Here is a 57,481-nt window from a genome sequence, read left to right as displayed (position 1 = left end):
CTGCCGGCCAATGCCCATAAAATCCAGTTTTACGCGGCGCGTTTTACAACTCGCTACCGCTCAAACAAATAAAACGCTTCTCCCGCGTAAAACGGATTTTATAGACGGGCGAAGGCCGGAGTAACAACGGCAACAACACGGCTAAGACCTGCATAAAACGGCAAAACGGCTGCAGCGTGCCTGGCCCAAACGCCTCAAGCTCCGCCCTTCATAGACAGAAAAAAACCTCCCATCCGGGAGGCTTTTTAAAATCAGCAACATTTCTACGCGGAAACTTTCACGCCGTTCTTCGGGCACCAATGCGCCAGCGTACAGCGCGAACATTCCGGCTTGCGCGCATTGCACACCTGCCGCCCGTGCAAAATAAGCGCAATGCCAAACCAGCCCCAATACTTATACGGAATAAGCTTCATCAAATCCTGCTCCACTTTCACGGGATCGGTCTGCTTGGTAAGCCCCAGCCGGAAAGACAGTCTTTTAATGTGCGTATCCACCACAATGCCTTCGGGCTTTTTAAAATAATCCCCCAGCATCACGTTGGCCGTTTTGCGCGCCACGCCGCGAAGCGTCAGCAAATCTTTCATATTTTGCGGCACTTCCCCGCCGTACACTTCGCAGATGCGCCTGGAAGTTTCAATTAAAGACAACGCTTTGCTGTGGTAAAACCCGGCGGAATGAATCAGTTTTTCCACGTCTTTCACTTCGGCCGCCGCCAGCTTGTCCGCCGTCGGATATTTTTTAAACAAGCCGGGCGTGATTTTATTGACGCGTTCGTCCGTACACTGTGCGGACAAAATCACCGCGCACAGCAGTTCCCACGCACTGCCGTGGTGAAGCGGAATGATATGCTCCGGGTATAGTTTTTTAAGTTCTTTGACAACGGCCGTTACGTCTGTTTTTTTAGCGGGCATGGAGTCCCCCCGTTTTGGAGTAAATGTACGCACCGGCCAGGAAAAGCAGGTTGACTAAAATAATCGTTGCGCCGGACGGAATGTTAAATAAAAACGATAAATAAACCCCCGCCCACACGCTTCCCACGCCAAACGCGGCGGACAGCCATAAAACCTGTTTAAACGTGCGGGAAATCAATAAAGCCGATACGGGCGGAATAATCAGCAAAGCCGAAATCAGGAAAATGCCCACCACTTTAAACGCCAGCACCACCGCCACGGACGTAACCACCACCAGCGCGGTATTGACGGCGCGCACCGGCACGCCGCGCGTGCGCGCGAAAGGTTCGTCAAAGCAGGCGGACGTTAAATCGCGGTAGAAAAAGAACAGCCCCGCCAGCACCGCCGCCAGCAGAATGCCGCACAGCACGGCTTCGTCCCTAGACACGGTTAAAATACTGCCGAATAAATACCCCAGCAAATCGGTGTTAAACCCGCCGGCCAGCGCGGTAATCAGCAGTCCCACGGAAAGCCCCGCCGCGCTGACGATGCCGATGGCGGCGTCCCCGTAGATTTTAAATTTCTGCGTAATTTTCATAATGCCTAAAGAAGACAGCACCACCACCGGCACCGACATATACACCGGGTTCGCGGACGTGAGCAATGCAACCGCCACCCCCGTCAGGCAGACGTGGCTCATCCCGTCGCCGATGAGCGACAGCCTTTTAAGTACCAGAAATACGCCCAGGAGCGCGCACGAAGCGGCCACCAAACTCCCGGCAGCCAGCCCGCGCTGTACAAATCCGTAGCTTAAAAATTCGGCAATCATTTTCCCCCTCCGCACGAGCACCCCAGCGGGCAGTGCCCGTGGTTATGCAAATGGTCAATGGTATGCTGGGCAAAAGCGCCGAGTTTTTCGGCCACTTCTTTGGAATGGCAAAACTCTTCTTTCGTACCGAAAAAGACGAGTTTCTTGTCCACATACATAAATTTGGAAATATATTTGCCCACTTCCCCGGTGTCGTGGGTGATGAGCAGAATGGTTACGCCGCGCTTGGCGTTAAGTTCGCCCAGCAGATTAAAAAACATCTCGCGGGATTCCGCATCCAGCGCGGTGGCAGGTTCGTCCAAAATAAGCAGTTCCGGCCGGCTGACCAGCGCGCGCGCCAGCAGTACGCGCTGCTGCTGGCCGACGGATAAATCGTGAAAAATGCGCCCGGCATACTCGCGCGTGCGGGTTTTTTGCATGGCGTCGTACACTTGCCTTAATTCGCCCGCCGATACGCCGCTTCCTCTGTGCGAAGAAAGCCCCATCAGCACCACTTCTTCGGCCGAAACCGGAAACCGGCTCTGCGATACCGGGCTTTTCTGCGCCAGATAACCGATTTTATGCCAATCTTTAAATTGAGCCAGTTCCGTGCCGAACAGCTTAATTTCACCCGAGCCTTTTTCCAGCCCCAGCAACAGTTTTAATAAAGTGGTTTTACCGCCACCGTTGGGGCCGATGAGCCCCACGTAATCGCCCGCTTCCACGGAAAAAGAAATATTTTCCAGCACCGGTACGCGCACATACGCAAAGCGCAGACCACGGGCTTCAATTACGCTTGGCATCCGAGCCCCCTCTGCAGGCTTTCCAAATTGCGCCGCATCAGTTCCCCGTATGTAACGCCTTGGTCAAAATCCTGCTTGCTTACGTGTTCCACGGTGTAGAGCGGCAGCACCTGCGCGCCGGTTTCGCCCGCCACGGCGGCGGACAAACGCGGGGAAAGCGTTTCTTCGGTAAAAATCACGCGCACGTGATTGTTTTTAATAAACTTTACCAGTTCCGCCAGCTTGCGCACGGAATGTTCCCCGTCGTGCGAAGAACCCGCCAGCGCGGAAAGGGACAAATCGTAATTTTTGGTTAAATTTTTAAACGCCAAATGCCCTACGTGCACGACTTCGCGGCTTTGGCAGTCGGCCAGGCCCTTTTTATAAGCTTCGTCCAGCGCGGTCATTTCTTCGTCAAACGCTTTTAAATGGGCGGCGTACGCGTCTTTATGGGCGGGGTCTTTCTCCGCCAGCGCGGCGGAAACGGCTTTTGCAATTTGTTTGACGTTGTTAAAATCCATCCACACGTGCGGGTCGTCGGAAGCGGCGGCGTACTGCGCCGCCTGAAGAACTTGCGTATTTTCCCCCGCGCCGGAAGCAATATCTTTAGCCCATGGTTCAATCCGGTCCGACACGTACACAAACAAATCCGCCTCCCTTACTTTTACAAGCGCGCCCGGTGTGGGTTCAAAAGAGTGCGGCTCGGCATTGGCGGGCAGCAGCATGGATACGTCCGCCCGGTCCGCCGCCAGCTGTTTCACCAGCGTATACGGCACATAGCCCGAAACCACCACACGCGGCTTAGCCCCCTGCTCCACGGGCATATGATGACGGCGCGGCGCAGGCCAAAGCCGCCACACCAGCGCGGCCAGTAACAGAAAAACAACGGCAGGCAAATATCTCTTCATAAAAAACTCCCCCTAAACTCTCTATGGCTATATTATACGATTTCCCGGGCCCGGGCGGGAGCGGGGCTTACAATTTACTATAATGTAAAAAAGGAGAATTCTATGAGCTACATACTTGCGTTGTGTCTGTCGTTATGCTGGGGAACGGCGTTCCTCGCGTCCAAAAACATTGTGGAAAACCTGCCGCCCTACTGGGGCACGTTTTACCGCGTACTTGCGGGGCTGTGTTTCTTTATCGTTTTGTACGGCGTACAGCGTAAGAACTTAAAATGCCCCGTCAAACAATTATGGCGCCCGTGGACCATCGGCTTCCTGCTCATTTTGCTCCCGTTTGCGGCTATCTCGTGGGGCCAGCGGTTCGTCGCGCCCACCATCGGCGGTATTTTTAACGGCACGGTGCCGATATGGTCGTTTATCGCCGGGGCCGTACTGCTTAAAGGGGAAGACCGCTTTACCTGGCGGCGCGCCATCGGCGTAACGGTGGGTATGGTCGGCCTGCTTATTATCATGCGCCCGATGATTGCCGCCGCACAGCTGGACGCCAGCCCGCTCGCGCTCTACGGCTGCATTGCGTTTTTGATTATGGCGTGGTCGTACAGCTTGGGCAACGTGCTTACCAAAAAAATTATGGTGGACAGCAACGCCATCCCCTACGAAGCCAACACCTTCCACCAATACCTTTTCTCCGCCGTCGTATTGCTTATCGTCTCGTTTGCTTTTGAGCCGCTCCCGCCCGCTTCGGCGTTTACCACCAAAGTGGTGCTGTCCATCATCAGCGCGGGCGTGTTTTCTTCCGCCGTGGCGTTTTTGCTGATGGTGGCGCTTATCAAACGCTGGGGCGCCACGCGTATGGCCTCCGTTACGTATTTTACCCCCGTAGTCGCAATGGCGAGCGATATGATTGCGTTTGGCCGTATGCCTTCCGGCGCGGAAATTGTGGGGCTGTTGTTCATTTTCGGCAGTTTGGTAATGATTCAAAAGAAAGTAACACCCGAAAGCAAATAATATATGAAAAAGATTTTAAACCTCCAGTGCATTAACTGCGGCAAAGAACATAAAACGAGCGAGGCCAACTTCGTTTGCACGGCCTGCGGCGGGAACCTGGAAGTCAATTACGATTACAAGCTGATTTCCAAACGCTTCAGCATAGGAAAGCTCAAAGACAACCGCGAGTTTGACATGTGGCGCTATATGGACCTTTTGCCCATCAACGACCACGACAAAGTGCCCCATGTACACGTGGGCTGGACGCCGCTCTACCCGTGCAAAGACCTCGCCAAAGAGCTCCACATCTCCAACCTCTTGATTAAAGACGAAGGCCGCAACCCCACGGGCTCCATCAAAGACCGCGGCAGCGCGGTGGCCGTGGCGCGCGCGCTGGAACTGGAACAGGGCGTCATCGCGGACGCTTCCACCGGCAACGCGAGCGACTCGCTGGCGTGTCTGACGGCCAGTATGCCGATGAAAACCGTCATCTTTGCGCCCAAATCCGTGCCGGACCCGAAGCTGGTGCAGTTACTGGTATACGGGGCGGAAGTCATCGGCGTGGACGGCTCGTACGATGAAGCGTTTGAACTCTGCAAACAATCCGTGCAAAAATACGGCTGGTATTCCCGCGCCGCCGGGTTCAACCCGTTTACGCGCGAAGGCAAAAAAACCTGCGCGTTTGAAATCTGCGAACAATTGGATTGGGAAGCGCCGGACAAAGTGATTGTGGCCGCCGGGGACGGAACCGTGCTGGCCGGCCTGTGGAAAGGGTTTACCGATTTTAACAAGCTGGGTATTATTGAACGTATGCCGCAGATGATTGCCGTGCAGGCCGAAGGCAGTGCGGCCATCGCCCGGGCGTTTAACAACCGCACCGAAGTGCAATCCGTCGCCGCGCACACGGTGGCGGACAGCATTGTAGTCAACTATCCGCGCGACGCGGCGCTGGCCCTGCAGGCCTTGCAGGAATCCAACGGCCTCGCGGTAACGGTGACGGATGAGGAAATTTTAAAAGCCATCCCGGAACTGGCGCGCAAAGCCAACATTTTCGCCGAACCCGCCGGAGCCGCCACGTACGCCGCGCTAAAAAAACTGGTGGCCGATAAACAAATTGAACGCGACGAATCGGTCGTGCTCGTAGTGGGCGGAAACGGGTTAAAAGACATTGACTCCGCCATGCACGTCCTGCCCAAAGTATGCGTCATTCCCCCGACCATGGCGGCCGTGGAGGACGAACTGAAAGCCAAGGGCTTTATCAACTAGTTTACCCGCAAAAAAGGGCCTCCCCCGCTGAGGGTGAGGCCCTTTTTTACACGAGATTTTAACCTTCACTTCGTATAAGCGGCTTATTTATTCATTTGTTCAAACGCGTCCAGGCTGGAACTGCGCACTTCAGTCGGCACACAAATGCTGCCCACCTGCCGCCCGTTGCACGGGTTGCGCGCCGCAGCCGGCTGCGCCCCCGCCTTGGCGCCCGGCGTTTGGGAGGACGCGGCGGGCTGCGTAAGCCCCGGTACGCTCATCATCTGCCGCGTCTGCCCGGCATAGCGTTTCAATATAGCCGCCATCAAAATACCCACAATCAACACGGCAATTAACATCCCGATAAGGCCAAACCCCTGTGTCTTTTTCATAAACACTCCTTTTGGTTATTGTAGCAAAAACGCCCCGCGCGGCAGGACGGAAACCTGCTTAAAACCGCTTAAAAACGGCGGAAAACTCCCTTTTTCCGCTCTAGAAATGCTAAAATAAAATGGGGAAAAAATCTCTAAACGACAGTTCAAAAACTCAACAGGGTGAGGTATTAACATCATGACGCAAAATTTATCTTCGTCCGCCTTGGTCAGACCCTTGGCCAAAGACGTTCACGCCGAAGCGGACATTCCGTCCGGATACGGCAAAACGGAAAGCTATCTGCTTCCCAAAGATCCGGCCTGGCTTTTCTTATTTTGGGAAATTACCCAAAACACGCTGGATTATATTAAAAGCCAGTACAGCGAAGACGTGCTTAAAAACTCCCGCACCGTCATTCGTCTGCACGACGTTACCAACGTAGAATTTTTTGACGGCACCAACTCCGTAACCTATTACGATATGCCCGTCATCTTTGAAGCCCGCAGCTGGTACATCAACGCCCCCCAGTCCGGCCGCTCGTACCTGGCCGACCTGGGCTATATTACGCCCGACGGAAAGTTTATCCTGGTTTCGCGCAGCAACACGACGCTCCTGCCGCCCGGAAAAGTGTCCGACGTGGTGGACGACAAGTGGATGGTGGTGGAAGGCGACTTCCAGAAACTCTTAAAACTCGCGGGCGCGGATTATATCGGCCTGGGAGCCAGCGAACTGATGCACGTACTGGGCCAGCGCTGGAAACTGACCGAGCTCACCTCCTCCGGCGCGCCGACCTCGTGGTCTTCGTTTACGCTGCACCTGGACAAAGTACAGCCCGAAGAAGACGAAGACATTTGGCTTCAGGCCGACTGTGAAATCATCATCTACGGTTCCGCCTCCAAAAACGCCATCGTGTCCATCAACGGGCAGGATATTGAGTTAAAAGAAGGCAAATTTTCCATCCGCCAGCATCTGCCCGCGGGCAGCGTGGTGGATCTTCCCATCAAAGCGCGCAACGCCAAAGGCGACAAGACGCGCCAGGTGAACATCAAAGCTCTGCGCGAGCAAGGAAAGTAATATGGGAGAAGAAAAAGGCTACTTGGCGCTGGTGCTCCATGCGCACCTGCCGTTTATCAAGCACCCGGAATACCCGGACTTTTTGGAAGAAGACTGGTTTTACGAAGCCATGGTGGAAACGTATATTCCGCTGTTAAACGTATTTGAAAACCTGACCGAAGAAGGCACCGATTTCCGTTTAACGATGTCCCTCACGCCGCCTTTGTGCAATATGATGTCGGACCCGCTTTTAATAGGCCGCTTCCGCCATTATTTAAACCAGCGCGTGGAGCTTTCCCAAAAAGAGCTCAACCGCACGCAGGGCACGGAGTTTGAAGGCGTCGCGCGGATGTATTTCAACAAGTTCCGCCGCTACCAGGATTTATTTGAAAACCGCTACCACGGCCACGTGCTGGAAGGGTTTAAAAAATTCCAGGATATGGGCAAGCTGGAAATCATCACCTGCTGCGCCACGCACGGCTATCTGCCGCTGATGGTGCATAAAGAAAGCGTCAACGCGCAGGTGAAAATCGCGGCGCAGGACTACAGAAGCCGCTTCGGCCGCAGCCCCAGAGGCATTTGGCTGGCCGAATGCGCCTATAATCCCGGCGATGATAAATTTTTAAGAGACGAAGGCATCCGCTTCTTCTTTACCGAATCCCACGGCGTGCTGCACGGCACCCCGCGCCCGAAATACGGCATTTACGCCCCGGTGTACTGCCCGCAGACCGGCGTGGCCGCCTTTGCGCGCGATATGGAATCGGCCCAGCAGGTGTGGAGCGCCGAAGCCGGCTACCCCGGCGACCCGCGTTACCGCGAATTTTACCGCGACCTGGGGTACGACCTGGATTACGATTACATCAAGCCCTACCTTCATTCCGACGGCGTACGCCGCAACATCGGTATGAAGTACCATAAAATTACCGGCAAAGTGGCCCTGAACCAAAAACAGGCCTACAACCCGCACGAGGCGCGCGAACTGGCCGCCCAGCACGCCGGCAACTTTATGTTCAACCGCCAGAAACAGATTGAATATTTAAGCACCATACTGGACCGCAAACCGCTCGTGGTGTCTATGTACGACGCGGAACTCTACGGCCACTGGTGGTACGAAGGCATTGAGTTCTTGGAATACCTGTTCAAGAAAATCTATTACGACCAGAAGGACATTAAACTCGTAACCCCCAGCGAATACCTGGAAATGTACCCGGAAAACCAGATGGTGCAGCCTTCCATGTCCTCGTGGGGCGATAAAGGCTACCACGACGTGTGGCTTAACAGCGGCAACGACTGGATTTACCGCCACCTGATTAAATCCGCCGAGCGCATGATGGAACTGGCCAACAAGTTCCCCAATGCGGACGGCCTGCTGCGCCGCGCGCTCAACCAGCTCGCGCGCGAGCTGGTGCTGATGCAGTCTTCCGACTGGGCGTTCCTGATGACCACCGGAACCGCCAAGGAATACTCCACCAAACGCACCAAAGACCATGTCAAACGCTTCAACGAACTGTACGAACAAATACAGGGCAACCGCATTGACGAAGGCTTCGTCTACGACCTGGAACAGAAAGACTCCATCTTCCAGCAAATGGACTACAACGTCTACTCCAGCGCGGCGAAAGAAGCGGTGCTGGCCAAATACTAATTCGCAGGACCAACCGATATCCCCCGGCTATGCCGGGGGTTTTTTATATGCCAAAGACCTACCGGCCTCCTGGGTCCAAAGGCCCTTTCGGCGGCAGATTTATTGTTTTATACTATACATATGAAAATATTTATCTTGCTGTTATCCGCCCTGCTGCTTGCGCTTCCGGCCCCGGCGCAAATTTTGTCCAAACTGCCAAAAGCCGTTTCGCTTTCAAAAATTGAACCCGCGGTGTCCCGTGCGCTCAACGCCGCCGCACGCAACGCCAAAGCGTTCAACACAGGCCTTTCCTCTTCTTGGACCAAACAGATTTTAAATCAGCGTTTCCAATTTCAAAGAGAGTACAAAGACGCCCTTGCCCTGCATCAGTATATCCAAAATTTCCGCCCGATTTCGCGCAATGTTCTGCGCCGCCAAATTCAAAGCACCGTTATAAACAATACGTTGAGAACGTCTTTGTTAAACCAGTTGAACGAGGAATATTTTACCGGTATGGAACAGGAACTGGAACAATACTTTGACCTTAACTCGCAGTTCCCGTTCTTCTCCGCCAGCCGCGCCCCCAATGAAACGTTTGCGCACTCGGTCAACGAGTATTTAAACACCCACCTGCACAAAGCCCCTTGGCAGCTGCGCGAGCCGCTTCAATTCGGCGGGATGCGCGCCATCCAACTGCAAATTGCCCGCTATTCGGAAACGGCCTCCCCGCTGGAAGTGGCCGCTAAAAACGGCTTAAACGAAGCGGAAGCCAAACGCCTTTTCGCTCTGTATAAACAGGCCGAACCGCTAAACAAAACCATCAAAGAATACATCGCCAAAAAAACGCATACCAAACAGGAAAACAAAGCGTTTTTAACGGCATTGAGCGACCTGCGCCAACTGTACGACGAACTCATTTCTTTTGCAAAAAATTCCTCTTCCGTCAGAGGCACCGTTGAAATTTACAATAATCTTTTACAAGAAATGAACGCCTTTATCGCTAAAAACCACCGGGCGCCGCTTTGGAAAAACGAGGACGAACGCGCGTTATTTTTGCGGTTTGAACCGTTGGTTCTCGCCAACCAGGCCAATATGTTTGAAGAAATCGTGCCGACGCTAACAAAACTGTATGAAATTACGGAAATGTACCCGGTGCAAAGGCTGCCGGAAGCGGATTGTTTGAAATACGTGCAAGAATTTGTCCAAAAACAGGGGTTTCTGCCCCGTTCCGTAAAAATACGCGACTTCTTTGACACCCGTAAAGACGAGCCCATGCTGTTTGAAGCCATGACGTATTGGGAAAGCAACAGCGCCGGCTTTCGGAGCAAGATTCAGCGATTGAGAACCCCGGGCGAAGACAATTTCCCGCAGTTTTACTAATCCCGTTCCAACAAAAACCCCCGGGTTTGCGCCCGGGGGTTTTTGTTTGCGTTAAATTGTTTTTATTTGTATTCCAGTTTAACCAATTTGTACGTTTTGGGTCCGCGCGGCAAAATGGCTTCAAACGTTTCGCCTTCTTTTTTGCCGAGCACCCCGTTGGCCAGCGGCGATTTGACGGACAGCAGGCCCTTTTCCGGGTTGGACTCCATAGACCCTACCAGCGTATACGTAAACTCAATACCGGCGGACATATCCTGAATGGTTACGGTCGCGCCGATGCGCGCTTCGCTCTTGTCCACGGTCAAATCGTCGGTGATTTGCGCGTTTCTCAGGCGCGTTTCCAGTTCCTGGATGCGAATCAAGGTTTCCGCCTGTTTTTCTTTGGCGGCGTGGTATTCGGCGTTTTCCTTCAAATCCCCCTGCGCGGCGGCATCCCCGATTTCGGTGGAAAGCTGGGCTTTTAAATCTTTCAAATCTTTCAGCTCGTTTACCAGAGCTTCGTATTTTTTACGGCTTACATAGAATGGTTCAACCATAGTGGCAACTCCTTAAAGACTTAACATAGTTAGTGTACTATTTATCTGGCCATATTTCAACGCCTGTCCCCCAAAAACGATTTATTGCTATAATCTGGAATATGACTAAACTCCGGCTGCTTTTTCTTGTCTTGCTCTTTTGCCCGCCGCCCGCCGCGGCGCAGAACGACCATGTGCGCATCGCCGAAGAAAACGCCCCCGCGGTAGTGGCCGTAAACGTGGTTAAAAAAGACGGGTCCACCTTTACGGGCACGGGCTTTGTGGTTACGCCGGACGGCCTCATCGCCACCAGCCGCCACGTATCCGCCGACGCGCTGTATATCAACATTACGTTTAACAACGGGGCCGTATCCGGCGAAGCCGTCGGCGTGGCCGCCGCCGGCAACGTGGACCTTTCGCTTTTAAAAATATCCGCCCGCAACCTGCCTTATGTTACGCTGGGCGATTCGGACACCGTCCTCCCCGGCCAGACCATCACCGTCATCGGCAACCCGCGCCGCCTGCAAAACACCATTTCCTCCGGGCTTATCAGCCAGGTGCGCAAAAAGGCCGACGGCGTGATTTGGCACCAAATCAGCGCGCCCATCTCGCCCAGTTCCAGCGGAAGCCCCGTGTTTGACGAACACGGCCGGGTCATTTCCGTCGCTTTCGCCAGTTATAAAGGGGAAGGCAACCAAAACCTGAATTTCGCCGTGCCGTCCAACTACCTTTCCGAGCTGGCCCAAGCCGCCGGCTACGCGCTGCCTTCGCCCGAGGAAGAACCCCGCACAGCCGGCGCGGACGGGAACCCCTTTATTTCCCACATCAAAAAATCGTGGGAAATTCTAAAGCGGCTGGTCAAAGACCTATAACGAAGGCCCAGCCAGAGCCTGGGGCCTAAAGACCCTTGAAAAATACCCCTCAAACGGGTAGACTATTTTATAAGTAACCGGCTCAAGGCGCGAAACCCGCGGCCAAGACCGGGGAATTGTTATTATAAGCAACGGAGTTTGTATGAAAAAAACCGCTGGCAAAATTATGCTGATTGTATGCTGCGCGGCAGTAATTGCCTTCTTGCTGCTGCCCTTTTTGGAAACAACCGCGCCCGACAAAACCGCCGGGGCGGGCAAAAAAGCCACTCCCCAGATTTTTACTTCCAATCCGCTGACGGACCTCGTCAACCGCATTGCGCGCTTTTTCGGCGCCTCGCGCGGCGCGCAGCAGCCGCCCCAAACGTTAACCGCCCGGCAGGCCGCCGAGCAGTTCGGCTCGCCCGAAGGCGGGGAAGCCTACGCGGACGCGCGCGCGGCGGGCAATTATATTTCCACCGAAGAAACCCCCGACGCGGGCCGCCGGTATAATTACGGCGACGCTTCCCTGCAAAACGAAGAGGGAGACTGGGTGCTCATCCGCCAAACCACGCCCGACGGCGTAAACCCCGGTATGCACGAAGTAAACAGCCAGGAAAACGCCTACGACGCCTATATGCGCCAGGAACGCGCCGCGCGCTTCACGCCGGCGGCACGTATGAAACAGCGCAAAGCCGTGCCCGATTCCAAACTGGCCCGTTTCTTTAACCCCATCAAACGCTTTTTTGGTTTTGACGATACGGAAGAAAAACTGCCCAACGCCGATATTTGGGATGACGAACAGGCCGCCGTGCTGGCCTCATCCGACGGATTTGGCCGCTCGCGCGGGAAAAACAGCAGTTCTTTTGCCCGAGGGGGCAATATGGATATCAGCGGCATCGGCGGCGGCCTGCCGGACGGCGGCTCCGACGGACAGACGACAAACCTCCTTTCGTATCTGGACCCGGACGCCGCGCTTGACCAAGTAGCGGACTTTCTGGCCGATTCCAAATATCCCAACCCCAAAAACCCGCAGGAACAGAAAGCCAAAGAAGATTATCGGCAAAAACGCCGCGAAGAAAATCGCAGATTTTTTATGGCAAAAGCACAGGAACGCCTGAACCGTCTGGCGGCCGGCCAGGAACCGCAGGATGAGCTGAACAGCATTTTATCCGGCTGTACGGGTACGGCACCACGCCCGGTTAAAAGCGTAAACTCCTGCGCAATGCCCGGCACGAAATACCAGCCGGCCTCCCAAGATGAAATCCAAGCCGTTAAAACGCAAAACGCCAATCTGTTTTTCCAAAAAACAAACAAAATAATGCCGGCTTCGCCCATTATGCTGGTTTTGTCGCGCGCAACGGATATCCCCCAGGAAAACCTGGAAGGAGCGAAAGAAGAGTACTTAAAAACCAGAGAAATTTATGATTTCATGTTACAGAATGAGGACTGTTCTTCCAAGCCCTGCTATTGGGTAGCCAACGCGCAGCAAAACAACCCCGAACTGGTAGAATCGGTGGAAGCGGCCGGCGCCACCTTTAAAGGCGACCCGCTGGGCAAATACCAGAACATAAAGCAACAATTTACTGACTACAAACTCGCCCAGCTGCCGCCGGACGCAGGAGACGACGAACGGCAGCAAATTGTCAACCAGGCCGACGAATACGCCACTTCATACATCTTATATACAAAAGACGACTTAAAAGCCGTACAGGCCATAAACAGGCAAGCCATGAAACAGCGCAACCCCGGCATGGGCGCGGCCTTGTATTCCAGCTCCGCCCCGGTGGGCAAACAGCTCAGCGATGATTTGGGCACCACCACTTTCTTCTACGGCAAGGATGACAGCTTTATTGACGCAGACCAAAAGCCGGGCTTTGCGGATCGGGCCGCCGTATTAACTGAAAATCTGGCGGACCAAATCGCTTTCTTCCAGCAAATTGCACAGGAGATGAAACGCAACGCGGCCAGAGAGGTGGTAACGGACAATACCCGCGCCGCCGCCGAAACGATACAGAAAAAAAGCGCGGAAGACCGAAAAGCCTTTGACAAAAACAATAATTTGGGCGCCGCCGAACGCGGCCAGTAAATCCGCCCTGTTTCCAAACGCCCCCGCCTCAAGCGGGGGCGTTTTTGCGCCCTGCGTTTGCGCCGCTTTTTACCCGGGCTCCAGCGCCCGGCGCAAAAATCCGTTTCCGGGTTTCTTTTCTGCCAAAAAACGGGTATAATTTCTATATCGGTTTCACTCGCGCCCGTACGTACGGAGGGCGACCTTAAACACAAGGAGTCCGGCTTATGAAAAAACTGCTCGGCCTTTTACTCGTTTCTTCTTTTGTCCTGCTGGCGGGATGTCACCAGCAAAAAGAGTCCCCCTATAACCGCACCGACGATAAACAAGACTACGAGCGCCTGCTTCGCACGCACGTCTTTGCGGCGTGCTTAAACGAGGGCAAACCCTACGCCATGTATTCGCTGGCGAACCTGAATAAAAAACCTTCCGACAACGACCCCCGCTATAAAGTAACGTTCATCAACGGCCCGTGCGAAGGCAAAACCGTCTGGACGACGGACGTGCTCTTAAAAACCGCCGCCGTGGGCGCCGAACCGCTGCCCAAAGGCACCGTACTTTTACGCAATTTTTGGAACCCGAAAGATCCCTATGACCAGGACAAAACCGACCGCTGGCACAAAGGCGTCGTCAGCAGTTCAGAACGCCTGGACAAGGGCATCGTGGATATGGAATTTCCGCGCGACCGCAACGATTTTATGCCGGCGCGCGAAGGCGTATACCTGCATAACCTGCGCCACATCACGCAGCCCGAAGTGAAGGACGTGCGTACGTTTCTGTAACCCGCAGAACCGAATGGAAACCCGTTAAGGATGAATATGAATATCAAACGTTTAACCGCTTTACTCGCCTGCCTGCTCTGCCCTTTTGCTTTGCAGGCCGCGCAGGGGGACCCCATCAGCCTGGAAACCATGATTATTGACGTCCCCACCGCCGAAACTTTTGACCGCTACCAGGCCTCCTTTTTAACCCGCGCCTACGACCACGGCACGGTGATGGAAAGCATAGACTTCGGCGTCTACCCCCGCATTAACATCGGCGTAAGCATTGCGGCGCACGAACTGCTGGGCTCGTCGGACGATGTACGCGTGCTGGACCCGGACTTCCAGGCCAAATGGAAAATTTACGACGGCAGCCTCTACCTGCCCGCCATCGCCATCGGCTACGACGGCCGCCGCTACGGCTACGGATACAACGAGCACCGCGTATATGCCGACACCAAAGAATACTTGGATGACCGCAAAGGCGGCTACTTAACTTTAACGCGCGAAATCATCGTGCCGGGCCTCAACGCCGCGGCCGGGATGAACTTTTCCGACTTTGACTGGGACGAACTCTATTGGTTCACCGGCATGTATTACAACCTGGGCGACAAAGTGGGCCTGCTCGCGGAATGGGACAATATCCGCAATATGCGCGACTCCCGCCTAAACCTGGGCGCGCGCTTTTACCTGCACCCCTCTCTGGCGCTGGACGCGGCCGTGCGCCGCATCGGCCGCGGAGACGAAAGCGAACGTATTTTACAAATCCGCTACGTAACCAATTTTTAAGAGGAATTTATGAACCAGCCCGCACAGCAGCAGCAATTTAAAAGAAAGACGATTTTCATCAAGAAAAATCTCCAGCTGCGCTATATGATGCTGATTATTCTAAGCGTGCTGTGCGGGCTGGCGATTATGACGTTTGAACTCACGGCCACGCTGGACGAACTGTTTGACGCCTATCCCGTCCTCGTACAGCCCATTTACGACGAATTTATCCCCATCGCCGCCAGTTTCTTTTACAAAATCGCCATTTACCTGCTTTTCGTGGTGCTTATTTCCGCTATCCTCTCCCACAAAATGGCCGGCCCCGTGTACCGTTTTGAACAGACCTGCAAAGCCATCGCCAAAGGGGATTTTTCCCAGCGCGTTCATCTGCGCCAGGGCGACCAGCTGGTTGAACTGCAGGACGAATTTAACAAAATGATGGACCGCGTGGAAGCGGAAATCAATAAAAATAAACAGAAGTAATCGGGGGTTTTACCTATGAAAAAAATTCTGGCGCTGCTGCTGGCGCTGATATGCGTGCAGACGGTTTACGCGCAAAAGGAGTACGGACTTAAATTTTCCAGCCTGATTAACGACAACCTGACGCTGGAAAACGCCATCCGCCTGGGCCTGGAAAATAATTCCGCCTTTCTTACCGCCAAGCAGGAAATCATCATCGCCGAACAGAAAGTAAGCGAAGCGAAATTCCGCTACCTGCCGCAGTTTTCCCTGCAGGGCACGGCCACCTGGTACGATTTGGACTACCCGATGGTCCTGCCCGATTCCGTGGCCAACCGCTTTCTGCCCGGCAACGGCCTCTACGGCGACAAAGACCAATTCTACGGCGTAGGCGTAACCGCCACGCAGTACCTCTATTCCGGCGGCCGGATTAACGGCACGCTTAAAATGGCGCGCGCCAATTTAAAACAGGTGCAAAGCCGGTACGAAATCGTCAAAAACGCCGTCGTGCTGGACATTAAAAAATCTTTCACCGGCCTGCTTTACGCCCAGCACAACGCCAAACTCACGCAGGAAGTGCTGGCCCTGAGTGAAAAATGGTATAAACACCCGACGGGCGACCTGTGGAACAAAATCCGCATCCGCGCCCTGCTGGCCGATTTAAAAAGCAAACGCAACCAGGCCGAAAGCGAACTGAAAAAAGCCCAGCTCGCCATGCTGGTCAGCTTAAACAAAGAGCTTAATTCGCGCGTAACGATTAAAGGGGATTTTGCTCCCGTCAAAACCGACTGGGACCTGCCGCACTTAAACCTGTGGGCCATGGAATTCCGCCCGGAATTAAAATCCGCCATTTACGCGCTGGAAGCCGATAACATCGCCATAGACCTCGCCCTGTCCAAACGCTACCCGGACGTCATTTTAAACGCTTCTTACGAACAGCTGGGCGTGAACAGTTTAGACGACGTCAACAAACAGGTATCGCTGGCCGTGCGCCTGCCGATTCCGTATAACTTCTCCGAGCAAATCGCCGAAAAGAAAGCCGAACAGCAAAAAAGCTCCCTGCGCCGCGCGGCCATTGAAGACAAAATCCGCGTACAGGTGGCCGAAAGCTTTGAAAATATGCTGTTCTGGCAGACCGAAGTGCTGGACCGCCAAACCGCTTACAACGAACTCAACGCGCTCCTGACGCAGGCGGCCAAAAACACCCCCAAGACGGGAACGGCCCCGCTGGAAGCGTTGCAGGATTACCTCCAGGCGGCCCAAGGCTATTTTCAAGCCGTGCGCAATAACGCAGTGGCTAAAGCCGAACTGGAATGGGCCATCGGCCAGGATTTGTAATGAACGCTTTTCTGCGGCGGGCCTTCGGGCTTGCGCTTTTAATTCCTCTGCTGGCGCTTCCGTCCGCCGCGCTCCAGGTGCAGACGGATGACGAAATTCTGCGCGATTTTATGTGGGAGAATTTCACTTCGCTCCCGCAAAAAGACCGGCCCAAAATCGGCCTGGCGCTCTCGGCCGGCGGCGTACGCGGTTTTGCGCACGTGGGCGTGCTGGAAGCGCTGGACAACGCCGGTATGCCCATTGATATGATTTCGGGCACCTCCATGGGTTCCGTGGTGGGCTCGCTTTACGCCGCGGGGCTTCCCACCGAACGACTGTGGGAAATCAGCAACCATATGACGATGGACAAAATCACGCCTGATTTTAACGTGATGGGCCTCCTGCGTTTTCTGTTTGCCCGCCGGCTGCCTTCTTCGGCCAACCTGACCACTTTTTTCCACGACCAGCTGGGCGATATGCGCTTTGAAGATTTACAAATTCCGTTCACCTGCGCCGCCATGGACATTAAAACCGGCGAACGCGTGGTGTTTGATTCGGGCCCGCTGGCCATTGCCGTGCGCGCCAGCATGAACCTGCCCGGCGTATTTGAACCCGTGCATTACCGCCACCGCGCTCTCGTAGACGGGGCCGTGGTGGACTACCTGCCCGTGGAATCGGTTAAACTGATGGGGGCGGACTATATTATCGCGTCCGTTACGCCGCCTGATTTTTATTCCAATACGCCCAAATCCGTAGCCGCCTATCTGCTGCGCGTGGGCGACGTGCGCGGCGCGGCGATGATTGAAGAATCGGCCCAAAAAGCCGATTTTGTGCTTACCAACCGCGTGCTGGACATCGGCACGCTGGAGCTGGACAAATTACACAAGGCGGGCGAAGTGGGTATCAAAGAAGCCAACCGCCACTTGGGAGAATTGCAGGAGAGCATCCTGCTTTTTGCATTGCCATATGTTTTTAAACCGTAATCTTTTACCGCTTGCGCTGTGCGCGCTGCTGCTGGGCGGATGTTCCACGTCCCAGACGGGTTTTCTGGGCCTGGCCCCGGCGGGAGACCGCCGGGATTACATCTATGCCCGCGACTTATACGCCCAACAAAACTACACCAAGGCCATTGAAGAGCTGACCGAATACATCTACAAAACCAAAAACGTCAAACGCCGCGAAGCGCGCGCCTACCGCCTGCTGGGAATGAGCTACGAACAGCTGGGCGATTTAAGCAAAGCGCTGGAAGTGTATTTGGAAGCGTTGGAATTTCACCCCAACAATGTACCGCTTTTACTGGCCGCCGCCAGCCTCTACCAGCGTACGGATTTGACGGACCGCTCCATGGAGCTCTACGAACGCGCGCTGGCGCAGGAACCCAATAATTTAGAAGCCCTGGCCGGCCAGGCCGCCAACTACAGCGCCATGGGTTTCTACTCCAAGGCCCGTTCGTTCTACGACAAATTTTTTGAGTTAAACCCCGAAGCCGGGCCGCAATACCGCGCGCGCTACGCCTATACGTTTCTGCGCCAGCGCAATTATCAAGACGCATTCATCCACATCACGATGGCCCTGGCGCAGAACGACCAATCCCCCGATTTCTGGCTTCTAAGCGCCAAAGCGGCGCGCGGGCTCAACCGGCCGCAGGATGCGCTGTCCGATATGGAAGCCGCCCTCGCGCTGGCCCCCAACCGCAAAGATCTGCTGGCCCATAAAGCCCTGTGGCTCTACGAGGCCGGACAATACCGGGAATCCTTCCAAACGGCGGAACGGATTTTGCAGCATGAGCCCGGCAACCAGCTGGCGCTGTTTATTCAGGCGATGGACGAATACTACCTGGGCCGTCCCCAAGACAGCCGCCGCCACATGACGGCCGTGCGCGAGGGCAATAAAGATTCCTTCATCGGCCGGGTGGCGGACAAACTGCTGACAGCCGCGCCCCAACGCTAAATTATTTCTTATGAAACTCCCCGGGCGTAAGCCCGAGGGATGGAGTGTGTATCCCGCCGCAAGAAAACGGAGTTTTCTTATTAAACAGACTGGATCCCGGCTCCATGGCCGGGATGACGGCCAAATTTGTAAATCCTTTCCTTTTAGCGGGGGGGCAAAATCAAGCGAAGCTGAGATTTTGGAACAAAAGATACCCCGGGCTTACGCCCGGGGTTTATTGTGAACGGTATCAATAAAAAACAGGCGGGCTATAAACCCGCCTGTTTTTTTACAGTTTCAATCCATTACGGTTTAGGGACAAACCGCGCCTGGTCCGGCTTGGCGTCAGCCGGTAAGATCTCCGCTTCTTCCAACAACAAAGAAGGCGTAATGACCGTGTTGCCGTCTCCCGCCCCATAAAACACCTGTTCCTCCCCGCCGACGGCCGCAATATCGCGCAGGGAACGGGACAAGAGATTGCTGAAATCCAACCCGTAAGCGGGAACCCGGCGGCCGTCTTCGGTATAGACGCGCCACGCCCGGTTGGTTTTATTGGAGGACCCGAAAGATTCCACTTCGTAGCAATACTCCTGCTCCCAATCGCGGCACATTTCCAAAAATTCCCCGTTCAGCGCTTCTTCCGTCAGCGGCGCCTTGGCCTGCACGAACACATTGGTTAAACGTTCGCGCGGATAGGAATGACCAGACAGGCGGGCGTGCCCGTTGCTGTGGTGGTCTTCCCCCAGCGGCCGCCGGGAAAGCGGAAAAACGCGCAGACGGCCCAGCGAGGTAAGCTGTAAATCCTGAGACGGAACCCCCTCGTCGTCCACCGGCATATAGACCAGAGGCAGCCCCTTATATTCCCGCAGGAGCGGTTTATCCGATATATCCAGCACGTTAGACAGCACGCGCATGCCTTTTTTCTCTCTAAACCAGCCGGCGGTTTCATCCTGCTCATATTCGTCGGACAGCAGCGGTTTTACGTTTTCCACCGCCAAAACGAAATTGTCCATTATAAAAGCGGCCGCCGCACGGGGCCGGAACAAAACGGGCCCCAAATACGTTTCCGCCTTATACGCGTTGTAGCGTTCCGCCATTTCCGTCAAAAAAGCGTCCGTTTTTTCGGTCAGTTCTTTTTCGTCGGGGTTCAAGTAATCCGGTATGGAAACGGTTTCGTTGAAGGACTGCTCATACCCGTCTTTATTGCGCAGCTGGGCGTAAAGCGTCAGTTTCGCCCGCGTAAAAGGAATCTGATACGCGCCGCCCAAACTGTTTAAATAATAATCCTCCCGGGCGTCAACCTGGAAAAAAACTCCAAAATCTTCCAGCTGGGAAACGGTCTTGCCCTGAGCGGAAAGACGTTTGAGAATTTTCCCCCATTTGGCCGCGTCGGGAACGGCAAAAGTCCCCTTGTCTTCAAACACGGCCGCCTGCGGGGCGGGCGTAACATCCGGCAGGTCGGCGGGCAGCTGTTTTTTGCGCTTATACGCCTGTTTTTTAACGTAAGAATCAAGCGATATAATATATTCGGCATCCGTCAAATGCCATAACGCATGGCGGATGGCGTCGTAACTGTCGCCGACGAAGGCCCGCGATGAAGGCATATAATAGAAACGGTTGTTGTCAAAACCGAGCTGATCATTTTTATCCGAACCCACGCCCAGAATCACCGCGGCCGAGAGTCTTTCCACCGGCTCCGTTTTTTCCGAAAACAACTCTCCCAAAGAAGCGTCCATTGAAAACTCAAACTGGCGCGAGAGTTTATAAGCCACATAATAAGGCGCGGGCGCGTTTTTGGAGCGCAATTTTTTAAGCGTACGGTCCATTTCGTCCCGCATGGCGCGAAAATAGATATTATCCGGCAAAGCGGGCTTCGCCGCGGACGCGCCGAACGCCGCGGGCAAGCAAACCGTAAAACAAAGTAAAAGGATTAAAAACTTTCTCATTTTTTACCTCCTTTATCCGCGCCGGGAGGGGGCAGCACGGGCGGTTTGACCGCGCTTTTGGCGGTATGCTCAAGCTCCAGCGTTTTAAACAATACGCTGGGCGCGATGGCGGATACGGGCACCCAGCCGGATTCCGCCCCGCAGTCCCCGTTAAAAACGCCTTCGTCGTCCGCCGCCGCCAAAATTTGCGCAAAACTGACCAGCGGCGTTCCCACCAAATCCGCACCGCGGATGACTTCTTTGCGTCCGTCCGGATATACGCGATACACCAGCTGCGGCTCCAGTTTAAACACCTGCGGAGAACCCGCATCCGTCTGCGTAAATCCGCCGGACAAATCTTCAATAATAAACCCGTACGGCTTTCCCTGACGTTTGATTTCTTCCAAAAGCATTTTTTCCAGTTCGTCGTATGAAACGGTTTCGGAAGCGATTACGCGCGTATTGCCCATGCGCGCCACGGCGCGTTTGCCCAGTTCGCGGCGGCCGTGCCCGTTGGACGCGGGAAACCCCTTAATAGGGCTGGAACTCATTAAAAAATTCTTCAGCACGCCGTTTTCAATGATGACCACGGGCCGGGATTTTACGCCCTCGTCGTCATATTCGTAGAACCCGCGCAAAGGTTCCCCGTTAAAAGACTCCAGCGCAGCGTCGTCCACCACGCTGATAAAAGGCGCGGTGACGCGCGTGTTTAATTTGGAAGTAAACGTCCGCCCGAAGGAATCCTCTTTTTGGCGGTGCCCCTCCATGCGATGCCCCAGCACTTCGTGTACAAACACGCCCATAGCGCGGTTTTTTAAAATAGCCGGGGCCGTAACGGGCTCGGCCAGCGGCGCGCGGGAAAGTTCTTCCAGCTCCCGGACGGACTGCTGCACGTCAGCCAGCAATTTTTCTTCACTGGGCAGCTGGGAAGGAGAAACCGCATCGTACGAATTAAAACGGGACAGTTCCAGCCCGTCTTTTGTTTTGCCTTCCAGCGTGTAACTCAAACGGAACAGAAACGTCGGCATTTTTAACCGGGTTCCGCGCGAGTCCACAAAATAGGTGTGGCCGGATTCAGCCCTAAAATCAAACTCACTTTTAAGCACCGCCGGGTTATCCTTCACCGAGCGGGAAACTTTAACAAGCATGCTTTCCAGCTTTTCCCAATCAAAACGGGCGGGGGTTTCCGTCCGGCAGTAAGAAGCCGTCTCGGGGAAAGCGAAATCGGCCGAATCGTCCATACGCTGGGAAGCGGCCTGTACGTCGGCCTGCACGCGCCCGTAAGATTGCTGGGCGTCTTCCACCGCTTTTTGTGTAGCCAGCCAAACAGCGTTGGAAAAAGCGGCCCCGTCTCCCTTTATAGAAGGAACGGCCGTCACTTTGGAAGAATAATCGTTCTTGGCGTTTTTTAGTTTGCGGGTATTATCCAACACGGACGAACCGACGCGCACCGATACGTCTAACACATTCCAATCCTTTGAGCTGCGCAAAAACACGCCCCCCAGCGATACGCCAAAACGCCGCCTTTGGATTTCCTTATAAGTATAAGACATATAATAAACCGGCGGATTCAGTTTTTTAAACGTCTTAAACCCGCGCTTCAGTTCCGCCGCCAACAACTTGACGGGCGCCTGGGAAGAAACGTCGCAATTCTCCGTTTTCGCCCATAAAAAAGAGGAAAACATACATAAAAATACGGCTAAAAAGATTTTTTTCATATACCCTCCTGCGTGTATTTTAGCATTAAAGGGCGGCGGAAACCAAGGGGAAGAACGGGCATAAAAAATCCCGCACGAAGCGGGATAAAAGCAGCCGAGAATGGGAGTCGAACCCACAACCTACGGTTTACAAAACCGTTGCTCTGCCAGTTGAGCTATCTCGGCGGAAATTTTATATATCATATCATTTTTGAACTTGAACCGCCAAGCCCGCCCGACGCCCTTTCCAAACTGCTATAATGATATATATCCCTTTATATGGAGAAAGAATGGAACCTGTAACCACTACCGTATCCGTTGCCATGTGGATTGCCTTTTGGGTAATTGTACTGGCGGCGTTATTTATTGATTTGGCCGTGCTGAACAAACACCACGGCAAAGTAAGCATGAAAGAAGCGGGCGTAATGGTTTGCGCCTGGGTGTCTTTGGCGGCGCTGTTCGGCGGCGCGATTTGGCTGGTGGAAGGGCCGCGCCACGCGCTGGAATTCTACACGGGCTACGTGCTGGAGTATTCCCTGTCCGTAGACAATATGTTCGTGTTTATTATGATTTTTGGCTATTTCGCCATTCCCAGCCACCTCCAGCCCAAGGCGCTTTTGTGGGGTATTTTGGGCGCGGTGGTGCTGCGCTTTTTGTTCATTTTCCTGGGCGTACAGCTTATTTCCATGTTCTCGTGGACGATTTACGTCTTCGGCGCGCTGCTCGTTTTCACCGCCGCCAAAATGCTGCTGCAAAAGGAAGACGAATCGTTTGACCCCAGCCAGTCCGTCGTGCTGAAAATACTCAAAAAATTTATGCCGATTAAGACCGATTACCACGGCGACAATTTCTTCGTGCTGGAAAAAGCCAAACGCTACGCCACGCCGCTGTTTGCGGCGGTGCTGGTGATTGAAATGTCGGACCTGATTTTTGCGGTGGATTCCATCCCGGCGGTGCTGTCCATCACGCAGGACACGTTCCTGGTCTATTCGTCCAACATTTTCGCGATTATCGGCCTGCGCTCGCTGTATTTTCTGCTGTCCGGGATGGCGGGCAAATTCCCGTATCTTAAATACGGCATTTCCGTCATTTTGTTCTTTGTGGGCGTAAAAATGCTGATTTCGCATCATTTTAAAATCCCGGTGGTGGCGTCTTTGGGCGTTATCGTGGGCATTTTGGCGCTCTCCGTTCTGGCCAGCAAATTTTTCCCGCCCAAAGAGGCGTAAGGCTGGACAGAGCGGCGTTTATTTACTAGAATATAAGAACCAAATTTAATTCAGTTATAAGGAAGGAAACTATGGCGTATAAATGTGCAGTGTGCGGCAAAGCCCCGGTGTCCGGCGGCTCCTACAGCCACTCTAATATGAGAACGAAAAGAAGCTTTAAACCGAACCTTCAGAAGCAGAAAGTGGTCCTGGACGGCAAAACCCAGACCGCTTACGTTTGCACCGGCTGCATCAAAAGCGGTTTGGCTAAAAGACCCACCAAATAAGTCAGCTTTTTTGGACGAAACCGGCCCGTGCTTATCCCATAGTGCGGGCTTTTTTATTAAAAAACCGAAAATTAGGGAGTACAGCGCCTTGTCCAAACGTTTGGTTGCACTTATTTTAACCGCATTATTGGCCGCTTCGTACGCGCGCGCGGAAGACGCCGCGCAGCAGGAGGTGGACCCCAACGGCCCGTGGATGATTTGCAGCGTGGCCGCGGACGGACTTAAAAACATCCGCAAAAAAACCGTCACCAAAGCCGCGCACGCCAAAAAAGGCGAGCTTTACGAGCGCTTTACCATTTCCGAAGACATTCACGACATCTCCGCGCTGGGTAATTTTGACAGCGTGGAAATTGACATTTCCCCCATGCCCGGCACCCGTAAAGAGAAAGACGGACGGGACGTGTACCCCTGCCACCGCCTGACCTACATCGTTACGGAAAAGCCCATTTTTGACCGCCTGACCTACGAAGGCAGAAAACACCTGGGCAAAGGCGCCATCACCCAGGCGATGACGCTTAAAATCAAGGACCCCTTTAACGAAGCCAAACTCCAGGCCGACTTGGAGCGCATCAAAGCCAAATACGCCGAAAAAGGCTACGTCAGCGCCGATGTGAAATACGAGCTTACCACCGACGATAAACTCGGCGTGGTATACGTAAAGCTGATTATTGACGAAGGCGAACGCGTGCGCGTGCAAACCGTCAACCTCAACGGCGCGGACGAGCTGCCGGCCGCCAAAATTTTAAAGAAAGCCTCCAACCGCCCCGGCAAGGTTTTCAAACCCCAGAACCTCCAGCGCGACTGGGTAAAGATGATTCTCTACGGGCGCAACAAAGGCTATGCGGATTTTAATTTAAGCCAGCCGAAAATAGATATCAACGACGCCAAAACCGAAGTAACCATCACCTACGACGTAACGGAAGGCGAAAAGGTGGATTTCGGCAGCGTTTCGTTTGAAGGCAACAACGTGTTTACCCCGCAGGAACTGGACAAGCAAATCTTCTTCCGCGAGGGCAAACTCTACAACCAGAAAGATTTTGACGACACCATCAGCGCCATCCAGGAGCAATACGCCAACAAGGGCTACCTGCAGGTGCGCGTGAACCCCGTCCGCACCATTGAAAACGGCAGGCTCAACATCACGTTTGATATTTCCGAAGGCCATATTTTCTATATTGACAATGTGGACGTTACCGGCTACGAAAACACCAAAAAATACGTCTTCACGCGCGAGCTTTCCATCCATCCCGGCGATTTGTACGACAACGAAAAAATCAAACGCAGCCAAACCAAAATTTTAAACCTGGGTTTTATTAACGACGTGCAGGTAGACCTCCAGCCCACCGCCGACCCGCAAAAAGTGGACCTGGGCTTTAACGTCGTAGAAGGCCGCCCGGGTATGTTTACCGCCGGCCTGGCCATGAGCTCTATGGACGGCCTGTACGGCGAGCTTTCCATCAACCATATGAACCTGTTCGGGCGCGCGCAGCGGCTGTCTCTGCGCACCCTGTTCGGTAAAGAAATTTTGGATTACACCGTCAGCTGGTCCACCCCGTGGATTTACGACAAGCCGACCTCCCTGGGCGTGGACCTGTTCAACACCCGCCGCTACCGCTCTTTCTCCACCGAAAACCAGGCGTATACCGAAAAGCGCATCGGCGGCCGCGTGAAAGTCGGCCCGCGCTTTAACGACGACATTTACCAACTGTCCTTCGGCTATTCGTTTGAAAACATTGATATTTACGACATTGATGAGCTTTTCATCTGCAAAGAAGGGCAGGACCCGTCCACCTGTATCGCCAAAGGCACCACCAATATGTCCACCGTCAGCGCGGATTTTGCCATAGACACGCGCGACAATATCTGGGACCCGACGCGCGGCTGGCGCAACTCCATCGGCCTTGCGCTCGCCGGCGGCCCCGTGGGCGGAGACCTGGATTTGTGGTACTTAAACGCACGTTCCATTTTCAACTACACGGTCTGGAACGTGGGCGGGAACTATCCGATTGTATTTGTACTGTCCAACAAATTCGGCTCCGTACAGGCCTATGGCCGCACGAGCGAAGTGCCGCCGTATGAAAAATTCTTCTTAGGCGGCGCGGACACCATCCGCGGCTATGAACGCGCGGGCGAAATCGGCCCGGAATACGGCGGCGATATGTATTACGTGATGAACGCGGAACTGCGTTTCCCGCTGGCGCGCGAAGGCCGGCGCAATATGGCGCAGTTCGCCTTCTTCTTTGACTTGGGCAACTCCTGGAACAAGTTTAACGACCTGGACTTTTCCCTCGGGCCCAATGAAAACCAGTTCAAAGCCGGCGTGGGCGTAGGCTTGCGTTTCACCACCCCCTCGCTGCCCATCCGCATTGACTGGGGGTACGGCCTGAATCACCGTTCCAACGAAGACCGTTCCCACTTCTACTTCAACATTTCAAATATGATGTAGGAGGCGTATGAAGAAAGTTTGGCTGTGTTTAGCGGTACCCTTTTTGACGGCGCTCCTGCAGGCGCAGGAGACGGCCGCGGATGCGCTTTCCGAACAGGAAGCCGCCGCGGTGGCCGCCATCTTGGCCAAAACCGCCGCACAGGCGGAAAAACCCGCCGAGCCGGAAGAGAAAATCATCCTGCCCGAAGAAACCAAACAGGAAGCTTTTAAAGAAGCCAATCCGCCGCAGCAGCCCGCGGCGAAACCGGAAGACAAAACGCCTTCCGCCAAACCGGCAGACGGCGCGCCGGAGGAAACGGCCGCTCCCGCGGAAGCGGAAGAGGACGGCGCGGACCAGCCCAAAGAAGTGTTAAAATGCCTGACGGTGGCGTATATTGACATTGACGAAGCCTTTAACGAACACCCCCGCACCATTGCGGTAAAAGAGCAAATCCGGCTGAAGATTTTGTCTAAAGAAGAAGAAGTAAACGGAGCCAAACAGCTCATCAGCGTGCTGGAGGCCGAAAACAAACGCCTGGCCGTACAGGTGCGGGAGCTTAAACCGTATTACGAACGCATCGTGGTGGAGCCGCAGGCGCTTAAACCGCAAATCCAAGAAAGCGCGGACTCGCTGCTGCTGGGCAACGTGCTCAACCGGCTGACGTTTTCGGGCGCGGAAATACTTTCCACCAGCCCGCTTAATACGCCCGCGGAGCTGGATGATTTGACGGCGCGCATAGCGTCCAACAAAAAAATCATTGCGGAACGCAGTCTTTTTATTGATAATTATAAATATACCACCCGCGAAGAAATTTTAAAGCTGGAAAAGAAAGAAGTAAACGAGATTTTGAAGGATATCTATACCGAAATTAAATCGTTCGCCAAAAAGAGAAACATCGGCGCAATCGTGCGCAAGGACGAAATTCTCTACGGCGAAAAGCCGGTAAACGTTACCAAAGATTTTATCAGCCGGCTCAAGAAAGCAAAAAAATACCGCAAACGCGGAAAATAGAGGTTTTATTATGCTAAATCTAACCGTAACCGAAATCGCCAAAATCACCGGGGCGGAAGCCGGCGCGCATCCCGAAACCGCCGTTCGCACGCTGTGCGCGCTGGAAGAAGCGCACGAAGGGGGAATCTGTTACTTAACCTCCCTGGAAAAAGCGGATTTATTAAAAGACCTCAAAGCTTCCGCGCTTATCGTACCCGAAGAAGCGAAAGGCAAAGAGCTCCCCTTTAACGGCGCGCTGCTCTACGCCAAAAACCCGGAATGGGCTTTTATTCTGCTGATGAAATACGCGGACGCCCAAAAACAGAAACACACCTCCGGCATTCATCCCACCGCCGTCATCGGCAAAAACGTAACCCTCGGCGCCAACGTGTCCGTGGGGGCGTACACCGTGCTGGAAGACGGCGCCGCCATCGGCGACAACACCGTCATTTTCCCGCAGTGCTACATCGGCAAAAACGTTACCGTCGGCAAGAACTGCTATATTTATCCGCAGGTCGTCATCCGCGAAGAATGCGTGCTTAAAGATTATGTCATTTTGCAGGCGGGGGCCAAAATCGGTTCGGACGGATTCGGATTTACGTTCCACGACGGCCGTCACCAGAAAATCCCGCAAATCGGCAACGTGGTGCTCGGCAACGACGTGGAAGTGCAGTCCAACTCCTGCATTGACCGCGCCAAAATTTCCAGCACCGTCATCGGAGACAATACAAAAATTGACAACCTCGTCCAAGTCGGCCACAATGTGCGCGTGGGGATGAGCTCCATTATGTGCGCTCAGGTCGGCGTGGCGGGCACGACGGATATCGGCAACGGCGTCATTTTGGCCGGCCAGGTGGGCCTGGCGGGGCATATGACGATAGGCGACCGCGCCCAGGTGGGCGCGCAGTCGGGCGTGATGACGTCCATCCCGGCCGGGCAGACCTATTTCGGCTATCCCGCCATGCCGCAGCGCGAGGCCTTCAAACAGCAGGCCATGCTGCGCAAACTGCCGGAAATGCATAAAGAATTCCGGGCGTTTAAAAAGCAGCTGGAAGAAACTAAAAATTTGTCTTTTTTCGGAAAAATTAAAAAAATACTGGGACTTTAATTATGAGAAAAACCCTTGCTTCTCCCGCAGTCGTCAGCGGCATTGGGCTTCATACGGGCGTACCCGCCACGATGACGTTCAAACCCGCAGACAACGGCATTACGTTTTTGCGTACGGACATTAAAGACGCCAAACCCATTCAAGCGCGCCTGGACAACGTAGGCTCCACCCTGCGCGGAACCAACTTAAAAAACGAAACCGCCGAGGTGTGGACGGTGGAACACGCGCTTTCGGCGCTGCACGCGCTGGGCATTACCGACGCGGCCGTGGAAATGGACGGCCCGGAACCGCCCGTCACCGACGGTGCAAGCGACCAATACGTAGACGCCCTGCAAAAAGCAGGCCTTACGGAACTGGACGCCGAACAGCCGCTGTTAAACATCAAACAGAAAATCACGTATTCCTGCGGCAGCATTTCCTACTCGGCCGAACCCGCCGACAAGCTGACGTTTACGTTCCTGTTCCTGCACAAACACCCGCTGGTCAGCCGCCAGGAATTTACGCTTGAGTTTACGCCCGAAAACTATATTAAAGAAATTGCGCGCGCGCGCACGTTCGGGTTTGAAGAAGAACTGGCGTTTTTAAAAGCGCACGGGCTGGCCAAGGGCGGCAATTTGGAAAACGCCGTCATCGTAGGCAAAGACAAATTTTTAAACGAGCTGCGCTACCGGGACGAACTGGTGCGCCACAAAATTTTAGACCTGGTGGGCGACATCAGCCTGACGGGCCGCAAGCTGCCGCCGCTTAAAATCACCTGCGCGTGCGGCGGGCACAAACACAATGTTATTTTTGCCAAGATTCTCTTGGCCAATTCGGAGGACAAATGAGCGCAAAATCCGCCAGTTTAAAGGAATTTCTGACGCTTCCCGTACTGGAAACTTACGATCAGGAACAGATTAAAAACAACATTCCCCACCGCGAGCCGTTTTTGCTCGTGGACGAAGTAAAAGTGTTGGAAGACAAAAAGAAATACGTCGGCGTACGCCGCGTCCGCCCGGACGAGTATTATTTTAAAGGCCATTTCCCCGCCCACCCGGTTATGCCGGGCGTGCTGGTGGTGGAAAGTATGTCCCAGGCGTTTGGCGGAGCCATTATGAGCTATATGACTCAGGGCAAAGGCGGCCTGCCGCTGTTTTTAAGCATTGAAAACGCCAAATTCCGCAGTATGGTGCACCCCGGCGACCTGCTGGAAATGCCCCTGGAAATTTTGCGGTTAGGCAAAATCTCTAAAATTTATGCAGAAGCCTACGTGGGCGGCAAGCTTTGCGCGCAAGCCACCCTTAATTTCATCTTAGGAGAAACCCCCAATGTCTAATATTCACCCCACGGCCCTGATTAACCCGTCCGCCCAAATAGATCCGTCCACCACCGTCGGTCCGTTCACCATTATCGGCCCGGACGTCGTCATCGGCAAAAACAATAAAATCGGCCCCCACTGCGTGATTGAAAACACCACCATGGGAGACGATAACGAAATTATCGCCAGCGCGTTTATCGGCGTCAAACCGCAGGATTTGTCCTACAAAGGCGAACCCACCCGCGTAACGATGGGCAACGGCAACCAAATCCGCGAATGCGTTACCATCCACCGCTCCACCCATCTGGACAGCCCGACCTCCATCGGCGACGGCTGCCTGCTGATGGCCAACGTACACGTGGCGCACGACTGCCACCTGGGCAACCACATCATCATCGCCAACAGCACCGGCATCGCCGGACACGTAACGGTGGAAGACCGCGTGGTTATGTCCGGCATGGTCGGCATTCACCAATTTGTACGCATCGGCACGATGGCCATGCTGTCCGGCGGCGCCATGATTCCGCTGGATATTCCCCCCTACTGCATCGCCCAGGGCGAACGCGCCCGGCTGGTGGGGCTCAACGTCGTGGGTATGCGCCGCGGCGGCCTGGACAGAGCAAGCATGACCGAAATCAAACGCGCCTACAAACTGCTGTTCCGCAGCGGCAAACGCCTGGACGATTCTATTGCCGAGCTGGAAGCGCAAAACCCGTGCCCCGAAGTGCGGCATATGATTGATTTCTGCAAAGCTTCCAAGCGCGGCGTAACCATGGCCAAACGCAAAATGAACGAGCATGACGACTAACAAAATCGGCCTGATTGCCGGCGAAGGAAAAATGCCCGTCTACATCGCCCAAAAAGCGGCGGCGAAGGGGTATGAAGTGTACGTCGCCGGCGCAAAAGGCAACGCCAAAGAAGAAGATTACAAAGACTGCGCGCGCGTATTCAAACTGTTTAGGCTGGGGCAGCTGGGCGCGGGCATCCGTTTCTTTAAAGAAAACGGCGTCACCCGCGTGATTATGGCGGGGCGCGTACAGCACACGTCTATTTTTTCCAACTTAATGCCCGACCTGCGCGGAGCCAAATTTTTGGCCTCTTTAAAAAATATGCAGACCAAAAACATCCTTTCGCGCGTGATGGACGAGTTTAAAAAAGACGGCATTGAGTTTGAACATTCCGCCCTGTTTCTGGAAGATTTTATGCCCGCCAAAGGCGTGCTTTCCGTCCGCCGGCCGACGGAAGAGGAAACCCAAACCGTGGCGTTTGGCTATAAAACCGCCAAAGCCGTGGCCGCGCTGGACATCGGGCTTACGTGCGTAGTCAGCCAAAGCGCGGTAATCGCCGTGGAAGGGATGGAAGGGACGGACCGCTGTATTCAGCGCGCGGGGGAACTCTACCGCCAATCGGCGGAGAAGAAATCGTCCGTGGCCGTTGTAAAAGTGGCACGCCCCAACCAGGACAACCGCTTTGACCTGCCCGTCATCGGCAAAGGCACGCTGGAAACCATGCATCAGGCGGGTTTGCACATACTGGCTTTTGAAGCCGAAAAAACGCTGGTGCTGGACCTGGAAGACGTCATTAAACTGGCGGATAAGTACAAGATTTGTGTGATGGCGGTTTAATACCGCACTGCCTATCAAAAAATCCCGGCATTGAAAACCGCCGGGATTTTTTATGCCATTATAACGGGAGTGTATATTCATCGCACGCCCCAATCACACACCTGGGGTTGCCTGTATTGATCAACACGCCGCCCAAACTGCGGCATAAGCCGGCGGCGCGGGCGTCATGCAACGCGGCTTGGCACGTCCATCCCAGGTAAGAGTTTCCTTTATCATACCCCCGCACCACGGAATTATGCAGTTGTTTGGTGTCTGTAATATACAAATAAAGAGAAGTTACACATAACAGCACGCCCTCCCGAACGGAAACGCAGGGACCGTCTTGCTGGTCAGCACGCAGCGAAATATCCAAATCATTGATATTATCGGTATAGGAACCGTTGGCTAAATAATAGCGTTCCTGGGCTTCTTTAAACGGCCGTGCCAGCGAAATCAATTCGCTGTAACGCGCTTTATCCACGGCTTTCTGGTACTGCGGCACGGCTGCCGCCGCCAATATACCTATAATTAAAACCACCACCAACAGCTCTATAAGCGTAAATCCGAGACTTTTTTGCACGGGATATATCCCCCCATTTATATAAGTTAATAATCCCAATTTATCAAAAAAAAAAAACAATACAAGCCCTTTTCCGGCGGGTCTTTTCAATTCGCTTACTTTATGATAGTATTTAATAGGAAGTCTCTCGCCTAAGGACGGGAGAGCGTTCTATGTATGCTTAATATAAGAAGAGGAATTTAAACAATGACTAAAAGAACACCTATCATCGCCGGAAACTGGAAAATGCACAACACGCTGGCGGAATCGGCCGCGCTGATTGACGCGCTTGCCAAAGCCGGCAATAAAAACAATGCCGAAATCATCGTCGCCCCGTCCTATACATCTTTAGCCAAAGTGGCCGAACTCGCCAAAGGCACCGAAATTAAAGTGTCCGCGCAGGACGTACACTGGGAAGACAAAGGCGCTTTCACCAGCGCGGTTTCCCCCGTGCAGGCCAAAGACGCCGGCGCCACCCACACCCTTATCGGCCACAGCGAACGCAGAAGCGTTTTCGGCGACACCGACGAAATTTTGAATAAAAAAGTGGCCGCCGCCCTGCGCCACGGCCTGACCGTTATCTTCTGCGTGGGCGAAACCCTGGAAGAACGCGAAGCCGGCAAAACCCTGTCCGTCATTGAAGGCCAGCTGGCAAACGGCTTGAAAGGATTTACCGAAGAACAATTAAAAGGCCTCGTCATCGCCTATGAACCCGTCTGGGCCATCGGCACCGGCAAAACCGCCACGCCCGAACAGGCGCAGGAAGTCCACGCCAACGTCCGCGCGTACCTGGCCAAAGCCTATTCCCCCGCGTTCGCCGAAGCCACCCGCATTCTCTACGGCGGCAGCGTGAAAGACTCCAACGTGGACGAAATTATGGCTAAAGCAGACGTGGACGGCGCGCTCGTGGGCGGACAGTCTTTAATCGCCGACAAATTCGCCCGCATCATTAACTTCAACTAAATTAAAGGAGTTTCATATGAACCTGGCAAAACTGATTGACCACACCATTTTAAAACCCGTCGCCACGCAAGAAGATGTACGCAGCCTGATTGAGGAAGCCCGCCAGTACGGCTTTTTCAGCGTCTGCATCAACCCGTTCTGGGTGGCGTACGCCAAAGAACTCTTGAAAGGTTCGGACGTAAAAGTGTGCACGGTAGTCGGTTTTCCGCTGGGGGCCAACACCACGGCCGTCAAGGTTTATGAAACGCAGGACGCTTTAAAAAACGGCGCCGACGAGATTGACATGGTCATCAACATCGGCGCCCTTAAAGCCCGGGATTACAAAACCGTTTTAGAAGATATTAAAGCCGTTCGCCGGGCGTGCGAAGGCCATGTGCTTAAAGTCATTATTGAAACGTCCCAGCTGACGGATGAAGAAAAAGTGAAAGCCTGCGAGCTGTCCGCCGAAGCCGGGGCCGATTTTGTCAAAACGTCCACCGGTTTTACGGGCGGCGGCGCCACCGCGGCCGACGTGGCGCTTATGCGCAAGTCCATCCCGGCCCATATGCAGGTTAAAGCGTCGGGCGGCGTGCGCACACGCGAAGATTTTGACGCTATGGTCGCCGCCGGGGCCACCCGCATCGGCGCCAGCAGCGGCGTAAAAATTATAGAGGGAAAATGATTAACCATTGGGATATTATTTCCCGTATTGACCCCAAAACGCAAAGCCGCTGTTACACCCTGGTAACGGACGGCACGGAGCACGACGCCCGGATGATAGCCAAAAAGCTGGAAGGCTACGCCCAGCCGCCGGCGCCCGCCGTCGCGCCCTTTGTATATGCGTTTGAACTGCCTTCGGATTTGGACGAAGACACGCTGGAAAAAATCCGCACCGCAGCCGCCGAAGGCGTTGTGCAGACCAACAAAGTAAACCAATTCGTCCCCGGCGGCATTTTAGGCGACCCGCTGTTTAACGCTGACGCCGCCAAAGAAGACAAAGAATTTCCCACCTTTATGACACTGGACCCCTCCGAAAGTTTTTTCCGCGCGGACAAACCCGCCCCGGCCGTCCCCGAAGAGGCCGCGCCGTCCGTATCCGACGACGTGCCCCAGGCTCCCGAACAAAAAGAAGTGCAGGAGCTGGAAGCGCACCGCGTAAAGTTAGACGCCGAGCCGGACACGCTGGGCCTTCAAAAACAAACCGTGGCCGCGCCGCCCGTCACCGATAAAGAACATTCCGGCGAAATCACCATCAACGACAAAGATATGCTGATTAAGGACATGGAAGGCACCATGCTGGACCAAATGCCGCTGGAAGACATTTTCTCCGCCGAAACCAAATACGATATGTTTCTGGATTTGGAAAACCAGAAACTCGTCAAAAATTCCCAAACCCAGCGCGAGCAGAAAATCACGTCCCTGGCCGACGGGAAAGACAGCCTGGAAGAATCTTTTAACGTATTTGAACAGAAAATCAAAGACCAAACCTGCATTATTGATTTGGACGATTTAAACGCCATTACCGACCGGCTGTCCAAAAAAGATATGGGTTTTGTCCAGCACGCGGCGGCGGAAGCCCCCGTGGAGCAAACGTCTCCCGCCAGTCCGGAGCCCGAAACACGGCAGCAGGCGCCGGAAATACCCGATTTAGCCGCCCCGGCCCCCCAAACGGCCGAAGCCGCACAGGAAGCCGCCGCCCCCGCGCAAGATAAAACCCCGGCGGTGGATGCCTTTGAAAAAGCGGAAGAACAAACCGCCGAAGAAACGCCGTCGGCGGAAGACCCTTTTGAGCAAATAGAAAAAGCCGCCGAAGCCAAAGAAAAAACGCAAAGGCTTACCCGGCCCTCCCTGCCGGATATTACACTGCCCCGGGCGGCGGAATCACTCTCCGCCGAAGAAAGCCCCGCGGACGAAACGCCCGGGCCGGCGGCCGCCGCCGAACCGGCGGAAGAAGAACCGATTAATCTGGGCCCGTCGCCGGAAGAAGCTTCCGTGCTGACCATTGACCCGAACGAGACCGCTTCCGGCTTCATCCCGGAAGAAGTGGTCCTCGTCAACACCGTGCCGCCGCTTAAAAAGGCGCCCAAATCCCTTTCGTCCGACGAACCGTCCGAAGACCTGCCGGAAATTACCATCCGCGGCCAAAAGATTGATTCGCTGGACAAAACGTTCAATCTGGAAACGACGCTCAATACCGAAATTATGAAGCACCAATACGAAAAGTCGTTCCACGATACGCAGGCGGCGCCGCCGTCCGGCCCCAAAAAGCCGGCCGCCGCACCGCTCCAAACGCCGCCTCCTGCCCAGGAGCCGCCGCGGGAAGAACGCCCCAAGCGCAAAGTGCTGCGCCTGGTGGGCAAAAAACAGCCGCAGGAGCCTGTTACACCGCAGGCCGCCGCACCCAAAAATTTAACAGATGTTCAACCGGGGGAACCGATTATGGAAGAAAATAAAGAAGAGAAAACCACTTTCAGAATAAGACGCAAAACGGACCAGGCTCCCGGTGCGCCAATACCGCCCGTCCCCCCCGCTCCGTCCGCGCCCCGGGCGCACGCTCCGGCCACGCCGGCCGTTCCGGCCGCGCCCAAACCCGCGCCGCAGGCCGCCGCACACAATCCGGCCGCGGCCAACACCATTATTGAAAAAACCAAAACCATTGACCATTCCATTGAAATCCCCCTCTCTGAGCTCAAAAAGCACAACTGGCCGCTGGAAGTGCCGCTTGTGCCCACGTATACGCTGGAAAATATGGTAATGTCGGTCAACCGCTTTGCGCACGCGACGGCTATCTCGGTGATTGACAACCCCGGTAAGCTCTACAACCCGCTGGTGCTGCACGGAGCCACGGGCACCGGCAAAACCCATTTCTTAAACGCCATGGCCTATGCGTTTTCCAAGAAATACGGCCAGGAAAACATTTTTATGACCAACGGCGTGCGCCTTTCGCGCGGTATTCAGCGCTATGTGATGGAAGGCAACATTGAAAAATTTGAAAAATTTATGGACACGGTAAAAGTACTGCTGATTGACGACATCCACCTAATCGCCATCAACGAACAGAACCGCGTGCATATTTCCAAACTGCTCAACAAATTCTTAAAAGAGCAGAAACAAATCGTCATTACGTCCAAATATCCGCCGGAAAGCCTGGAAAAACTGGAAGAGCTCATCAAGTTCAAGCTGGACTCGGGCTGGATTTCCGAATTAAAACCCGCCAGCGGAGCCGCGCATTTTAAAATCGTCAAAAAAATGCTGCTGGACAACGGCGTAGACTTAAACGATACGCAGATTACCGAATTTTTCGGCGGCCCGCATATGACGCTGGGCACCGTTACGCGCAGCATACGCCGCTTGAAAGTGCTTGAAAACCTGATTTTCCCGCACATACCGGAAACGGAACGCTCGCAGGCCACGATTTTTGAAAAACTGCTGGCCACCTCCGGCGAAGACGCCGCCAGCGAAATTTTAAGCCGCGACCCGGACAGCGTCACCTCCATCTCCACCGTGGGCAACGGCGAATGGGGAAGAATCGGCTTCTTCTACCCGCAGAACAGCTCGCACATGATGAACTGGATGGTGTACGCGCTTCAGCAGCGCGCGGCCGAGCTGGGCGTAACCGGCGGGTTTGACATTGCGGTCCGTTCGTCTTACGCTACGGAAAACATCATTTCTTCCGCTTTTAAAATCGCCAACCTGTGCGACAACAAAAAGCTTAAAGGCGCGGTCATTTTAGGGCCTGCGTTAACGGTGTGCGACCCGTCCGTGCGCGAGAATTTCTACGATATTCTCACGCATATGCTGGAAATTATGCTCATCCGCTGCGGCATCATCAATTTTGAAGACGCCAAAGCCCCCAGCACGTATGTAAAAGTTATTTCGGAACTTTTGAGGTAACCTATGAAAAAACTGTTTGTTCTCTGCGCCGCCGCGCTGTGCCTGTGCGCCTGCGCCTCCGGCATGAAATCCGCGGTGAAAGACGGCGCCATCGCCCCTTCTTTTAACGATACGCTCTTAGACAGCAGCTATTTATGGGTGCGCGGCTTCGGCGCGGCCAACCCGGCCCACACGTCCGACTCTCAGCGGCGCATTATGAGCCGCGAAGCCGCCATCGCGCACGCCTACCAGCGCGCAACCGAAGTGCTTTACGGCGCCAATCTGGAAGCCAATGTGCAGGTGGTGGACGCCGTGTCCGCCGGCAGCACGATTGACACGTCGGCCAACGGCGTTATCAGCCAGATGGAGCTGGTGTCCACCGAATATATGGAAGACGGCGGCTGCGCCGTGATTATGCGTTTGGACAGAAACCGCCTCAAAGCGGCCGGAATTGACCCGGAGGGTAAAAAATAATGAAAAAACTGCTTTTAATTTTGCTGGCCGGAACGCTTGCCCTGTCCGCCTGCGGTTCTTTACGCATCGGCCCCAAGGGCGAAGGCGAATACGTGGAAGCCGAATCCCTGGTTCCGTATGACGAGAACAATATAAAACAAATGAAGAAAGACGGCATTATGGCCGCCCAGCGCGCCGCGGTGGAAAAAGTGGCGGGCGTATTTATTTCTTCGGCCACGACCGTGGACCAGGCCCAGCTGGTGGAGGATAAAATCGTCTCCAAAACGGCCGGGTTTATCCGCAGAAGCCACGTGCAGAAATCTTACCGCAAAGGCGACGAATTTTACACCAAAATCAAAGCCATGGTGCTGGTGAAGGACATCGGGGACATTATCAAACAGTCCGAGTCCGACGCGTTTGCCAAAAAAACCAACATTCTGGTTACTTCGCGCGAAATGACCGGGGACGATATTTCCCTGCGCCAGGACTGCAAACAGGCCATTTACCGCGTGCTTAAAAACCAGCCGTTCGCCCTCGTAAACGGGGATAATTTAAGCCAGAATAATATTGAAAACCCCAACCCCACCGTGGACAAAGCCCGCTCCGAAGGCGCGCGCTTCGTCATCGTGGCGGACGTGCAGGCCAGCCCGCTGGCGGCCCTGCCCGGGATGACCTCTCCGTTTAAATCCTACCGCGCCCGCGCCAACATCCGCACCTACGCCACCAACAACTACGCCGTGGTGGCCGAAGGAGCCGAACAGTTAAGCGGCCTGGACCCGATGCCCGAAATCGCCGCGCAGAAAGCCATTTCCGCCGCCTGCGAAGCCGCCGCCAAACAGCTGGTGGAACCGATTAACGCCGCCATCAACTCGGCCACGGTGTTTAACGTAACCATCAAGGACGTGGGCAACATTGAACGCTTAAAACAAGTGCAGGACATTCTGCGCAACCTGCGCGAAATTGAAGATTTCAACCTCGTGCGCTACGCCAACTCGGCCGCGCAGTTTGAAGTGTCGGCCAATATCGCCACGCCCGAGGAACTGGCCGCCAAAATCATCCGCAAGTACAACGTTAATTTCACGGTGGTTACCATCACTCCCAGCGCCATCGTGCTGAGCTTTAACTGATTATGCTGGCCAACGTATGCACCGGCGCGATTAAGGGGATAGAAGGCTTTTGCGTCTGCGTGGAAGTGGACGTCGCCCCGGGTATGCCTACGCTGGCCGTAGTCGGCCTGCCGGACGCCGAAGTGCGCGAAAGCAAAGAGCGCGTGGTGGCGGCCGTGCGCAACAGCGGTTTTGATTTCCCCGCCAAACGCATCACCGTCAATTTAAGCCCCGCCGAGCTGCGCAAAAGCGGCACCCAGTTTGACCTGCCCATCGCCCTGGGCATTTTGGCGGCCACCGAACAGCTCTCGCCCGAAGCCGCCGGAAAAATAAAAGACTTGCTGGTACTGGGCGAGCTGGCGCTGGACGGGTCCCTGCGCCCGTGCGCGGGCGTGCTGCCCATGCTGATTTCCTGCAAAAACCTCGGCAAAACCGCCGTCATTCCGCCGCAGAACGTATTGGAAGGCCAAGTGTCCGGCGCGCCGTTTATCACGCCGCACACCTTAAAAGAACTGGCCGCGTACCTGGAAGGGAAAACCGAAGAATCCGCCGTCAAACTGGCCTACCTGCCGCAGCCGGAAGAAGAACCCGCGCAGGAGCTGGATTTTTCGGAAGTAAAAGGCCAGGCGCTCGCCAAACGCGCGCTGGAAATTGCGGCCGCGGGCGGGCATAACGTGCTGATGATCGGCCTGCCGGGAACGGGCAAAAGCATGCTGGCCAAACGCTTCCCGGGCATTCTGCCGCCGCTGACGCAGGACGAATCGCTTGAAATCACCAAAATTTATTCCATTTGCAATTTAATGGGCAAAAGCAGACTTTTGACCCGCCGCCCGTTTCGGGACCCGCACCACACCATTTCGGACGTCGCTCTCATCGGCGGCGGCTCTACGCCCCGGCCGGGCGAAGTGTCCCTGGCGCACAACGGCGTGCTGTTTTTAGACGAATTTGCCGAATTTTCCCGTTCTTCCCTAGAAGTCCTGCGCGAACCTTTGGAAAACAGCCGGGTTACCATTTCGCGCGCCAAAGAAACCGTTTCCTATCCCGCGCGCTTTACCTTAATCGCGGCGATGAACCCCTGCCCCTGCGGCAATTTGGGCAACCCGTTAAAGCCCTGCACGTGTTCCCCCATGCAAATCAACCGCTATAAATCCCGCATTTCCGGGCCGCTGCTGGACCGCATTGACTTAACCGTCAACCTAAACCCCGTTAAATATACGGACTGGAACAAACAGAGCGAAGGCGAAACCTCCGCCCAAATCCGCGCCCGCGTGCTAAAAGTGCGCGAAATCCAGCGCGAACGCTTTAAAAATTCGGCCACCACCGCCAACGCGTTTATGACGAGCAAAGAAATCAAGGAGTTCTGCAAACTCCCCCCGGGGGCGGACGAAGTGCTGGAAACGGCCATGCGCAAATTCGGGTTAAGCGCGCGCAGCCTGGACAAAATTTTAAAAACGGCCCGCACGATTGCGGACCTGGAAGGAAAGGCGGACATTGAGGTAAAACACCTGGTGGAAGTGATGCAGTACCGCCCGCTGGACCGCAAAGGAGTGGCCGACATTTAATATGAACCCGTCCGTTTCCGCCGCCGAACGGCTGGCACGCATCCAACTAAACGCGTTTTTGTTCTTCCGCGCGGACTGGCTTGAACGGCTGATTGAAATTTTCGGCTCCGCGCAGGAAATCCTGCGCCAGGACGCGCAAACCCTGGCCCGCGAAGCCAATTTAAATCCTTCTACAGCGGCCCACCTGCTGCGAGACGCCTTTGCCGTCAACCCGCAGGAAGAGTGGGACAAAACCGCCGCCCTGGGCGGCCATATTCTGGTGCCGGAAGACGACGAATACCCCCAGGCTCTAAAAAATATCAAAGAAGCGCCCGTGGTCCTTTACGTGCTGGGCAAACTGCCCGGAAACGAAAAAGCCTGCGTGGGTATGGTGGGCACGCGCAAAATCACCCCGTACGGGCGGCGCGCGGCCGCCAAGCTGGCGGGCGAACTGTCCGAATGCGGCGTAACGGTGGTCAGCGGGCTGGCGCGCGGAGTGGACAGCGAATGCCATGCCGCCGCCGTGCGGCTTAAAAAACCGACCGTAGCCGTTATCGGTACGGGCGTAGGCCGCTGTTATCCGCCCGAAAACCGGGCGCTGGAAAAAGCTATCCTTCAGTACGGGGGAGCGGTCATTTCCGAGCTTCCCTTCAGTAAACCCCCAAACGCGTTTCACTTTCCCCGCAGAAACCGCATTATCGCCGCGCTTTCCCAGCCGGTCGTAGTGATTGAAGGCGAAATAAAATCCGGCGCGTTGATTACCGCCAAACTGGCTTTGGAAATGGGCAAAGACGTGCTGGCCGTTCCGGGGCCGATAGACAGCGTGCAATCCGGCGGCCCCAATGCGCTTATCCGGGACGGCGCGGGGGTTGTAACCTCCGTTACAGATATACTAGACTATATACCACAGCAGCTCCGTTTCGGGCTGGACCAGCGCTTCTTTGAAGCCGGTTCTGACGCGCCCGCCAAACCGGAGGAAGATTTGACGCCCCGCCAGCGCGAGGCGATGCACGCCGTGGGCGGCGGACAGGCCAGTCTGGACCAGATAGCCGAAGCCCTGGGCGCGGACGTGCCCGAAGCGGCGTCGTTATTGTTTGAACTGGAAGTAAAAGGGTTCCTGGCCTGCGAAAACGGCCTGTACAGCAAAAGCAAATTTTAAGACTTATTAAGGAAGTGAATTATGGCAACCACCAACGTAAAAGGCAAAAAGCTGGTAATTGTGGAGTCTCCCACCAAGCAAAAAACCATCAGCAAGATTTTGGGGAACGATTTTATCGTGCGCAGCTCGTTCGGGCACGTGCGGGATTTGCCGTCCAAAGACATCGGGGTGGACATTGAACACGATTTTAAACCCACCTACGTCGCGGTAGACCGCGCCAAACGCCTGATTGCGGAGCTGACCGCCGCCGCCAAAAACGCCAGCCAAATTTACCTGGCCACCGACCCTGACCGCGAGGGCGAAGCCATCGCGTGGCATTTGGTGGAGCTGTTAAAACTGCCCAAAGACCGCTACGAACGCATCTATTTCCACGAAATTACCCCGGCGGCCATTAAAGAATCTTTCGCGCACGCCCGCAAGATTGACGACAACCTCGTCAACGCCCAGCAGGCCCGGCGCATTCTGGACCGTATTGTAGGCTATAAGCTCTCCCCGCTTTTGTGGAAGAAAATCACCTCCGGCCTTTCCGCCGGACGCGTACAGTCCGTAGCCGTGCGGCTGCTGGCCGAACGCGCCAAAGAAATAGCCGATTTTAAAGAACAGGAATACTGGACCATCGGCGCACAGTTTGAAAAACCCGGCGCCGCCCCTTCTTTCTGGGCGCGCGTAACCAAATGGCAGGGCAAAAACGTGGAGCAGACCACGACATACAAACTCTTTGCCGAAGATTACAAGGTAAAAACCACCGTTTTTGACAAGCCGGAAAAACTGGCCCCGCTCTCGGAACTGTTAAGAAAGGGCCCCAACACCGTGCTGAAGGTGGAGAAAAAAGAAGTTAAGCAGAAGCCCAAACCGCCTTTTATCACCAGCTCTATGCAGCAGGACGCGTATAACAAGCTGGGCTTCCCGTCCCAAAAAACCATGATGACGGCCCAGCACCTCTACGAAGGTATTGAAATTGCGGGCCAGACGGTCGGTCTTATCACCTATATGAGAACGGACTCGTTCAACGTCTCCAAACTCCTGCAGGAACAAACCAAAAAATTTATCGGCGAAAAATACGGCCCCGCGTTCGTGCCGGCCAAACAGCCCGTTTACAAAAGCAAAGTAATGGGCGCGCAGGAAGCGCACGAAGCCATCCACCCCACCGACGTGCACCGCACGCCGCAGGCGATGAAGCCCTATTTAACGTCCGACCAGTACAAATTGTACGAGCTTATCTGGCTGCGTTTTGTGGCCAGCCAAATGGCCGACGCGGTGTTTAACACCGTGGCGATTGACATTGCCGCCGGGAGCGAAAAAGAATGCGTCCTGCGCGCGAGCGGACGCACGGTAAAATTCCCGGGCTACTTGTCCATTTACAAGGACCTGGACGAGGATTCTTCCGACGAAAAAGAAGACGGAAGCGCCCTGCTGCCCGCGCTGACGGAAGGGGACGAATTAAAACTGTTGGACCTTAAAACCAAAGACCACAAAACCACCCCGCCCCCGTGCTATAACGAAGCCAGCCTGATTAAGACGCTGGAAAAACACGGCATCGGCCGCCCGTCCACGTATGCGCCCACGATTAAAACCATCCTGGACCGCAAGTACATCGCCCGCCAGCCCAAAACCAGCAAGCTCGTCGCCACCGATTTGGGCATTACGGTAACGGACAGCTTAAAAGATTTCTTTAAAGAAATTATGGACCTTTCCTATACCGCCGGCGTGGAAGAACAGCTGGACCAGGTGGCCGAAGGGAACCAGAAGTGGGTGTCTTTGCTCTCGGCCTTTTACGGCAACTTTAAAAAAGAGCTGGACGACGCCGACAAAGGCATGCAGCGCCCCGCCGCCAAAGAAACCAACGAAAAATGCCCCGTCTGCGGCAAGATGATGCTGCAAAAAAGAAGCCGCTTCGGCGAGTACCTCGTCTGCAGCGACCCGGAATGCAAGGGCAAAATCAATTTAACGAGCTCCGGCGAAAAAGTACAGCCGGAAAAAACCGACGAAGTGTGCGACAAATGCGGCGCGCCGATGGTGATTCGCACCGGCCGGCGCGGCAAGTTTCTGGCGTGTTCGGCGTACCCGAAATGCAAGAACACCTATTCGCTGGACGCCGAGGGCAACAAAGTGGCCTCCACCGGGCCGATTGTTACCGACCGCCTGTGCGAAAAATGCGGCAAGCCGATGGTGCTCCGCACTTCCAAACGCGGCGAATTTCTGGGCTGTTCCGGCTACCCCAAGTGCAAAACCATCGTTACGGTTACGCCGGAAGAAATTGAACAAATCAAGGCGGCGCACGCCGCCAAAACAGCGGCGAAAGACGGCAAATAACGCCGGCGGAGGGCGGCATGGAAGAATGGGTCAGCGCGTTTCTCGTCCATTTGCAGAACAAGAATTTTTCGCCCCATACGGTAAAAAGTTACCGCGCGGATTTGCACGAGTTTCTGCTCTTTTTTAAACAGCGAAAACAGGACGATTTGCGCCATTTTACGTCGGCCAATATCCGTTCGTTTCTGGCCGCGCTGCAAACGAAAAACGACCCGGCCCGCAACACCGTGCTGCGCAAAATAGCGTCGCTTCGCAGTTTTGCCGCGTTTTTACTGACGCAGGGCAAGCTGGAGCGCAACCCGTTCAAACTGCTGCCCGCGCCCAAGCGCGAAAAAATCCTGCCCAAGTTTCTCTCGGAGCAGGAAACGGACCGCCTGCTGGAAACGGCGGCCAACAGCAAACACTTTGCCGCGCGCGACAAAGCGCTGTTTGAACTGATGTACTCCAGCGGCCTTCGCCGAAGCGAAGTAACGGGCCTGAACATAAAAGACGTGGACTATTTTAACGGCATCGTCAAAGTATTCGGCAAAGGCGCCAAGGAACGGCTCGTGCCGGTGACGGACGCGGCGCTGGACGCGCTTAAAATATACCTGGCCTGCCGCAAAAACCCGCAGCCGGACGACGCGCTCTTTTTAAACAAAAACGGCAAACGGCTGACGGGCGACGGGCTGGCTTATATTTTTAAAAATACGGCCATAGCCTCGCACCTGGCGCGCAAAGTAACGCCGCACAGCCTGCGCCATTCGTTTGCCACGCATCTGTTAAACAACGGCTGTGATTTAAGAAGTCTGCAGGAAATGCTGGGCCACAAAAGTTTATCCGCGACGCAGGTGTATACCCACGTGTCGCTTGAAAAATTAAAAAGCGTGTACGAGCACGCACATCCGAAAAACAAGGAGTAATATATGATTGGCGTAGGCGTAGACATCGGGGGAACTTTCGTAAAATTGTTTGTGATGAACGAGCACGGCGAGATTTTCCGCAAAGAAAAAATGGAAACCGATTATTCCAAAGGCGCCAAAGGGTTTATCGCCCAAATCGGCGATTATATCAACGCCATCCAGCGCGAATTTCCGGATCAGCGCGTAGCCGTGGCCGTGGGCGCCCCCGGCGATGTGGACAACCAAAAAGGCGTATTGCGCTACAACCCCAATTTAAAATTTAAAGACGTGGCCGACTGGCCGATCGCCCAGCTGCTTTTTAAACACACCGGCATTCTGCCCTGCGTGGCCAACGACGCCACCCTGGCCGCCTGGGGCGTGTACGAGGCCGATTTAAAACGCCAGGGCACCAATGTGCTGGTGGTAACGCTCGGCACGGGCGTGGGCGGCGGACTGATTATTAACAAAGAGCTCTACCAGGGCGCCAACGGCACGGCGGGCGAAATCGGACACACCAAAATCGCCGACCTGGCCACCGGCCCCCTGTGCGGCTGCGGCGCGCGAGGCTGCCTGGAAGCGTTTGTGGGCACCATCGGCATCAAGCGGCGCGTGATGGAAGCCGTCATGGATTACCCGGATTCGCTGCTGGCGCAGCTGGTAAACGCCGAAAAAGATTTTAAAATAGAAATCGTCTCCCGCGCGGCCGAAAAAGGCTGTAAGGCCGCGTTAAAAGTATGGGAAGACACGGGCTACTACCTGGGTATTGGCCTGGCTAATTTCACCCTGGTGCTGGACCCGGACACCATCGTGCTGACCGGGGGCGTCTCCGGCGCGGCGCAGTATTTCCTGCCCGCCGTGCGGCGCGTGCTGGCCGGCCAGCAAATCCAAACGCCGTTTAAACGTTTAAAAATCGTCGTTTCCCAAAACCCCAACATCGGCGGCGTGGGCGCGGCGATGTATGCGATTTACCGCGCGCAAAAAGACAATATACAATGAAATCCGCTCCGCTTACGCTGATGTGCGCCGTTCTGCTTTTGTTATCCGCATCCGCCCGGGGAGCGGATAACGTGCTTCCGCCGCCGGACGGGGACGGATTCGTGTATTTCACGTCGGATAAAGCCTCCGTGGAGCCGGAAAGCAAAAAAGTAAACCTGGAAGGCAACGTAACCGTCATCCAAAAAACCGCGGACGGCAAAAAACGCACCGTTACGGGCGAGAACATCACGCTGGACCAAACCAACACCCAAATCACTTCCATAGGCCCCATGACCGTGGAAGACGGCCAGGGCGGCGTGCTGCGCGGCAACAATGTGTCCGTCAACTACACCACCAAAGATTTCAGCGCCCAGAGCGTCAGCACGGAATACCCCCCGCTGCGCGTTATTTCCGCCAAAGAAATTTCTTCCATCGGCGGCAAAGAAACCCTGAAAGACGCCACCGTTACCTGCTGCGACAATCCCAACCCGCACTATACCCTTTCCGTCGGCAAGCTGTCCATTTCGCCCCAAAAGCGCGTGTTCGGCACCAATGCGGTGCTGCGGCTGGACGGTTTCCCGGTGTTTTACCTGCCGGTGTTCTGGCGGTCCCTGGATTCGCAAAAACCCTGGACCACCTACGTTGATTTTACGCAAAGCAACAAAACGGGCTTCGGCCTGCTGACTTCCACCGTCTTCCAGCCGGTGCTGAACCTGCGGCCCAAACTGAACCTGGATTATTACACCAAGTCCGGCTTCGGCATCGGCGGAGAATTGACGGCCGTCACCTCCCCCACCCTGCGCGGGAGCGGCGAGTTCTACTACATCAACGACCAGGCCGACAATAAAGACATTGACCTCGCCAGCACCAAACGCTGGGGCTTCCAGGGCGGCTACTGGTGGGAAATGTACGACTCGTCGGACCATTTTAATAATCCGGACGGCGCGCTGTATCAGTTCCAGTCCCAGTTCCGTATGGTGTCCGACCCGTACTTTAACGACACTTTCTTCCGCGGCAACCCGTATATTTTTATGCCGGACCAGGAAACCAACTTTTCGCTTTCGCGCCAGACGCGCCGCTCCACCCTGCGCATCAGCTACCAGGAAAAAGACATCTTCGCCTGGGACAAAAAAGAATTTATGGCCGAAAAACGCACGCTGCCGGAAATTAAATTTATGCTGCTGCCGTTTAACGACCCCATTTTTAAAACCGCCAACCGCCTGGAAGTGGATTTTGACAATACCTCCAAGCTCCAGTACAAAAACGGCATGCCCAACGAAGAAGGCCCCTACCAGCGCAAGGCGCACGCCCGCTGGACGACGGAAAAATCCTTCCGCCTCTCGCGCGCGTTTACCTTTACGCCCAGCGTATTTTACGACCAGAGCGTTACGTTTGCCGACGCCCAGTATAAGGACAAGCAGGACGCCTGGGTGGGCCGCATCGGCACGGATTTAAACCTTCAGACCCACTCGTTTTTAGGCACCACCGATTTCGGCTACCAGTTCACCAAACGCCTGTCCACCGGCACCCTGTCCACCGATAACGCCTCGCCGGACAAAGGCATTGAACTCAACCGCCTGTATATTGACAATTACTACCGCCCCACCTTTAACACCTATGTGCGTTTTGGGAGCGGGTTTGACCTGTCCGACTATACCTACGGGCTCAAAGACGGCATCGGGCGCGAACAGGGCTGGAGCCATTTAAAATCCCGCATTGAGCCTTTGCTGTTGGAATGGGGCTACAACTCGCCCGACGGACGCGTAAACTTTTTCGTGCAGGACCAGTACGACCTGGAGGAAAAAAACGTCAGTTTTATCGCCCAGTCCAACTTTATGTTCAAAAATCACCTGATTGGATTCGGCCTCAACAATTTTGCGGACTATACCGACCCGAGCTCTTATTACCACACCAATTCGGACCGCTACACCGTCACCACCACCTGGGGCATCCGGCCCGACAGCGGCAAATGGCTGCTGGACCTGGGGATAGACGCGGTGCTTTTCCGCAGCAGTCTGGTCGGGTTTAACAAAATGGTCCGCGTGTCGCGCGATTTTCACGACGCGCGGATGGAATTTACCGTGCGAGACCGCAACGACAACCTTTCCTTCGCTTTCCGCATCAATATCCTGTGCGGCGGCGACAAACGCGCCCAGGCCCGGCTGCCCGAAGATACCTACTGGTATCCGTGGCGGGGCCGCGGCGATTTGAGAGATATGTAACAAGAGGAGCTGGCTATGGCAAACCCGCTGATATACCACAAACAAGGCTGGATTGAAATGATCTGCGGATGTATGTTTTCCGGCAAAACCGAAGAGCTCATCCGCCGCGTGCGCACCGCGCTGATTGCAAAACAAAAAGTGCAGCTGTTTAACTCCAAGATAGACACCCGCTACGGCATAGACAGCATCACCAGCCACAACCAAAACAAAGTGGCGGCCACGTGCGTCAAAAAGTCGGAAGAAATCCTGCCGCTGATAGAAAAGGACACGCAGGTCGTGGCTATTGACGAAGTCAATTTTTTTGACGCCGGCATCGTGGACGTGTGCGACAAGCTGGCCAAAGCCGGCAAGCGCGTCATTGTGGCCGGGCTGGACACCGACTACCGCGCCGAACCTTTTGAGGTAACCGCCGCCCTTCTGGCCAAGGCCGAATACGTAACCAAAAATCTGGCCGTATGCACCAAATGCGGCAACCCCGCGAGTTTCACCCAGCGCATCAGCAAAGACAAAAAACGCATTGTGGTAGGCACGACGGACGCTTACCAGGCCCGCTGCCGCCGCTGTTATAAAAAGCCGCGCAAATAGCCGTTTTGGGCGGACTCCGGCGGTTTTACCGCACCCGTCCGCACCCACACTAAGACACACAAGGAGAAATTATGTCCCGCATTTATCCCTATGCCGGTTTTTGGCGGCGCGCCATCGCATTCCTGGCCGACACGCTTTTAGCCGCCGTCCCGCCCGCCGTTATCTGCCTGCCGCTGATGTTCTGGCAGGGCCTGGCCATGAGCCGCGCCGAAGGCACGGACGCGGCAGGCGTGCATTTGGCGGCCCTCGTCATCATCTACCTGCTGTGGCAGGTGCTGGCGATTATCTCTTTCTGGCTGTATTTTGCTTGGCAGGAAAGCGGCCCGCGCCAGGCTACGTTCGGCAAGCGGATGATGAAGATTAAAGTCGCCGGCCCGGACGGCGGACGGATTGGCTTCGGCCGCGCGAGCGGACGCACTTTTGCCAAGTGGATTTCATATTTCACCCTGTATGTGGGTTTTATGATGGCCGGCACCACCCGCCAGAAACGCGCTCTGCACGATTATATCGCGCAGACCTATGTGGTGCGTACGGATTTTGAACCCGGCGGCGAACTGCCCTCCCTGCCCTCCCGCCCGTGGCTGTTGGCCGGGCTGACGGTGCTTCTTTTAGGATTATTTGCGGTTGGGCTGTTTGCCGGATGGGCTTCCGAACAAACGTCCGGCATGGCCGGCAAAGCCGCGGCCGAACTGCAGGCGCTGGCCGGGGATAAAGACTTCCCGCAAGAGCCGGTGGAAGCGGACGGCATTGTTTATTTTCGCTTGAACGACGGCCTGTACGCCGAGTTTACGGGCGCGGAGAATGAAGGCGACTATACGCTTTTCCTCTCAGACGGCGCAGACGGCAAAGTATGCTGTCTGGCCGCGCCGGACGAAGGCGACTGCACCCGTACCGGGTTTTCCCCCTGCGAGTAAACTGCGCCGGGCGGCTTATCCGGCCGCAGCCGCCGCAATACAATAAAGGAGAAAAGTATGACCAAATCCCCCTATGCCGGTTTCTGGCGGCGCACCGCCGCGTTTGCGATAGACTGTATTTTGCTGTCCGTTCCCGCCACGCTCATCTGCCTGCCGCTTCTGCTATTAAGCCTGGGCGCGCTGGCACAAGTGCCCAACTCGGAAGATTTGGCCGCCGCCAGTTTGGTGGGCTGGCTGTTCTTATGGAACATACTGGCCGCCGTTTCTTTCTGGCTGTATTTTGCTTGGCAGGAGAGCGGCCCGCGCCAGGCTACGTTCGGCAAACGCCTCTTGGGAATTAAAGTGGTGGGCTCCGACGGCGGACGCATCGGTTTCGGCCGCGCGACGGGCCGCGTATGCTCCAAATTTTTGTCCTACGCGCTGGCGTACCTCGGCTTTATTATGGCCGCATGCACCAACCGCAAACGCGCCCTGCACGATTATATCGCGGAAACGTACGTCGTCCGCGCGGATTTCAGCGCGGGGGACGATCTGCCCGACACCCCCAAACATTTGGTATGGCTGGCCGTTCTGACGGCGCTGGCGGCGCTGCTGTTTACCTTCGGTATGATTTCCACCATAATAAACGCCGAAGCCACGGCGGAACCCGAACTCTCCGGCCGGGCTTCCGTGCGGCTTCTGCAGCTGGCTTCGCAGCGCAGTTTACTGGCTCAGCCGCTGGAAGAAAACGGCTTTACGTTCCACCGCAACATGGACGGATACCGCGCCATACGCAATACGGAAGCAGGCTACGCCCTCTACCTGCCGCCGGGCGGGAACAAAGTCTGCTGCGAGGAACTCTCCGGCAATTCCTGCACATTCACCGGCATAGAAGCCTGCTACTAAATTTAACAAACCGACATCCCCGGGCTGATACAGGCCCGGGGATTTTTTATGTACAGTCAAACAGGAAAATCTAAAAAGGATGAAAGCCAAACGCCGCGCGCGGGCCGGGCTGACCGCCTCACTCAAACACAAAACGCGCATACGCGGCCGGCAAACAGGGTTTATCCCATAAAAATACCGGGAACGAAAAACCTTTCGTTCCCGGTGCCTGAAACGGTTGTCGTAACCGCCGCGCTTAAAAACTCCAGTGCGGCGTAAAGGAATCCCCTTTCAAGTCCGCCAGCAAGTGCGGCGCACTGCCGTCCATATCCATCAAATACAGCTGGCGTTTGCCGTTGCGCGTGGTCGTAAACGCGATAAAGCGGCCGTCGGGGGACCAGGTCGGGTCCTCGTTAGAGCCCGCGTCCGTGGTCAGGCGGCGGATCTGCGTGCCCGTCAAGTCCACCAGAAAAATGTCCATCGGATGATACGGCGACTCGCGCCCCGTAAACACAATCCACTCCCCGGTGGGGGACCACTGCGGGCTGTCGGACCAGTTAAACGTTTTTGTCAGCGGGCGGGTGTCTCCGGTGGCGAGTTCCATCACGTAAATCTGCGGGTTGCCCGCGCGGTTGGATACAAACGTAATATATTTTCCGTCCGGCGAATAAGAAGGCGAGCCGTCCACGGAAGCTTTATTGGTGATGCGCGTTTTTTCGTGCGTTTCCAAATTGTAAATGTAAATGCTGGGGTTCACGCCGCCTGAGCTGGTAAACGCAAGCGCTTTCCCGTCGGGGGAAACGCCGCCGATCAGGCTCAGCCCGCCGCGGATGATAATGGGCGCGATTTTGCCCGCGCGCAAATCAATGGCGAAAATATCCGGGTTTTTATATTTGTACGTCGTGTAAAAAATGCGTCCGTCCTTGGACCAGCGCGGCAGAATGGCGATGCTGCGGTCGTTGGTCAGTTTTTGCAGGTTTTCGCCGTCGTAATCCACCACGTAGATTTCTTTATGGCGCGTGGAATTGTTGGAAAACGCAATTTTCGTATCCGCGATGCCGCGTTTACCCGTCAGCGCCGACACAATCTGGTCCGACGCGATATGCGCCAGTCGCCGCAGGCTGCTTTCGGTTCCTTTAAACGCTTTGGCAAACACGGGAGAGCGGGTGGAAATATCGTACACGTAAATTTTAATGGTGTAATACGGGGCGGCGTAGCTGATGTCGCCCGCCAGCAGGTAGCTGGCGCGCGCCTTGCCCCACTGGGTCAGCGACTGGCTGAGATTTTGCGGGTCAAACGCCGGGCCGTCTTCGGTTACGTCAAAATACCGCGCAAACAGCAAATCCGCGCGCATCACGTCGTGCACCTGCACGGCGGCGGACTGGGCTTTGTCGTCCGTATAGCGGAAAGCCGGCATACCGATGGCCGGCAGCCGTTTATTGCCTACGGAAGTAATACCGATGTACACGTCCGTCTTGGGCTGCGCGGCGTGCAAAACGGCGCAGGGAAAAAAGAATGCGGCAACAATAAAGGTGTAAGAAAACAGTTTTTTCATGAACGGATAACCCGCGCCCCAACCGGCGCGTTATTTGATTTTGGCCAGCTCGGCCTTGGCCTGTTTGGCTTCGGGTGAGGAAGGAAATTCCTGCACCACGGAGGACAAATAGCGTTTGGCCTCGTCGGTCTTGCCCAGCGGCACGATGCTCAGGGCGTATTTCAGGCGCGCGGCAGGAATGGATTTGCTTTTCGGAAATTTTTGCAGCACGGTGGCGTACGCCACGGCGGCCGGTTTGGTCTGGCCGGCGGCCACGTACGCGTCGCCCATATACATATAGGCTTGTTCCGCGTTTTCGCTGTCCGGGTATTTCGTTACGTAAAGTTTAAAGCCCATGGCGGCGGATTCGTAGGCGCCTTTGTCAAGATGGCTTTTGGATTCGGCAAACAAATCGGAAGGCAGCAAGGCGGCCGGCTGCGCGGCGGACGCGGAAGACGCGCCGGCGGCGGGACGGACGGATGCGGTTAAATCATCCAGTTTAGCGGACAGACTGGAAATCTGCGAGTCCACCTGCGACAGGTTTTCGTTGGAAACGGACAGGTTGCGGTTGAGCTCTTCCATCTTGCTGGCAAGCTCGGCCTGGTTGGACTGCATCTGCACAATCGTGGAATTTAATTCTTTAAGCTGCAGTTTAAGCGTGCTCATATCGCGCTCGCTTGCGATGCAGCCGGACAATAAGAAGCCCGAACCTGCCATAAAAAGTAGTTTGGTAACGTTTTTCATTTGGGTTCGGGCTCCTTATAACAAAACAATCAATTAGTTGACTTTCAGCAAGGTGTCAGCTCTGCGGTTTTTGGCCCAGCAGGACTGGGTGGCTTCGTAGCAAACCGGTTTTTCTTCACCGTAAGAAACGGTGGTGATGTTGGCGGCCGGAATGCCGAGGCGCACGTAGTAAGCCTTTACTTCGTCAGCTCTTTTCTGGCCCAGCGCAATGTTGTAAGCGATGGTGCCTCTGTCGTCGCAGTTACCTTCTACGGTTACTTTGTAGGAAGCAACGGCGCCGGCGGATTTAATGGCCTGGGCGTTGGCTTCCACGATTTTGCGGGCGTCAGCGGACAGGCTGTATTTGTCCAAAGCAAAATGCACAATGCCCAGCGCCACTTCTTGGGCGGGCACTTCTTCCACGACCGTGGTTTCTTCCAACACCATTTCGGTGCCGGTACCGGCGGTCAGGTCGGCGTTGGCGTCATCTTTCACGTTCTTTTTGCAGGCGGTCAAGCCGGCGGCCAAGGCCAAAACCAAGACTACTCTGAGTAAGTTTTTCATGTCTTTCTCCGTTATAGATTTTTTTACTTCTACACATAAATCATAGCAGACTTTGCACCCCCGGGTCAATGCATATCCCCCCGTATCCGCCTTCCTTAATGTGTATTTTTATTTAATCGGTTTTGCCGCTTTCGGGCAACGTAAATTTTATATTAGAAAAGCCCCGCTTACGGCGGGGCTTGAATAAATACGGACGTCAACAATCAAAACGGTACCAATGTTCACCCGGGGGAGGAGAACTCAGGTCCACTCCTTCCAGACAAGCATCCTCCGCAACCAGGTCAATCTTAACACAGTAAATCCCGACCTTTTTTAACATCCACGAATTGGGCCCGACGTTTCTGTTCAGATCCGGAATAGCCCATATGTCATATATATAATATCCGGGGGTAATTTGCGGGCAGTCTTCTCCGAGTTTACAGTCAGTATAGGCTTGAGGGATGGAATAATCACCGCATTTTATATTGGCCTGATACGTTGCAAAGTCAATCATACCTACACAGTTGGATGTGTCATATACGGTTTGAATGCGCGCCTCAAATTCAAACTCTTTCCACTCTTTCGCGACAATACATTTTTTCTGAGCCGCAGCAGTACAAGTACTCTGTCTGCGATAGGTGCAGGCATCATAATCCCACGTATACCTGATACTGCCCGTTTGGCCGGAGGGACACGTTTCGGTATACGTTTCCTGTCCGTTATGGGTGGGTTCGCACTTGGAGACCTCTCCGGGGTTGCCGCATACCAGATACACTTCTTCCGCTTTCTTGAGTTTTACCTTCTGCCAAGATACCTGCGGCGCACCGCTCGCTCCCGTCGCCGCGCAGGAAGGAAATTTCTCCCCGCCGGATTTCATATGCGACGCAAACAACTTGAGCTCGTCCACCGTCATATCAGCGGCTTCCAAACTGTAACCGTTGTTTAACGTACCGATACGCAGGTTTGCAGAGAAATCTATATTCGCCTCTCCAGAGCCGCTTCCCAAAGCTATGTTCGTGCTCTTCACGGCGGCCGCCGTGTTTAAATCCAGCTTTCCCCGGTTCAGGTTGACTGTTGTGGCCTGCAACGGGCGAATACCCAAAGCGCCGGATTCTGAACAGCCCAGGTTCATTTCACAAGCTGACGTAAGGCCTATGTCTAATTGTTTACTGGCGTTAATCTTGCTGTATGCCACATACGGCACGGGAAAGTATGTTACCATTTTGATTTTATTTTCTGCTGCTGCGAGTAACGGGACTGGCAGCAGGGATAACACGATAAAAATATGTTTCATAGAAACTCCTTCCATCCTTACGGGAATGGCCTAAATATCCCCGGAGAGAAGAGTTTAAGCGAGGTATGCGAGGGGATACGACCCAATAGGTCTTCCCCCAATGTATCAAAAAAAAAAACAAATCAACCCCCTTGCCGGGGGCAGGGCCCAGAGCCTGGGCTCCCTTCTCTGGCCTGGCCAGGGTTCAACAAAATACGGTACTTTTAGATACTTGGAAGAGAAACATTCGGGGACGTAAGGAACAAAAAGACTGCCGGCCAATACCCATAAAATCCAGTTTTACGCGGCGCGTTTTACAACTCGCTACCCCGCTCAAACAAATAAAACGCTTCTCCCGCGTAAAACGGATTTTATAGACGGGCTAAAGGCCGGAGAGACAACGACAACAACACGGCTAAGACCTGCTTAAAACGGCACAACAGCCCCCATCCGGCGGCCTGCAGGGTTTGAAAAGCTAACACGGGCGTCATCCCCAAAGGTTTGGCGGCACGCAGGAGCGGCCGGTAAGGATTTGGCGGGAATTACCACAACTCAGGAAAGAAAATGGAAATATAACCACCATCAAAAAGGAGCGCAAAGAACATTCTCTGCGCTCCATTCATAAGTTCATCACACAAAAAGCGGTTTTATTCTTTATACATCGGATAGAAATAAATACCCATATACACCGGGTTGTCCACAAAGTTTTTCACGTTGCCGCGCATCGCCCACATACCCGTGGGATGCACGGTATACACCTGCATGGCGTCCTCGTGCATCAGGTTGTGCACCTGCTTGTAAAGCGCGTTGCGTTTGGCAAAATCCGTTTCCGACACCGCCTGCTCAATCAGCCGGTCCGCCTGCGGGTTTTTGTATCCCTGCGAAAGCGCATACCGCCCCTGGCTGTGCCCGAACGGAAAATAAAAGTTATGCGCGTCCGCGTAATCGGCCACCCAGCCGCGCGCCCATACGGGCATCTGGCGGCGGGCCGTTTTTTCCAAAAACGCGGGCCATGTTACACCACGCAAATCAATCTGGAATTTGGGATTTAAACTTTCCACATTGCGCTTTAAAATCTCGCTGGCGATTTGGCGCATATCCCCGCTGGTGTTGTACGTAATGGTGAATTTGAAACCTTTTTCCCACACCTCTCCGCCGCGGGCCTTTTTAAAATGTTCTTTGGCTTTTTCCAGGTCAAAACGGTAATGTTTAAAACCGCCGTCATATTTCACCAAACCGGCCGGAGCGGGGCCGAAAGCCATCTCGCCGCGGCCTTCCATGGACTGGTTTAAAAACGCTTCGTAATCAAAAGCGTATTCAAAGCCTTTGCGCACGTCTTTATCGGCAAAAAAGTCCGACGGGATGCCCTGGCCGTCCAGTTTGCCGGAACCCACGTCCGGGTTGGCCTGCATATTGATGTCCAGCGTAAAGAAAATCACCGGGTCGGTGCGCAGGCGGGGCAGATTGTCGTACACCGTTACGTCCGGGTTGCCCTTCAGCTGCGCGGCGAATTTGGACGACACTTCCGCCACGTCCGCATCGCCCGTTTCCAGCATCAGGCGCAGGGTGGACGGCTCGTCCACCGTCATCATATGAATGGTTTTCAGTTTCGGCGCGCCCGCGAAATACTGCTCGTTGGCGGCCAGCGTCAGGCGTTTGGCGGCAATATCCCAGCGCGCCACTTGAAAAGGGCCCGTGCCGTTGGCGGCGGCAAAAAACGGGGAAGAATCTTTAGAAAAATTGTTAAACTGTTTCCACGCGGCTTCCGTGCCGTCCCACGCGCCTTTCTGCACAGCCCAGTTTTTATTCACCACATAGCTCCACCGCGCCACGATGGACAAAAACGGCGCGAACGGACGCTTGAGCGTAACGACCACATTGTCCCCGTCTACGCGCACGGCTTCGGCGGCGTCTTTAAAATCAACGGTGATACGGCCTTTATCGTCGCGCGTGGACGAAACGCCCAGCACGGGCTCCAGCAACAGGCTGGACGGACCGCCCGACACGTCGGACAGCATAAAACGCAGCAACGAGTAGCGCACGTCTTCCGGGGTCAGCTCGCTTCCGTCGTGGAATTTAACGCCTTTGCGGATGGGGAACGTATAGGTCCGGCCGTCTTTGGAAATCAAACCGTTTTCTTTGGTGGGCACGGCCACTGCCAGCGAAGGCTCCAGCTCCGTTAACGAACTGCCTTTAAATTTCAACAGCGTATCGTACACGTTTATCAGCATTCCGTGCGTTACGCCGTCGTACGAATAAACCGGGTCCAGCGATTCCATTTCCCCTTTGTGCGCCACCACCAGCGAATCTTTCATATCCTGCTGCGCGCACGCGCCCAGCAGTAAAACGGCGCCCATCAACAGCCAATACTTTTTCATATTATTTTTTCCTCACCACGTAAGCGGCTCCCTGTTTACGGCTGAGCCAAGCGTTTGCAAATTCCCGCGCGTCATACGCGCGCAAAACGGATTCCTGTTTGGCGGCGGCGGGATCGGCCGCCAGTATTTTTCCTTTTTTCCATCCGCGCACCAGCACCAAATGCCCGGCGGTATGGTCAATGGCCGCGCCCGCCAGTTCCCCGCGGCCGTACGCCACGCTGGCAAGCACCAGCGAGTCCGGTGTAACAAAATCTTTCAGTTCGCCAAGCGCACCGAAACGGCGCACATACGCTTCCGCACCCAGCGCGCCCGCGCTCGCCACGTTAAACATCCAGTTTCCGTAAATGCCGGCCGTTTGGTCAAACACGTCGCGCATCAGCTCTTTTACGTCCGCCTGATATCCCAGCGCGTTTAACGCCATACATAAAGACACCGGGCTGCAAATGCGCCGCCGGTCCGGGTGCGTTTGCTCCAGCTGGGAGATGGGGTGCACTTCTTTTTCAAAAGCTCCGGCGGGCAGGCGCGCGGCGGTTTTTTCATCATACATAAAGGGCGCGCGCGTAAGCGAGGCGCAGAGCAGGAAAAGCTCCGCATCCCCGTAAAACTTCAGCCGGTAACGGTACGCCTCGGCGGGTTTAAAAAGCGTCAGCACGTCCGTTTCCACGCGGCCGAACGCGTCTTCCTGCGGAGGGAAACTTGTTTTAAACTTGCCCGACAGCAGGCCCAGCTTGTAAAACCCGCTCCATTTTCCGCCGCAGCATACCTGCGCTTCAAACAAAATACAGCCGTCGGTAACCGAGCGGTAATTGGCCGACAAAACCAACGACGAAAAAGGAAAAGGCGTTTTGAAAGGAAGGGAAACTTCGGTTTTGATACCGTCGGAAACGTGTTCCCCTTCCGTGTCGGACGGGGAATGCAAAACGTTAAAAACGGACTGGCGCGAAACGATGTGTTGAACCATACGAAAACCTTATCGGGGCACCCGGACTTGAACCGGGAACCTCCCGCTCCCAAAGCGGGCGCTCTACCACTTGAGCCATGCCCCGAATGTGTATATTGTAGCAATTTTAGGCGGTTTTCCGAACAGAAAAACAAGCGCCGCACCCGCCCGAAGAAAGAGAGGCGGAAGAAAGCAAAACCCGCGCACCGAGCGCGGGTTTACAGATACTGCGCCGGACTTGCCTTCCGGTAAAATTCCTGACGGAATTTTCCTGCAGGCGCGGGAGTGCGCCTTCGCACCGGGCTCGCGGTTTTGGCCTTGCGACTTGCCAGCGCAAACCAAAACATCGCTCCGCCTTTCAAGTCCTGACGCGCACCAAGCAGTTGGTGCGCTGTGGGCGCAAAATAAACATCCCCCGGCGTAGCCGGGGGTTTTTCTCAATACGGGCGCAGCCCT

The 57,481-nt window shown here is 54.8% G+C and carries 51 protein-coding genes and 2 tRNA genes; 36 read left to right on the top strand and 17 right to left on the bottom strand.

Annotation, left to right across the window (positions count from 1 at the left end; all coding sequences use genetic code 11):
* Nucleotides 1–263: 263 nt before the first annotated feature.
* From nth to ACQY36_RS02535, 4 genes are read right to left on the bottom strand one after another with little or no spacing between them, the layout of a single operon-like run.
* Nucleotides 264–911, bottom strand: a complete 648-nt coding sequence (gene nth, locus ACQY36_RS02550; RefSeq protein WP_428055103.1) for an endonuclease III — start codon at nt 909–911, stop codon at nt 264–266.
* A complete protein-coding gene (locus tag ACQY36_RS02545; RefSeq protein WP_428077563.1) occupies nt 901–1,719 on the bottom strand; it encodes a metal ABC transporter permease in 819 nt (272 codons plus the stop codon). Before ACQY36_RS02545 ends, nth begins: the two co-directional genes overlap by 11 nt.
* Nucleotides 1,716–2,501 carry a metal ABC transporter ATP-binding protein gene (locus tag ACQY36_RS02540; RefSeq protein ID WP_428077561.1) on the bottom strand — a complete coding sequence of 262 codons (786 nt, stop codon included), beginning with the start codon at nt 2,499–2,501 and terminating at the stop codon, nt 1,716–1,718. Before ACQY36_RS02540 ends, ACQY36_RS02545 begins: the two co-directional genes overlap by 4 nt.
* Nucleotides 2,489–3,388 (bottom strand): metal ABC transporter substrate-binding protein, encoded by a 900-nt coding sequence (locus tag ACQY36_RS02535; RefSeq protein WP_428077559.1) that lies wholly within the window; start codon nt 3,386–3,388, stop codon nt 2,489–2,491. Before ACQY36_RS02535 ends, ACQY36_RS02540 begins: the two co-directional genes overlap by 13 nt.
* Nucleotides 3,389–3,490: 102 nt before the next feature.
* On the opposite strand from ACQY36_RS02535, the gene ACQY36_RS02530 reads away from it, so the two are divergent.
* Both ACQY36_RS02530 and ACQY36_RS02525 read left to right on the top strand, forming a co-directional pair.
* Complete coding sequence (locus tag ACQY36_RS02530; RefSeq protein WP_428077557.1) at nt 3,491–4,393, top strand: DMT family transporter; 903 nt, start codon at nt 3,491–3,493, stop codon at nt 4,391–4,393.
* Between the two features lie 3 nt (nt 4,394–4,396).
* Nucleotides 4,397–5,638 (top strand): threonine synthase, encoded by a 1,242-nt coding sequence (locus ACQY36_RS02525; protein ID WP_428055093.1) that lies wholly within the window; start codon nt 4,397–4,399, stop codon nt 5,636–5,638.
* An 83-nt stretch (nt 5,639–5,721) separates the two neighbouring features.
* Here ACQY36_RS02525 and ACQY36_RS02520 read toward each other — a convergent pair whose 3' ends face one another.
* Entirely contained in the window at nt 5,722–6,009 is a 288-nt protein-coding gene (locus ACQY36_RS02520; protein ID WP_428077555.1) for a type II secretion system protein, read from the bottom strand.
* Nucleotides 6,010–6,187: 178 nt separating this feature from the next.
* Here ACQY36_RS02520 and ACQY36_RS02515 point away from each other — a divergent pair, with 178 nt between their 5' ends.
* The 3 genes from ACQY36_RS02515 to ACQY36_RS02505 all read left to right on the top strand — a co-directional run bounded on the left by ACQY36_RS02515 (nt 6,188) and on the right by ACQY36_RS02505 (nt 10,046).
* Nucleotides 6,188–7,063, top strand: a complete 876-nt coding sequence (locus tag ACQY36_RS02515; protein ID WP_428055089.1) for a DUF4912 domain-containing protein — start codon at nt 6,188–6,190, stop codon at nt 7,061–7,063.
* 1 nt (nt 7,064) lies between these two features.
* On the top strand, nt 7,065–8,687 hold the full coding sequence (locus ACQY36_RS02510; protein ID WP_428055087.1) for a glycoside hydrolase family 57 protein: 1,623 nt from the start codon (nt 7,065–7,067) through the stop codon (nt 8,685–8,687).
* Nucleotides 8,688–8,807: 120 nt separating this feature from the next.
* Nucleotides 8,808–10,046 (top strand): hypothetical protein, encoded by a 1,239-nt coding sequence (locus ACQY36_RS02505; RefSeq protein ID WP_428077553.1) that lies wholly within the window; start codon nt 8,808–8,810, stop codon nt 10,044–10,046.
* A gap of 62 nt (nt 10,047–10,108) precedes the next feature.
* Here the strand turns inward: ACQY36_RS02505 and ACQY36_RS02500 are convergent, their stop codons facing one another.
* Entirely contained in the window at nt 10,109–10,582 is a 474-nt protein-coding gene (locus tag ACQY36_RS02500) for a GreA/GreB family elongation factor (RefSeq protein WP_428055083.1), read from the bottom strand.
* A 101-nt stretch (nt 10,583–10,683) separates the two neighbouring features.
* Between ACQY36_RS02500 and ACQY36_RS02495 the strand changes: the two genes are divergently transcribed.
* The 8 genes from ACQY36_RS02495 (at nt 10,684) to ACQY36_RS02460 (ending at nt 18,732) form a co-directional block, all read left to right on the top strand.
* Nucleotides 10,684–11,433, top strand: a complete 750-nt coding sequence (locus ACQY36_RS02495; RefSeq protein WP_428077551.1) for a S1C family serine protease — start codon at nt 10,684–10,686, stop codon at nt 11,431–11,433.
* A gap of 142 nt (nt 11,434–11,575) precedes the next feature.
* Nucleotides 11,576–13,498 carry a hypothetical protein gene (locus ACQY36_RS02490; protein ID WP_428077549.1) on the top strand — a complete coding sequence of 641 codons (1,923 nt, stop codon included), beginning with the start codon at nt 11,576–11,578 and terminating at the stop codon, nt 13,496–13,498.
* A gap of 206 nt (nt 13,499–13,704) precedes the next feature.
* Complete coding sequence (locus tag ACQY36_RS02485; RefSeq protein ID WP_428055077.1) at nt 13,705–14,259, top strand: hypothetical protein; 555 nt, start codon at nt 13,705–13,707, stop codon at nt 14,257–14,259.
* 36 nt (nt 14,260–14,295) lie between these two features.
* Nucleotides 14,296–15,027, top strand: coding sequence for a hypothetical protein (locus ACQY36_RS02480; RefSeq protein WP_428055075.1), 732 nt, complete (start codon nt 14,296–14,298; stop codon nt 15,025–15,027).
* Nucleotides 15,028–15,036: 9 nt separating this feature from the next.
* Nucleotides 15,037–15,489 carry a HAMP domain-containing protein gene (locus tag ACQY36_RS02475; RefSeq protein ID WP_428077547.1) on the top strand — a complete coding sequence of 151 codons (453 nt, stop codon included), beginning with the start codon at nt 15,037–15,039 and terminating at the stop codon, nt 15,487–15,489.
* Nucleotides 15,490–15,504: 15 nt separating this feature from the next.
* A complete protein-coding gene (locus tag ACQY36_RS02470) occupies nt 15,505–16,803 on the top strand; it encodes a TolC family protein (RefSeq protein WP_428077545.1) in 1,299 nt (432 codons plus the stop codon).
* Nucleotides 16,803–17,765: a patatin-like phospholipase family protein gene (locus ACQY36_RS02465; RefSeq protein WP_428071293.1), complete on the top strand. Its 963-nt coding sequence runs from the start codon at nt 16,803–16,805 to the stop codon at nt 17,763–17,765. Before ACQY36_RS02470 ends, ACQY36_RS02465 begins: the two co-directional genes overlap by 1 nt.
* Entirely contained in the window at nt 17,749–18,732 is a 984-nt protein-coding gene (locus ACQY36_RS02460; protein WP_428071291.1) for a tetratricopeptide repeat protein, read from the top strand. Before ACQY36_RS02465 ends, ACQY36_RS02460 begins: the two co-directional genes overlap by 17 nt.
* Nucleotides 18,733–19,016: 284 nt before the next feature.
* Here ACQY36_RS02460 and ACQY36_RS02455 read toward each other — a convergent pair whose 3' ends face one another.
* The 3 genes from ACQY36_RS02455 to ACQY36_RS02445 all read right to left on the bottom strand — a co-directional run bounded on the left by ACQY36_RS02455 (nt 19,017) and on the right by ACQY36_RS02445 (nt 22,519).
* Complete coding sequence (locus tag ACQY36_RS02455) at nt 19,017–20,657, bottom strand: metallopeptidase TldD-related protein (RefSeq protein WP_428071289.1); 1,641 nt, start codon at nt 20,655–20,657, stop codon at nt 19,017–19,019.
* Nucleotides 20,654–22,354 carry a metallopeptidase TldD-related protein gene (locus ACQY36_RS02450; protein ID WP_428077543.1) on the bottom strand — a complete coding sequence of 567 codons (1,701 nt, stop codon included), beginning with the start codon at nt 22,352–22,354 and terminating at the stop codon, nt 20,654–20,656. Before ACQY36_RS02450 ends, ACQY36_RS02455 begins: the two co-directional genes overlap by 4 nt.
* A gap of 92 nt (nt 22,355–22,446) precedes the next feature.
* Nucleotides 22,447–22,519, bottom strand: a tRNA-Thr gene (locus ACQY36_RS02445).
* 104 nt (nt 22,520–22,623) lie between these two features.
* Here ACQY36_RS02445 and ACQY36_RS02440 point away from each other — a divergent pair.
* The 9 genes from ACQY36_RS02440 to ACQY36_RS02400 all read left to right on the top strand — a co-directional run bounded on the left by ACQY36_RS02440 (nt 22,624) and on the right by ACQY36_RS02400 (nt 31,271).
* Entirely contained in the window at nt 22,624–23,559 is a 936-nt protein-coding gene (locus tag ACQY36_RS02440; protein WP_428055062.1) for a TerC family protein, read from the top strand.
* A 71-nt stretch (nt 23,560–23,630) separates the two neighbouring features.
* Nucleotides 23,631–23,825: a 50S ribosomal protein L28 gene (rpmB, locus tag ACQY36_RS02435; RefSeq protein WP_428055060.1), complete on the top strand. Its 195-nt coding sequence runs from the start codon at nt 23,631–23,633 to the stop codon at nt 23,823–23,825.
* A gap of 88 nt (nt 23,826–23,913) precedes the next feature.
* The gene (gene bamA / locus ACQY36_RS02430; protein WP_428077541.1) at nt 23,914–26,271 is read left to right on the top strand and encodes an outer membrane protein assembly factor BamA; all 2,358 of its coding nucleotides are present in this window, start codon (nt 23,914–23,916) and stop codon (nt 26,269–26,271) included.
* Between the two features lie 7 nt (nt 26,272–26,278).
* Nucleotides 26,279–27,262, top strand: a complete 984-nt coding sequence (locus ACQY36_RS02425; protein ID WP_428077539.1) for a hypothetical protein — start codon at nt 26,279–26,281, stop codon at nt 27,260–27,262.
* A gap of 10 nt (nt 27,263–27,272) precedes the next feature.
* Nucleotides 27,273–28,349, top strand: a complete 1,077-nt coding sequence (gene lpxD / locus ACQY36_RS02420; RefSeq protein ID WP_428077537.1) for a UDP-3-O-(3-hydroxymyristoyl)glucosamine N-acyltransferase — start codon at nt 27,273–27,275, stop codon at nt 28,347–28,349.
* 2 nt (nt 28,350–28,351) lie between these two features.
* Nucleotides 28,352–29,176 (top strand): UDP-3-O-acyl-N-acetylglucosamine deacetylase, encoded by an 825-nt coding sequence (lpxC, locus tag ACQY36_RS02415; protein WP_428055052.1) that lies wholly within the window; start codon nt 28,352–28,354, stop codon nt 29,174–29,176.
* The gene (gene fabZ, locus ACQY36_RS02410; protein WP_428055050.1) at nt 29,173–29,664 is read left to right on the top strand and encodes a 3-hydroxyacyl-ACP dehydratase FabZ; all 492 of its coding nucleotides are present in this window, start codon (nt 29,173–29,175) and stop codon (nt 29,662–29,664) included. Before lpxC ends, fabZ begins: the two co-directional genes overlap by 4 nt.
* Nucleotides 29,657–30,454 (top strand): acyl-ACP--UDP-N-acetylglucosamine O-acyltransferase, encoded by a 798-nt coding sequence (gene lpxA / locus ACQY36_RS02405; protein WP_428055048.1) that lies wholly within the window; start codon nt 29,657–29,659, stop codon nt 30,452–30,454. The genes fabZ and lpxA overlap by 8 nt, the downstream gene beginning before the upstream one ends.
* Complete coding sequence (locus ACQY36_RS02400; RefSeq protein WP_428077536.1) at nt 30,444–31,271, top strand: LpxI family protein; 828 nt, start codon at nt 30,444–30,446, stop codon at nt 31,269–31,271. Before lpxA ends, ACQY36_RS02400 begins: the two co-directional genes overlap by 11 nt.
* Nucleotides 31,272–31,329: 58 nt before the next feature.
* Here the strand turns inward: ACQY36_RS02400 and ACQY36_RS02395 are convergent, their stop codons facing one another.
* The gene (locus ACQY36_RS02395; protein WP_428077535.1) at nt 31,330–31,830 is read right to left on the bottom strand and encodes a pilin; all 501 of its coding nucleotides are present in this window, start codon (nt 31,828–31,830) and stop codon (nt 31,330–31,332) included.
* 186 nt (nt 31,831–32,016) lie between these two features.
* Between ACQY36_RS02395 and tpiA the strand changes: the two genes are divergently transcribed.
* From tpiA to ACQY36_RS02325, 14 genes are all read left to right on the top strand, one after another.
* Nucleotides 32,017–32,772 carry a triose-phosphate isomerase gene (tpiA, locus tag ACQY36_RS02390; RefSeq protein ID WP_428055042.1) on the top strand — a complete coding sequence of 252 codons (756 nt, stop codon included), beginning with the start codon at nt 32,017–32,019 and terminating at the stop codon, nt 32,770–32,772.
* Nucleotides 32,773–32,788: 16 nt separating this feature from the next.
* Nucleotides 32,789–33,433, top strand: coding sequence for a deoxyribose-phosphate aldolase (gene deoC / locus ACQY36_RS02385; RefSeq protein WP_428055040.1), 645 nt, complete (start codon nt 32,789–32,791; stop codon nt 33,431–33,433).
* On the top strand, nt 33,430–36,645 hold the full coding sequence (locus ACQY36_RS02380) for a DnaA ATPase domain-containing protein (RefSeq protein WP_428077534.1): 3,216 nt from the start codon (nt 33,430–33,432) through the stop codon (nt 36,643–36,645). The genes deoC and ACQY36_RS02380 overlap by 4 nt, the downstream gene beginning before the upstream one ends.
* Nucleotides 36,646–36,648: 3 nt before the next feature.
* Nucleotides 36,649–37,098 carry a hypothetical protein gene (locus tag ACQY36_RS02375; protein WP_428055036.1) on the top strand — a complete coding sequence of 150 codons (450 nt, stop codon included), beginning with the start codon at nt 36,649–36,651 and terminating at the stop codon, nt 37,096–37,098.
* Nucleotides 37,098–38,204 carry a hypothetical protein gene (locus tag ACQY36_RS02370; protein ID WP_428071698.1) on the top strand — a complete coding sequence of 369 codons (1,107 nt, stop codon included), beginning with the start codon at nt 37,098–37,100 and terminating at the stop codon, nt 38,202–38,204. The genes ACQY36_RS02375 and ACQY36_RS02370 overlap by 1 nt, the downstream gene beginning before the upstream one ends.
* A 2-nt stretch (nt 38,205–38,206) precedes the next feature.
* Nucleotides 38,207–39,745, top strand: a complete 1,539-nt coding sequence (locus tag ACQY36_RS02365) for a YifB family Mg chelatase-like AAA ATPase (RefSeq protein ID WP_428077533.1) — start codon at nt 38,207–38,209, stop codon at nt 39,743–39,745.
* Nucleotide 39,746: 1 nt separating this feature from the next.
* On the top strand, nt 39,747–40,883 hold the full coding sequence (gene dprA / locus ACQY36_RS02360; protein WP_428077532.1) for a DNA-processing protein DprA: 1,137 nt from the start codon (nt 39,747–39,749) through the stop codon (nt 40,881–40,883).
* A 21-nt stretch (nt 40,884–40,904) separates the two neighbouring features.
* A complete protein-coding gene (gene topA / locus ACQY36_RS02355; protein ID WP_428055028.1) occupies nt 40,905–43,196 on the top strand; it encodes a type I DNA topoisomerase in 2,292 nt (763 codons plus the stop codon).
* Nucleotides 43,197–43,213: 17 nt separating this feature from the next.
* A complete protein-coding gene (xerA, locus tag ACQY36_RS02350; protein ID WP_428055026.1) occupies nt 43,214–44,095 on the top strand; it encodes a site-specific tyrosine recombinase/integron integrase in 882 nt (293 codons plus the stop codon).
* Between the two features lie 3 nt (nt 44,096–44,098).
* Entirely contained in the window at nt 44,099–45,070 is a 972-nt protein-coding gene (locus ACQY36_RS02345) for an ROK family protein (protein ID WP_428055024.1), read from the top strand.
* A complete protein-coding gene (gene lptC, locus ACQY36_RS02340) occupies nt 45,067–47,271 on the top strand; it encodes an LPS export ABC transporter periplasmic protein LptC (RefSeq protein ID WP_428077531.1) in 2,205 nt (734 codons plus the stop codon). The genes ACQY36_RS02345 and lptC overlap by 4 nt, the downstream gene beginning before the upstream one ends.
* A gap of 15 nt (nt 47,272–47,286) precedes the next feature.
* Nucleotides 47,287–47,856: a thymidine kinase gene (locus ACQY36_RS02335; protein ID WP_428071708.1), complete on the top strand. Its 570-nt coding sequence runs from the start codon at nt 47,287–47,289 to the stop codon at nt 47,854–47,856.
* 71 nt (nt 47,857–47,927) lie between these two features.
* Nucleotides 47,928–48,770: an RDD family protein gene (locus ACQY36_RS02330; protein ID WP_428077530.1), complete on the top strand. Its 843-nt coding sequence runs from the start codon at nt 47,928–47,930 to the stop codon at nt 48,768–48,770.
* A gap of 57 nt (nt 48,771–48,827) precedes the next feature.
* Nucleotides 48,828–49,655: an RDD family protein gene (locus ACQY36_RS02325; RefSeq protein ID WP_428072034.1), complete on the top strand. Its 828-nt coding sequence runs from the start codon at nt 48,828–48,830 to the stop codon at nt 49,653–49,655.
* A 235-nt stretch (nt 49,656–49,890) separates the two neighbouring features.
* Here the strand turns inward: ACQY36_RS02325 and ACQY36_RS02320 are convergent, their stop codons facing one another.
* The 7 genes from ACQY36_RS02320 to ACQY36_RS02290 form a co-directional block, all read right to left on the bottom strand.
* Nucleotides 49,891–51,189: a hypothetical protein gene (locus ACQY36_RS02320; RefSeq protein ID WP_428077529.1), complete on the bottom strand. Its 1,299-nt coding sequence runs from the start codon at nt 51,187–51,189 to the stop codon at nt 49,891–49,893.
* 30 nt (nt 51,190–51,219) lie between these two features.
* Nucleotides 51,220–51,912, bottom strand: coding sequence for a tol-pal system protein YbgF (ybgF, locus tag ACQY36_RS02315; protein ID WP_428055012.1), 693 nt, complete (start codon nt 51,910–51,912; stop codon nt 51,220–51,222).
* 33 nt (nt 51,913–51,945) lie between these two features.
* Nucleotides 51,946–52,455 (bottom strand): OmpA family protein, encoded by a 510-nt coding sequence (locus tag ACQY36_RS02310; RefSeq protein ID WP_428055010.1) that lies wholly within the window; start codon nt 52,453–52,455, stop codon nt 51,946–51,948.
* Between the two features lie 196 nt (nt 52,456–52,651).
* Nucleotides 52,652–53,728: a hypothetical protein gene (locus tag ACQY36_RS02305; protein ID WP_428077528.1), complete on the bottom strand. Its 1,077-nt coding sequence runs from the start codon at nt 53,726–53,728 to the stop codon at nt 52,652–52,654.
* A gap of 626 nt (nt 53,729–54,354) precedes the next feature.
* Complete coding sequence (locus ACQY36_RS02300; protein WP_428077527.1) at nt 54,355–56,085, bottom strand: ABC transporter substrate-binding protein; 1,731 nt, start codon at nt 56,083–56,085, stop codon at nt 54,355–54,357.
* A 1-nt stretch (nt 56,086) separates the two neighbouring features.
* Nucleotides 56,087–57,046 (bottom strand): C39 family peptidase, encoded by a 960-nt coding sequence (locus tag ACQY36_RS02295; RefSeq protein ID WP_428071927.1) that lies wholly within the window; start codon nt 57,044–57,046, stop codon nt 56,087–56,089.
* Between the two features lie 12 nt (nt 57,047–57,058).
* Nucleotides 57,059–57,131, bottom strand: a tRNA-Pro gene (locus ACQY36_RS02290).
* Nucleotides 57,132–57,481: the final 350 nt, after the last annotated feature.

Origin of the sequence: Candidatus Avelusimicrobium alvi, from assembly GCF_958451995.1 — a bacterium.
Taxonomy (GTDB): domain Bacteria; phylum Elusimicrobiota; class Elusimicrobia; order Elusimicrobiales; family Elusimicrobiaceae; genus Avelusimicrobium; species Avelusimicrobium alvi.
The sequence above is the reverse complement of the archived record's forward strand: the minus strand, read 5'-3'. Positions and strand labels throughout refer to the sequence as shown.

What these genes read in the sequence shown, in the direction of transcription:
- ACQY36_RS02425 (WP_428077539.1), top strand. Translation starts at nt 26,279, where the DNA reads ATGAAGAAAGTTTGGCTGTGTTTAGCGGTACCCTTTTTGACGGCGCTC.
- ACQY36_RS02345 (WP_428055024.1), top strand. Translation starts at nt 44,099, where the DNA reads ATGATTGGCGTAGGCGTAGACATCGGGGGAACTTTCGTAAAATTGTTT.
- ACQY36_RS02465 (WP_428071293.1), top strand. Translation starts at nt 16,803, where the DNA reads ATGAACGCTTTTCTGCGGCGGGCCTTCGGGCTTGCGCTTTTAATTCCT.
- ACQY36_RS02530 (WP_428077557.1), top strand. Translation starts at nt 3,491, where the DNA reads ATGAGCTACATACTTGCGTTGTGTCTGTCGTTATGCTGGGGAACGGCG.
- dprA (WP_428077532.1), top strand. Translation starts at nt 39,747, where the DNA reads ATGAACCCGTCCGTTTCCGCCGCCGAACGGCTGGCACGCATCCAACTA.
- ACQY36_RS02525 (WP_428055093.1), top strand. Translation starts at nt 4,397, where the DNA reads ATGAAAAAGATTTTAAACCTCCAGTGCATTAACTGCGGCAAAGAACAT.
- ACQY36_RS02505 (WP_428077553.1), top strand. Translation starts at nt 8,808, where the DNA reads ATGAAAATATTTATCTTGCTGTTATCCGCCCTGCTGCTTGCGCTTCCG.
- ACQY36_RS02370 (WP_428071698.1), top strand. Translation starts at nt 37,098, where the DNA reads ATGAAAAAACTGCTTTTAATTTTGCTGGCCGGAACGCTTGCCCTGTCC.
- ACQY36_RS02480 (WP_428055075.1), top strand. Translation starts at nt 14,296, where the DNA reads ATGAATATCAAACGTTTAACCGCTTTACTCGCCTGCCTGCTCTGCCCT.
- ACQY36_RS02325 (WP_428072034.1), top strand. Translation starts at nt 48,828, where the DNA reads ATGACCAAATCCCCCTATGCCGGTTTCTGGCGGCGCACCGCCGCGTTT.
- ACQY36_RS02460 (WP_428071291.1), top strand. Translation starts at nt 17,749, where the DNA reads ATGTTTTTAAACCGTAATCTTTTACCGCTTGCGCTGTGCGCGCTGCTG.
- ACQY36_RS02470 (WP_428077545.1), top strand. Translation starts at nt 15,505, where the DNA reads ATGAAAAAAATTCTGGCGCTGCTGCTGGCGCTGATATGCGTGCAGACG.
- nth (WP_428055103.1), bottom strand. Translation starts at nt 911, where the DNA reads ATGCCCGCTAAAAAAACAGACGTAACGGCCGTTGTCAAAGAACTTAAA.
- ACQY36_RS02305 (WP_428077528.1), bottom strand. Translation starts at nt 53,728, where the DNA reads ATGAAACATATTTTTATCGTGTTATCCCTGCTGCCAGTCCCGTTACTC.
- ACQY36_RS02485 (WP_428055077.1), top strand. Translation starts at nt 13,705, where the DNA reads ATGAAAAAACTGCTCGGCCTTTTACTCGTTTCTTCTTTTGTCCTGCTG.
- ACQY36_RS02495 (WP_428077551.1), top strand. Translation starts at nt 10,684, where the DNA reads ATGACTAAACTCCGGCTGCTTTTTCTTGTCTTGCTCTTTTGCCCGCCG.
- deoC (WP_428055040.1), top strand. Translation starts at nt 32,789, where the DNA reads ATGAACCTGGCAAAACTGATTGACCACACCATTTTAAAACCCGTCGCC.
- ACQY36_RS02375 (WP_428055036.1), top strand. Translation starts at nt 36,649, where the DNA reads ATGAAAAAACTGTTTGTTCTCTGCGCCGCCGCGCTGTGCCTGTGCGCC.
- ACQY36_RS02330 (WP_428077530.1), top strand. Translation starts at nt 47,928, where the DNA reads ATGTCCCGCATTTATCCCTATGCCGGTTTTTGGCGGCGCGCCATCGCA.
- ACQY36_RS02455 (WP_428071289.1), bottom strand. Translation starts at nt 20,657, where the DNA reads ATGAGAAAGTTTTTAATCCTTTTACTTTGTTTTACGGTTTGCTTGCCC.
- ACQY36_RS02300 (WP_428077527.1), bottom strand. Translation starts at nt 56,085, where the DNA reads ATGAAAAAGTATTGGCTGTTGATGGGCGCCGTTTTACTGCTGGGCGCG.
- ACQY36_RS02535 (WP_428077559.1), bottom strand. Translation starts at nt 3,388, where the DNA reads ATGAAGAGATATTTGCCTGCCGTTGTTTTTCTGTTACTGGCCGCGCTG.
- ACQY36_RS02520 (WP_428077555.1), bottom strand. Translation starts at nt 6,009, where the DNA reads ATGAAAAAGACACAGGGGTTTGGCCTTATCGGGATGTTAATTGCCGTG.
- ACQY36_RS02500 (WP_428055083.1), bottom strand. Translation starts at nt 10,582, where the DNA reads ATGGTTGAACCATTCTATGTAAGCCGTAAAAAATACGAAGCTCTGGTA.
- ACQY36_RS02545 (WP_428077563.1), bottom strand. Translation starts at nt 1,719, where the DNA reads ATGATTGCCGAATTTTTAAGCTACGGATTTGTACAGCGCGGGCTGGCT.
- xerA (WP_428055026.1), top strand. Translation starts at nt 43,214, where the DNA reads ATGGAAGAATGGGTCAGCGCGTTTCTCGTCCATTTGCAGAACAAGAAT.
- ACQY36_RS02540 (WP_428077561.1), bottom strand. Translation starts at nt 2,501, where the DNA reads ATGCCAAGCGTAATTGAAGCCCGTGGTCTGCGCTTTGCGTATGTGCGC.
- ACQY36_RS02310 (WP_428055010.1), bottom strand. Translation starts at nt 52,455, where the DNA reads ATGAAAAACTTACTCAGAGTAGTCTTGGTTTTGGCCTTGGCCGCCGGC.
- ybgF (WP_428055012.1), bottom strand. Translation starts at nt 51,912, where the DNA reads ATGAAAAACGTTACCAAACTACTTTTTATGGCAGGTTCGGGCTTCTTA.
- ACQY36_RS02490 (WP_428077549.1), top strand. Translation starts at nt 11,576, where the DNA reads ATGAAAAAAACCGCTGGCAAAATTATGCTGATTGTATGCTGCGCGGCA.
- lpxD (WP_428077537.1), top strand. Translation starts at nt 27,273, where the DNA reads ATGCTAAATCTAACCGTAACCGAAATCGCCAAAATCACCGGGGCGGAA.
- ACQY36_RS02515 (WP_428055089.1), top strand. Translation starts at nt 6,188, where the DNA reads ATGACGCAAAATTTATCTTCGTCCGCCTTGGTCAGACCCTTGGCCAAA.
- ACQY36_RS02450 (WP_428077543.1), bottom strand. Translation starts at nt 22,354, where the DNA reads ATGAAAAAAATCTTTTTAGCCGTATTTTTATGTATGTTTTCCTCTTTT.
- tpiA (WP_428055042.1), top strand. Translation starts at nt 32,017, where the DNA reads ATGACTAAAAGAACACCTATCATCGCCGGAAACTGGAAAATGCACAAC.
- ACQY36_RS02400 (WP_428077536.1), top strand. Translation starts at nt 30,444, where the DNA reads ATGACGACTAACAAAATCGGCCTGATTGCCGGCGAAGGAAAAATGCCC.
- ACQY36_RS02510 (WP_428055087.1), top strand. Translation starts at nt 7,065, where the DNA reads ATGGGAGAAGAAAAAGGCTACTTGGCGCTGGTGCTCCATGCGCACCTG.
- ACQY36_RS02335 (WP_428071708.1), top strand. Translation starts at nt 47,287, where the DNA reads ATGGCAAACCCGCTGATATACCACAAACAAGGCTGGATTGAAATGATC.
- lpxA (WP_428055048.1), top strand. Translation starts at nt 29,657, where the DNA reads ATGTCTAATATTCACCCCACGGCCCTGATTAACCCGTCCGCCCAAATA.
- ACQY36_RS02320 (WP_428077529.1), bottom strand. Translation starts at nt 51,189, where the DNA reads ATGAAAAAACTGTTTTCTTACACCTTTATTGTTGCCGCATTCTTTTTT.
- ACQY36_RS02440 (WP_428055062.1), top strand. Translation starts at nt 22,624, where the DNA reads ATGGAACCTGTAACCACTACCGTATCCGTTGCCATGTGGATTGCCTTT.
- ACQY36_RS02365 (WP_428077533.1), top strand. Translation starts at nt 38,207, where the DNA reads ATGCTGGCCAACGTATGCACCGGCGCGATTAAGGGGATAGAAGGCTTT.
- topA (WP_428055028.1), top strand. Translation starts at nt 40,905, where the DNA reads ATGGCAACCACCAACGTAAAAGGCAAAAAGCTGGTAATTGTGGAGTCT.
- lpxC (WP_428055052.1), top strand. Translation starts at nt 28,352, where the DNA reads ATGAGAAAAACCCTTGCTTCTCCCGCAGTCGTCAGCGGCATTGGGCTT.
- ACQY36_RS02295 (WP_428071927.1), bottom strand. Translation starts at nt 57,046, where the DNA reads ATGGTTCAACACATCGTTTCGCGCCAGTCCGTTTTTAACGTTTTGCAT.
- lptC (WP_428077531.1), top strand. Translation starts at nt 45,067, where the DNA reads ATGAAATCCGCTCCGCTTACGCTGATGTGCGCCGTTCTGCTTTTGTTA.
- ACQY36_RS02475 (WP_428077547.1), top strand. Translation starts at nt 15,037, where the DNA reads ATGAACCAGCCCGCACAGCAGCAGCAATTTAAAAGAAAGACGATTTTC.
- ACQY36_RS02380 (WP_428077534.1), top strand. Translation starts at nt 33,430, where the DNA reads ATGATTAACCATTGGGATATTATTTCCCGTATTGACCCCAAAACGCAA.
- rpmB (WP_428055060.1), top strand. Translation starts at nt 23,631, where the DNA reads ATGGCGTATAAATGTGCAGTGTGCGGCAAAGCCCCGGTGTCCGGCGGC.
- fabZ (WP_428055050.1), top strand. Translation starts at nt 29,173, where the DNA reads ATGAGCGCAAAATCCGCCAGTTTAAAGGAATTTCTGACGCTTCCCGTA.